This window comes from Cloacibacterium normanense (genome assembly GCF_002943105.1).
Taxonomy (GTDB): domain Bacteria; phylum Bacteroidota; class Bacteroidia; order Flavobacteriales; family Weeksellaceae; genus Cloacibacterium.
On record NZ_PTPZ01000011.1, the window covers coordinates 1 to 57,671 of the forward strand.

The 57,671-nt window shown below is 29.7% G+C and carries 54 protein-coding genes (1 of these 54 running past the window's edge); 44 read left to right on the plus strand and 10 right to left on the minus strand.

What is annotated here, in order from left to right:
* The first annotated feature begins 224 nt into the window (after positions 1–224).
* The 15 genes from C3729_RS12755 to C3729_RS12820 all read left to right on the plus strand — a co-directional run bounded on the left by C3729_RS12755 (position 225) and on the right by C3729_RS12820 (position 19,087).
* Positions 225–1,151, plus strand: a complete 927-nt coding sequence (locus C3729_RS12755; RefSeq protein ID WP_104794507.1) for a tyrosine-type recombinase/integrase — start codon at positions 225–227, stop codon at positions 1,149–1,151.
* Between the two features lie 231 nt (positions 1,152–1,382).
* Positions 1,383–1,772, plus strand: coding sequence for a Fic/DOC family N-terminal domain-containing protein (locus C3729_RS13430; RefSeq protein WP_260204527.1), 390 nt, complete (start codon positions 1,383–1,385; stop codon positions 1,770–1,772).
* Between the two features lie 3 nt (positions 1,773–1,775).
* Positions 1,776–2,498 carry a Fic family protein gene (locus C3729_RS13435; RefSeq protein WP_260204528.1) on the plus strand — a complete coding sequence of 241 codons (723 nt, stop codon included), beginning with the start codon at positions 1,776–1,778 and terminating at the stop codon, positions 2,496–2,498.
* A gap of 43 nt (positions 2,499–2,541) precedes the next feature.
* Positions 2,542–5,403, plus strand: a complete 2,862-nt coding sequence (locus C3729_RS12765) for a type I restriction endonuclease subunit R (protein ID WP_104794508.1) — start codon at positions 2,542–2,544, stop codon at positions 5,401–5,403.
* Positions 5,404–5,626: 223 nt separating this feature from the next.
* Entirely contained in the window at positions 5,627–5,959 is a 333-nt protein-coding gene (locus C3729_RS12770) for a DUF2752 domain-containing protein (protein WP_104794509.1), read from the plus strand.
* A complete protein-coding gene (locus C3729_RS12775; protein ID WP_104794510.1) occupies positions 5,956–6,204 on the plus strand; it encodes a hypothetical protein in 249 nt (82 codons plus the stop codon). The genes C3729_RS12770 and C3729_RS12775 overlap by 4 nt, the downstream gene beginning before the upstream one ends.
* A 498-nt stretch (positions 6,205–6,702) precedes the next feature.
* Complete coding sequence (locus C3729_RS12780; RefSeq protein WP_260204529.1) at positions 6,703–7,050, plus strand: DUF1016 N-terminal domain-containing protein; 348 nt, start codon at positions 6,703–6,705, stop codon at positions 7,048–7,050.
* Positions 7,051–7,092: 42 nt separating this feature from the next.
* Positions 7,093–8,973 (plus strand): P-loop NTPase fold protein, encoded by a 1,881-nt coding sequence (locus tag C3729_RS12785; RefSeq protein WP_104794511.1) that lies wholly within the window; start codon positions 7,093–7,095, stop codon positions 8,971–8,973.
* Positions 8,973–9,845 (plus strand): hypothetical protein, encoded by an 873-nt coding sequence (locus C3729_RS12790; protein ID WP_104794512.1) that lies wholly within the window; start codon positions 8,973–8,975, stop codon positions 9,843–9,845. Before C3729_RS12785 ends, C3729_RS12790 begins: the two co-directional genes overlap by 1 nt.
* Entirely contained in the window at positions 9,832–11,154 is a 1,323-nt protein-coding gene (gene qatC, locus C3729_RS12795; protein WP_104794513.1) for a Qat anti-phage system QueC-like protein QatC, read from the plus strand. Before C3729_RS12790 ends, qatC begins: the two co-directional genes overlap by 14 nt.
* Positions 11,155–11,883 carry a Qat anti-phage system TatD family nuclease QatD gene (gene qatD, locus C3729_RS12800; protein ID WP_104794514.1) on the plus strand — a complete coding sequence of 243 codons (729 nt, stop codon included), beginning with the start codon at positions 11,155–11,157 and terminating at the stop codon, positions 11,881–11,883. It begins immediately after the preceding gene.
* 597 nt (positions 11,884–12,480) lie between these two features.
* Entirely contained in the window at positions 12,481–13,395 is a 915-nt protein-coding gene (locus tag C3729_RS12805; protein WP_165785781.1) for a DUF1837 domain-containing protein, read from the plus strand.
* Entirely contained in the window at positions 13,395–15,914 is a 2,520-nt protein-coding gene (locus C3729_RS12810) for a DEAD/DEAH box helicase (RefSeq protein WP_104794516.1), read from the plus strand. Before C3729_RS12805 ends, C3729_RS12810 begins: the two co-directional genes overlap by 1 nt.
* A 13-nt stretch (positions 15,915–15,927) precedes the next feature.
* Positions 15,928–17,901 carry an ATP-binding protein gene (locus tag C3729_RS12815; protein ID WP_104794517.1) on the plus strand — a complete coding sequence of 658 codons (1,974 nt, stop codon included), beginning with the start codon at positions 15,928–15,930 and terminating at the stop codon, positions 17,899–17,901.
* A gap of 25 nt (positions 17,902–17,926) precedes the next feature.
* On the plus strand, positions 17,927–19,087 hold the full coding sequence (locus tag C3729_RS12820; RefSeq protein ID WP_133159988.1) for a hypothetical protein: 1,161 nt from the start codon (positions 17,927–17,929) through the stop codon (positions 19,085–19,087).
* Between the two features lie 521 nt (positions 19,088–19,608).
* On the opposite strand, the gene C3729_RS12825 is transcribed toward C3729_RS12820, so the two are convergent.
* Positions 19,609–19,851 carry a helix-turn-helix domain-containing protein gene (locus C3729_RS12825; protein ID WP_104794519.1) on the minus strand — a complete coding sequence of 81 codons (243 nt, stop codon included), beginning with the start codon at positions 19,849–19,851 and terminating at the stop codon, positions 19,609–19,611.
* Positions 19,852–20,533: 682 nt separating this feature from the next.
* Between C3729_RS12825 and C3729_RS12835 the strand changes: the two genes are divergently transcribed.
* From C3729_RS12835 to C3729_RS12845, 3 genes are read left to right on the plus strand one after another with little or no spacing between them, the layout of a single operon-like run.
* Positions 20,534–21,778 carry a TlpA family protein disulfide reductase gene (locus tag C3729_RS12835; protein ID WP_165785783.1) on the plus strand — a complete coding sequence of 415 codons (1,245 nt, stop codon included), beginning with the start codon at positions 20,534–20,536 and terminating at the stop codon, positions 21,776–21,778.
* 34 nt (positions 21,779–21,812) lie between these two features.
* Positions 21,813–25,022, plus strand: a complete 3,210-nt coding sequence (locus tag C3729_RS12840) for a SusC/RagA family TonB-linked outer membrane protein (protein WP_104794522.1) — start codon at positions 21,813–21,815, stop codon at positions 25,020–25,022.
* Positions 25,023–25,060: 38 nt separating this feature from the next.
* Positions 25,061–26,407, plus strand: a complete 1,347-nt coding sequence (locus C3729_RS12845; RefSeq protein WP_104794523.1) for a RagB/SusD family nutrient uptake outer membrane protein — start codon at positions 25,061–25,063, stop codon at positions 26,405–26,407.
* A 62-nt stretch (positions 26,408–26,469) separates the two neighbouring features.
* On the opposite strand, the gene C3729_RS12850 is transcribed toward C3729_RS12845, so the two are convergent.
* From C3729_RS12850 to C3729_RS12860, 4 genes are all read right to left on the minus strand, one after another.
* Entirely contained in the window at positions 26,470–26,793 is a 324-nt protein-coding gene (locus tag C3729_RS12850; RefSeq protein WP_133159990.1) for a hypothetical protein, read from the minus strand.
* Positions 26,794–26,979: 186 nt separating this feature from the next.
* The gene (locus C3729_RS12855; RefSeq protein WP_123057196.1) at positions 26,980–27,426 is read right to left on the minus strand and encodes a MauE/DoxX family redox-associated membrane protein; all 447 of its coding nucleotides are present in this window, start codon (positions 27,424–27,426) and stop codon (positions 26,980–26,982) included.
* Between the two features lie 7 nt (positions 27,427–27,433).
* Positions 27,434–27,598 (minus strand): hypothetical protein, encoded by a 165-nt coding sequence (locus C3729_RS13255; RefSeq protein WP_165785785.1) that lies wholly within the window; start codon positions 27,596–27,598, stop codon positions 27,434–27,436.
* A gap of 38 nt (positions 27,599–27,636) precedes the next feature.
* Positions 27,637–27,879 carry a hypothetical protein gene (locus C3729_RS12860; RefSeq protein ID WP_104794526.1) on the minus strand — a complete coding sequence of 81 codons (243 nt, stop codon included), beginning with the start codon at positions 27,877–27,879 and terminating at the stop codon, positions 27,637–27,639.
* Between the two features lie 262 nt (positions 27,880–28,141).
* Here C3729_RS12860 and C3729_RS12865 point away from each other — a divergent pair, with 262 nt between their 5' ends.
* The 9 genes from C3729_RS12865 (at position 28,142) to C3729_RS12905 (ending at position 35,730) form a co-directional block, all read left to right on the plus strand.
* Positions 28,142–29,875, plus strand: a complete 1,734-nt coding sequence (locus tag C3729_RS12865) for a helix-turn-helix domain-containing protein (RefSeq protein ID WP_104794527.1) — start codon at positions 28,142–28,144, stop codon at positions 29,873–29,875.
* Positions 29,876–29,932: 57 nt separating this feature from the next.
* Positions 29,933–30,778: an RteC domain-containing protein gene (locus C3729_RS12870; RefSeq protein ID WP_104794555.1), complete on the plus strand. Its 846-nt coding sequence runs from the start codon at positions 29,933–29,935 to the stop codon at positions 30,776–30,778.
* A 242-nt stretch (positions 30,779–31,020) separates the two neighbouring features.
* The gene (locus C3729_RS12875) at positions 31,021–31,284 is read left to right on the plus strand and encodes a helix-turn-helix domain-containing protein (protein WP_104794528.1); all 264 of its coding nucleotides are present in this window, start codon (positions 31,021–31,023) and stop codon (positions 31,282–31,284) included.
* A gap of 27 nt (positions 31,285–31,311) precedes the next feature.
* Positions 31,312–31,878: a hypothetical protein gene (locus C3729_RS12880; RefSeq protein WP_260204530.1), complete on the plus strand. Its 567-nt coding sequence runs from the start codon at positions 31,312–31,314 to the stop codon at positions 31,876–31,878.
* A gap of 21 nt (positions 31,879–31,899) precedes the next feature.
* Positions 31,900–32,151 (plus strand): DUF3853 family protein, encoded by a 252-nt coding sequence (locus tag C3729_RS12885; protein WP_104794530.1) that lies wholly within the window; start codon positions 31,900–31,902, stop codon positions 32,149–32,151.
* 1 nt (position 32,152) lies between these two features.
* On the plus strand, positions 32,153–32,941 hold the full coding sequence (locus tag C3729_RS12890) for a hypothetical protein (protein WP_104794531.1): 789 nt from the start codon (positions 32,153–32,155) through the stop codon (positions 32,939–32,941).
* A gap of 97 nt (positions 32,942–33,038) precedes the next feature.
* Entirely contained in the window at positions 33,039–33,245 is a 207-nt protein-coding gene (locus tag C3729_RS12895) for a hypothetical protein (RefSeq protein ID WP_104794532.1), read from the plus strand.
* Between the two features lie 62 nt (positions 33,246–33,307).
* A complete protein-coding gene (locus C3729_RS12900; protein WP_104794533.1) occupies positions 33,308–34,438 on the plus strand; it encodes a hypothetical protein in 1,131 nt (376 codons plus the stop codon).
* Between the two features lie 413 nt (positions 34,439–34,851).
* Entirely contained in the window at positions 34,852–35,730 is an 879-nt protein-coding gene (locus C3729_RS12905) for a toprim domain-containing protein (protein WP_104794556.1), read from the plus strand.
* On the opposite strand, the gene C3729_RS13475 is transcribed toward C3729_RS12905, so the two are convergent.
* Positions 35,695–35,994, minus strand: a complete 300-nt coding sequence (locus C3729_RS13475) for a DUF6922 domain-containing protein (RefSeq protein ID WP_104794534.1) — start codon at positions 35,992–35,994, stop codon at positions 35,695–35,697. The two genes, C3729_RS12905 and C3729_RS13475, sit on opposite strands and share 36 nt — an antisense overlap.
* A 577-nt stretch (positions 35,995–36,571) precedes the next feature.
* Here C3729_RS13475 and C3729_RS12915 point away from each other — a divergent pair.
* The 11 genes from C3729_RS12915 to C3729_RS12965 all read left to right on the plus strand — a co-directional run bounded on the left by C3729_RS12915 (position 36,572) and on the right by C3729_RS12965 (position 43,130).
* Positions 36,572–36,976: a single-stranded DNA-binding protein gene (locus C3729_RS12915; RefSeq protein WP_104794535.1), complete on the plus strand. Its 405-nt coding sequence runs from the start codon at positions 36,572–36,574 to the stop codon at positions 36,974–36,976.
* 14 nt (positions 36,977–36,990) lie between these two features.
* Complete coding sequence (locus C3729_RS12920) at positions 36,991–37,215, plus strand: hypothetical protein (RefSeq protein WP_104794536.1); 225 nt, start codon at positions 36,991–36,993, stop codon at positions 37,213–37,215.
* 5 nt (positions 37,216–37,220) lie between these two features.
* A complete protein-coding gene (locus tag C3729_RS12925) occupies positions 37,221–37,703 on the plus strand; it encodes a hypothetical protein (RefSeq protein WP_104794537.1) in 483 nt (160 codons plus the stop codon).
* Complete coding sequence (locus C3729_RS12930) at positions 37,690–37,893, plus strand: hypothetical protein (protein ID WP_104794538.1); 204 nt, start codon at positions 37,690–37,692, stop codon at positions 37,891–37,893. The genes C3729_RS12925 and C3729_RS12930 overlap by 14 nt, the downstream gene beginning before the upstream one ends.
* 4 nt (positions 37,894–37,897) lie before the next feature.
* Positions 37,898–38,425 (plus strand): prtrc system protein e, encoded by a 528-nt coding sequence (locus tag C3729_RS12935; protein ID WP_104794539.1) that lies wholly within the window; start codon positions 37,898–37,900, stop codon positions 38,423–38,425.
* Positions 38,426–38,469: 44 nt separating this feature from the next.
* Positions 38,470–38,688, plus strand: coding sequence for a PRTRC system protein C (locus tag C3729_RS12940; protein WP_104794540.1), 219 nt, complete (start codon positions 38,470–38,472; stop codon positions 38,686–38,688).
* Positions 38,689–38,771: 83 nt separating this feature from the next.
* Positions 38,772–39,953, plus strand: coding sequence for a hypothetical protein (locus tag C3729_RS12945; RefSeq protein ID WP_104794541.1), 1,182 nt, complete (start codon positions 38,772–38,774; stop codon positions 39,951–39,953).
* Between the two features lie 11 nt (positions 39,954–39,964).
* The gene (locus C3729_RS12950; protein ID WP_104794542.1) at positions 39,965–40,684 is read left to right on the plus strand and encodes a PRTRC system protein B; all 720 of its coding nucleotides are present in this window, start codon (positions 39,965–39,967) and stop codon (positions 40,682–40,684) included.
* On the plus strand, positions 40,684–41,511 hold the full coding sequence (locus C3729_RS12955) for a PRTRC system ThiF family protein (protein ID WP_104794543.1): 828 nt from the start codon (positions 40,684–40,686) through the stop codon (positions 41,509–41,511). The genes C3729_RS12950 and C3729_RS12955 overlap by 1 nt, the downstream gene beginning before the upstream one ends.
* Positions 41,512–41,730: 219 nt before the next feature.
* Entirely contained in the window at positions 41,731–42,405 is a 675-nt protein-coding gene (locus C3729_RS12960) for a DUF6904 family protein (protein WP_104794544.1), read from the plus strand.
* 26 nt (positions 42,406–42,431) lie between these two features.
* Complete coding sequence (locus C3729_RS12965; RefSeq protein WP_104794545.1) at positions 42,432–43,130, plus strand: hypothetical protein; 699 nt, start codon at positions 42,432–42,434, stop codon at positions 43,128–43,130.
* Positions 43,131–43,349: 219 nt separating this feature from the next.
* Here the strand turns inward: C3729_RS12965 and C3729_RS12970 are convergent, their stop codons facing one another.
* The 4 genes from C3729_RS12970 to C3729_RS12985 form a co-directional block, all read right to left on the minus strand.
* Positions 43,350–43,889 carry a transposase gene (locus tag C3729_RS12970; protein WP_104794546.1) on the minus strand — a complete coding sequence of 180 codons (540 nt, stop codon included), beginning with the start codon at positions 43,887–43,889 and terminating at the stop codon, positions 43,350–43,352.
* Between the two features lie 88 nt (positions 43,890–43,977).
* Positions 43,978–44,424, minus strand: a complete 447-nt coding sequence (locus tag C3729_RS12975) for a hypothetical protein (protein WP_104794547.1) — start codon at positions 44,422–44,424, stop codon at positions 43,978–43,980.
* A gap of 63 nt (positions 44,425–44,487) precedes the next feature.
* The gene (locus tag C3729_RS12980) at positions 44,488–46,080 is read right to left on the minus strand and encodes a metallophosphoesterase family protein (RefSeq protein WP_104794548.1); all 1,593 of its coding nucleotides are present in this window, start codon (positions 46,078–46,080) and stop codon (positions 44,488–44,490) included.
* On the minus strand, positions 46,064–48,532 hold the full coding sequence (locus tag C3729_RS12985) for a hypothetical protein (RefSeq protein ID WP_104794549.1): 2,469 nt from the start codon (positions 48,530–48,532) through the stop codon (positions 46,064–46,066). Before C3729_RS12985 ends, C3729_RS12980 begins: the two co-directional genes overlap by 17 nt.
* 162 nt (positions 48,533–48,694) lie before the next feature.
* Between C3729_RS12985 and C3729_RS12990 the strand changes: the two genes are divergently transcribed.
* The 6 genes from C3729_RS12990 to C3729_RS13015 form a co-directional block, all read left to right on the plus strand.
* Positions 48,695–50,950: a hypothetical protein gene (locus C3729_RS12990; protein ID WP_104794550.1), complete on the plus strand. Its 2,256-nt coding sequence runs from the start codon at positions 48,695–48,697 to the stop codon at positions 50,948–50,950.
* A 10-nt stretch (positions 50,951–50,960) separates the two neighbouring features.
* Positions 50,961–52,409, plus strand: coding sequence for a hypothetical protein (locus C3729_RS12995; RefSeq protein ID WP_104794551.1), 1,449 nt, complete (start codon positions 50,961–50,963; stop codon positions 52,407–52,409).
* A 126-nt stretch (positions 52,410–52,535) separates the two neighbouring features.
* On the plus strand, positions 52,536–54,668 hold the full coding sequence (locus C3729_RS13000) for a hypothetical protein (RefSeq protein WP_104794552.1): 2,133 nt from the start codon (positions 52,536–52,538) through the stop codon (positions 54,666–54,668).
* A 3-nt stretch (positions 54,669–54,671) separates the two neighbouring features.
* Positions 54,672–56,465: a hypothetical protein gene (locus C3729_RS13005; RefSeq protein WP_104794553.1), complete on the plus strand. Its 1,794-nt coding sequence runs from the start codon at positions 54,672–54,674 to the stop codon at positions 56,463–56,465.
* On the plus strand, positions 56,446–57,078 hold the full coding sequence (locus tag C3729_RS13010) for a hypothetical protein (protein ID WP_104794554.1): 633 nt from the start codon (positions 56,446–56,448) through the stop codon (positions 57,076–57,078). Before C3729_RS13005 ends, C3729_RS13010 begins: the two co-directional genes overlap by 20 nt.
* A gap of 94 nt (positions 57,079–57,172) precedes the next feature.
* Positions 57,173–57,671, plus strand: part of the annotated coding region (locus tag C3729_RS13015) for a hypothetical protein (protein ID WP_133159992.1) (this coding region is incomplete at its 3' end). 27 nt of the annotated region lie beyond the right edge of the window; 499 of its 526 annotated nt are in view.

Consider the following 57,671-nt stretch of genomic DNA (forward strand, 5'->3'; position numbering starts at 1 on the left):
CGGAAGCATTCATCCCATATTCAAATGAGTATGCGCAATTTCCTAAATTTGTAAACCTCCACTCACCTTCAAACCCTGGAAATCGTAAATTAGGAAATAAAATTGGTCTTTTCTGACTAAATAAGATTGATGAGAAAATTGTTCCTTAATCCTTTTTAGAGGAGATAATTTCTAATCATCACTAACTTTAAGGTTTTAAATAATTAATATTAAAATCAAAAATTATGACAAGAAAGAAAACATTAGCAGAAATCGCTGAATTATGGAAGAATGACAAAAAGCTGTACGTGAAAAAATCAACCTTTTCGGCTTATGTACTGTTGCTGGAAAATCATTTACTGCCTGTATTCAAAGATTATTACGAGATTGGAGATGGAGAGGTGCAGAAATTCGTGTTTCAAAAGTTAGATCAGGGGTTAAGTCAAAAAAGCATCAAAGATATTCTCATTGTTTTGAAAATGGTGTTGAAATTCGGAGCAAAAAACAAATGGATTGAGTTTATTAATTTTGATGTGCAATATCCAACGGTTAGGGAAACACATACGATTGAAGTGTTGAGCAGAACGCATCAGAAAAAAGTAATGGGTTACATTCAAGAGCATTTTACATTTAGAAATCTCGGAGTTTATATCTGTCTTTGTTCGGGAATGAGGATTGGTGAGATTTGTGCTTTGACTTGGGAAGATATTGATACGGATAATGGAATCATTAATATTCGAAAAACTATTCAGAGAATCTACGTGATTGAAGATGGAGAGCGTAAAACAGAACTCCTAATTGATACGCCAAAAACCAAAAATTCTATTCGAGAAATCCCAATCAGCAGAGACTTGTTGAGAATGCTGAAACCTTTTAAGAAAATCGTAAATCCTGATTTCTATGTTTTGACCAACGATTCTAAACCTACAGAACCTAGAACTTACCGAAGTTATTATAAAAATCTAATGCGCTATCTGGAAATTCCAGATATTAAATTTCATGGTTTGAGACACAGTTTTGCAACAAGATGTATAGAAAGTAATTGTGATTATAAGACGGTGAGTGTTTTGCTAGGACATTCTAATATAAGTACTACTCTTAATTTGTATGTACATCCTAATCTTGAGCAGAAGAAAAAAGCAATAGACCAGATGTTTAAAGCTTTAAAATAATACATGTCTTTTTTGTTCTATTTTAGAGAAGTTTTTGAAGACAAATCTTTTTGCTTTCATTTTTTGAAGACAAGAATATTTGTCTTCGATTTTGTTTGGTTTTTTGAATGCAAAGTCCTTTGTTTACTATTTTTGAAAACAAAGGACTTTGTGTTTATAAATTTAAATAATTTGATAATCAAATGTTTTAGTATTCGGAATTTTATATATTTGTGTAGATAAATTTAAATTATGGATTATAATTTAGATAATGCAGTTAGTTATCATTATGGTAAGTTTCCCCCAGAGCATATTAATTACGAAATATTTATAGAAGAATTAATCAAAGCGACCGAAACTTTAGCTCAATTTGATCAAATGATCAAAAATTTACATAATAGCGAGTTATTGCTTGCTCCATTAAGAAATCAAGAAGCGGTTCTTTCATCTAGGATAGAAGGAACAATAAGTACTATCGATGAAATTTTACAATATGAGGCTGATCATGATAGCGGTTTGTCTGAAAATGCTAGAGCAGATGTAATAGAAACTATTCTATATCAAAGAGCTTTAAAAAATGCACAAGAGGCTTTAGAAGATGGATATCAGTTTTCTCTTAATTTTATTAAACAAATGCATTAGCAGTTGTTATTTTTTGGTAGAGGAGCTTCAAAATCTTCAGGAGAATTTAAAAAAGAACAAAATTTTTTGGCAGATCGTGCAGCAAGAAAGATTCAATTTATTCCTATAAGTGCAGAAAAATTAAATGATGGTTTACATGAGTTAATTAATTACATAGAAAAAAGTGATTCTCCAGCATTAATAAAAGCTGGAGTTGTTCATATAGAATTTGAAGCACTACACCCTTTTCAGGATGGAAATGGTAGAATAGGAAGGATGCTCATCACTCTTTTATTATGGAAATCAGGGGTTTTGTCTCAACCCCATTTTTATATTAGTGGATATTTTGAGGAAAATAAAGAAGAGTATATAGATGCTATGCGAAATGTATCCAAAAACAATGATTGGGATGGGTGGATAAAATTTTTCTTGACAGCTGTTCATCAACAAGCGGTGAAAAATCTTATGATTGCCGAACAAATTAGAGATTTATATGAAGAAATGAAAATAGAGTTTACAGATTTGCTATCTTCAAAATGGAGTGTAGCAACCCTTGATTTTATTTTTACTAATCCTGTCTTTAGAAATAGTAAATTCATAAATGTTACACAAATTCCTGCTGCTACAGCAACGGGTGTGATAAAAAAATTGATAGAAAGAGGCTATTTGGTGCCAAAAGAAGCAGCTTCAGGAAGAAGACCAGCACTCTATTCTTTTGAACCTCTTATGCGACTTGTAAGAGTATAAATATACCTGATTAAAAATTTTAATTAAAAACAAATAAAACAAAATGACCAGTCAACCAGAATATATTTTAGAAGAAAAGTTAGTTGCACAACTTCAAGAATTAGGACACAAAAAAGTGATCATTAAAAATGAAGAGGATTTAATTAAAAATCTAAAAATTCAACTAGAAATTCATAACAAAAAAACATTTTCTGAAAAAGAATTTGAAAAAATATTAAATCATCTCGCAAAAGGAAATGTATTTGAAAAAGCTAAAATTCTTAGAGATAAGTTTCAATATTTAAAAGATGATGGTAACCCCGAATGGATTGAATTCATTAATCAAGATCATTGGTGTCAAAATCAGTTTCAGGTTACTCATCAAGTTACTCAAGAAGGTGATTATAAAAATAGATATGATGTTACTCTTCTAATTAATGGACTTCCGCTTGTTCAGATAGAGCTTAAAAGACGAGGCTTGGAAATGAAGGAAGCTTTTAATCAAGTTAATCGTTATCAAAAACACTCTTTTGGTTCTGGTAAAGGATTGTTCAATTATGTCCAATTGTTTATTATTAGTAATGGTGTTAATACTAAGTATTATTCTAATAATTCCCATCAAAGTTTTAAGCAGACATTTTTTTGGTCAGATGAGGAGAATAATAACATCAAACAATTAGATGATTTTACTCAAGCCTTTTTAGAGCCTTGTCAGGTAGCTAAAATGATAACAAAATATATAGTTCTTAACCAAACCTATAAAATATTGATGGTGCTCCGTCCATATCAATATTATGCGGTGGAACGTATTGTAGACAAAGTAAGAAATACCAATAATAATGGTTTTATTTGGCATACTACGGGATCTGGTAAAACTTTGACTTCTTTTAAAGCTTCTCAAATTATTAAGGAAATTCCTGAAGTTGAAAAGGTGGTATTTGTTGTTGATAGAAAAGACTTGGATTATCAAACTCAAAAAGAGTTTGATGCTTTTGAAAAAGGAAGTGTAGATGCTACTGAAAATACTAAGCATCTTGTAAAGCAGCTTTCTGATAATACTAAACTCATTGTTACTACTTTGCAGAAACTTAATACTGCAATTACTAAAGAAAAGCATGGTAATAAAATAAATCAACTAAGGAATATAAAAGTAGTTTTTATTTTTGATGAGTGCCATAGAAGTCAGTTTGGTGAAACTCATCAAAATATAAAGAAATATTTCCAAAAAGCTCAAATGATTGGTTTTACTGGAACGCCTATCTCTGAAGTGAATTCTATAGGTAGAGTGGAGGGACAACCAGCAACAACTAATAGACTATTCGGTGATTGTCTTCATAAATATGTAATTACTGATGCAATAAAAGATGAAAATGTATTGAGGTTTTCAGTTGAGTATGTGGGAAGATATAAAGAGAAGGAAGGAAGCAATACTCACATTGATATTGATGTGGAAGATATTGATACTAAAGAGTTGCTTGAAAGTGAATCTAGACTAAATAAGATAACGGACTATATTATTTCTGAATATAATCGTAAAACCCATGATAAAACATTTAATGCAATGTTTTGTGTTAGTGGAATAGAGGTGTTGCAAAAATATTATGATTTGTTTTATCAGAAAAAACAAGAAGGAAAACATCAATTAAGAGTCGCAACTATATATAGTTATGGTGTAAATGAAGATGATAGAAGTGCTAATGGGATTATTGAAGAAGAAATCCTATTTGGAATAGAGGATGAGGTAAAAAACATTTTAGGAAGCCGATATTTACATTCTAGAGATGCTTTAGAAAAATACATTGGTCATTACAATGATATGTTTGGTACTAATTTTACTACCAAAGATAGTCAGAGTTTTTACAACTATTATAATGATGTTGCCAAAAGGGTAAGAAGCAAAGAATTGGATTTAATTCTTGTTGTAAATATGTTTCTTACAGGATTCGATAGTCCACAACTTAATACTCTTTTTGTAGATAAAAATTTGAAATATCATGGCTTAATTCAGGCGTTTTCAAGAACTAATAGAATTTTAAATGAAAAAAAATCTCATGGTAATATAGTATGCTTCAGAAATCTAAAATCTGCAACTGATGACGCTGTTACATTATTCTCTAATAAAGAAGCTGTTCAAGAAATTATTATTCATCCCATAGAAAATTATATTGATAGCTTTAATGATGCTTTAAATAAGTTGAAATCTATAACTCCTACTTACCAAAGCGTTGATGATTTGATTAGTGAACAACAAGAATTTGAGTTCATTAAAGCATTTAGAGATCTTATGCGTATTCTTAACGTTTTAAAATCATTCTCAGATTTTAGTTTTGAAAAACTAGAACTTACTGAATGGGATTTTGATGGTTATAAAAGTAAATACTTGGATATTTGGCAAAAATATAAGCATCAGCCTAAAGAGAAAGTTAGTGTTTTAGATGACGTTGATTTTGAACTTGAACTTATCCATAAAGATGAAATTAATGTATCTTATATTCTAACACTATTAACTCAGCTTAAAGAGAAAAATCTTAAAGGTGATAAATTAACACAAAAACAAAAAGAAATTAGTGATCTTATCGCTGGAAATGTTCAGTTGAGAAGTAAAAAAGAATTAATAGAAAAATTTATTCTAGAGAATCTTCCTCACATATCTGACCCTGAATTAGTAAAAGAAAACTTTGATAACTTTTGGAATAATGAAAGAGAAAAAGCGTTCGAAATAATTGCAAAAGAAGAAAATCTGAATAAAGAACAATTTCAGAATACCATAAGTGAATATCTTTTCTCAGAAAAAACTCCTAAAATTTCAGAGGTCCTACAATTGTTAGAATTTAAGCCTAAACTTACTGATAGAGGTACAATTGCTAGAAGGATACTTGGGAAAATTCAAGATTTTGTTCAGACTTTTATGGATGGGATAGAATAGCTTATTTTTTATAAATCAATTAAAGTTAGAATTTTTTTAATTGATAATTTACCAGAAGATAATAATTTTAATAATTTTACTATTTTGAATTTATTTATTTTTATTATATTTGTTTTAAACTAATAGATTGAAACTCAATATCCGAAACAAACCACTACAATTAATATATTGTAATTATTCTAGTTTTGAATTTCATTTATTGTTATGTACAAACAGTTTAAAAATGATATTTAATTTCTTAAAAGATAATAAAGAGTTAAAGAAAGCATTAAAAATAATTTGGATTTTAACTGTGTCTTTGTCCTTTTTTATCATAATTATAAGCCTTTTTGCATCACCAAATTTTATAACTTCAAACATTCCAATTTGTGAAAGTAAAAAAGTCGGAAAAGAATGCTTTTTGTGTGGAAGTACAAGAGCATTTTTAACTATAGGAAAACTTGAATTTAAAAAAGCATATGAATTAAATAAATTAAGTGTTTTTTTATTTACTACTCTTCTAACAAATATTTTAATCTTTATAATATACTTAACAAAAAAATCAAATAAATTATGAAAACAGCAAGTTTAATTATGGGAATTTTATCTATTTTCGGAATGTTTTTAGGATTTATTCCGTGTCTTGGAGCGTTTAATTGGATTAATATTCCTTTTGCTATTTTAGGACTAATTATTAGTATTTTAGCATATACAAGAAATGACAATGAGCCCAAAGGGAATGCAAAAGCAGGAATTGCTCTATGTGCTATTGCTATGATTTTTGGTTTGGTGAGATTGATGTTAGGTGGTGGTGTTGTATAATTTCGCCTAATAATGACTTTGCAAACTATCATAAAATCAATTTTTTTAAAATAATTTTCATAAATAACCTCTTTAAAATTACTTTAAAGAGGTTATTATTTTATCCTACTATCTCCACTACGTTAAATACTCTCAAAGTTTATTTGCAAAGTCAATAATTATAGGCTTTTATTTTATAAATAAAAAAACACCAAGAGTAACTTAATTTGTCGAATTCAGGGTTTAGAGAAAAATTTTTATACCATTGATTTTCGGAGTCGAAGATTCTCCTTAAATTTTTTGCCTTTCCATAATCTTTATTATAATCCTTTTATTATATTTGTAATTAACTAATAGTCAAAAACTAATATGGAAATTTTCCCAGCTCTCTCATCTTAATTTTCTTGAATAGAGGCATAGATGTCTATGCTCAGCCCTTGGCTTCATTTCCTGTGCTAATTTCATGTAAACAGAAATTTCACACCGTATCCAAAACAAAACCCAAATCAAGAAAACCAAATGCAACTCAACCAATCCATAATATCAGACATAAAATCTATCATCGCTCAGTCAAAAGATAGGGCGATAAGAGCAGTTGACCATCAACGCACAATCATGTATTGGCATATTGGCAAACGGATCTTTGAAGAAGAGCAAGAAGGGAAAGACCGTGCTGATTACGGAAAATACTTAATAAAATATCTTTCAGAACAATTACAACCAGAATTCGGAAGTGGTTTTTCTGTAAGACAAATCAACTTATATCGTCAGTTTTATCGCACATTTGAAAATGTGCATACACTGTATGCACAATTAAGTTGGAGCCAATACAAATTATTACTAACTGTTGAAAATCAAGAAGAATGAGAAATTTGAAATATATAAATACAATTGTAAAAATGAATACATATGTGGGCAGATAATGAAACTTCTGATGACTTATTAGGTTTTAAAGTTCACGCTGACTTAATAGTTGATGTGATTAATGACGATGATGTACTACCTGTTACAATTGGCGTTTTTGGTGATTGGGGTAGTGGGAAATCTAGTATTCTAAAAATAGTTGAGAAGGAATTAATAGGTAATGCCAAAGATGGTTTCAAAGATGGCACTCTTGTTTTGTATTTTAATGGATGGGTGTTTGAAGGCTATGATGATGCGAAAGCTGCCTTATTAGAATCAATTATTGAAAAATTTGCAAAACATAAAACACTTGGTTCTAAAGTTAAGGATGAAACTGTAAAATTGTTTAAGTCTGTTAAATGGATGCGTTTGATGGGACTAGGTTTTAAAAAGATTGCAGTTCCAGCAGCAACAGCATATTTAACAGGTGGAGTTTCTTTAATTCCATATTTATTAAGTGAGTTTTCACAAATTGAGCCTGCAGAATTAGCAAATAAACTAAAGGGGGATGATGCAGGAAATTTTTTAAGTAGTATAATAAAGAAAAATGAAGAAGATGAAATTACAATGGTGCGTGAATTCAGAGATGAATTCAAAAAAATGCTTGACAAATCTGAGATAGAAAAACTTGTTGTAATTATCGATGATTTAGATCGTTGCACTCCTGATAGGCTAATTGAAAATTTGGAAGCCATAAAACTATTTTTAAATGTCGATAAGACTGCTTTTGTCATAGGGGCAGATCCAAGAATTGTAAGACACGCTATTGAGTTACGTTATAAGACAGATGGTATTGAAAACTCTTCAGATGTAGAAAGCCGAAACGAAAGGATTGTTAGTGATTATTTAGAAAAATTAATACAAGTTCCCTATTATCTACCTAAATTGACTGATAATGAAGTCGAAACTTATTTGTCATTATTGTTTTGTCAAAAAGAATTAGGTGCCAATTTTGAAAAAGTTTTGAAAGCTTTTTATTTAACAAGAGAAAATAATAGGTATGATGTATTCGGTTTAGGTGACATAGGCTCAATTCTTGAACCTGAGGAAAAAAGTAAGTTAACAAACAGTGTATCAATAATAGCTTCATTATCTCCAATTATTACTGAAGGTTTAAAAGGTAATCCAAGACAAATTAAAAGATTTTTAAATACCTATTCGCTGAGAGATAGATTGGTTAGAGTCGCTAAAATGTCAGATTTTAAAATGGATGTTTTAGCTAAGTTAATGGTGCTTGAATATTCATCTCAAAGTTTATTTAGACAAATTTATGATTGGCAATCAACCCAAAAAGGAGAGCCAAAAGAAATTAAAGAATTAGAATCACTTGCAAGTAAAAATAGTATTGATTTTATAAAAGAAAAATATTCTGCTGATTGGGGTACAGAAAAAATAGTCAAATGGTTAAATGCAGAACCAAAATTAACGGGTATAGATTTGCGAGACTATTATTGGATCACCCGTGATCAATTAACGTCATCAATAAGTGGTAGTTCTTTAATATCACCACACATACGATCATTGGTTAAAAAGTTAATAGAACCAGTTTCTGGTTCTGCTTTAACAAGAACTGTAACTAATGAAATTAAGGATAAATTGAATGAAGGAGATTATGAAACATTAATTTCTTTGCTTGAAAAGGAACTTATAAAAGCTCCTGAAAAGACAGAAATACACGAGGCTTTTATAGAGTTAATGAGTGAGAAATGTCCAAATGTTATAGAAGCTTATAAAAGAGCTATTAAGAATGTAGATAATAATCAAATTCCATTTAGTCTTGCTCAGAATTTTAAATTGATTGAATCAAAGAATATAGATGTGAAAAAACTATACAAGGTATTTGATAAAGATAGCCAAATTTATAACGCAATAAATAATGTTGATTAATGGGAACTACTCAAAGAATTAATCCAGGTGTTAAACATCAACCCAATTGGGGTGATTTATCCAATTCAATAACTCAAATTGCTAAAACTTTTGAACAAGAAAAAAAACTTGAAGACGAAGAAGCTAAAGAAAAGGAGAAAGAAACTAAAAAAGACGAAAAAAATGATGATAAAAGTCCTTTATTGAATGATAATTCTAAGCAATTTAAAAAAATATTAGATAGGAGAACAGAACATATAAACTCAGCATTTAAAAATCTTGTTAAAACTGGTGGTGGTCGAAAAGCCATTTCGTCAGGTAAATCATCTTCGTTAGGAAAAGCTGGACTAAAGTCTGCAGGAAAACTTGTAAGTTTTTTTTCTAGTGTAGCAGCCAATGGAATAGATAAAACTTTAACGGATATAGGTTTTGGGTCTCTCAAAGGAAAATCTTTTAAAGATGTCATTGATTATCTGCTTATATATTGTTCAGATTCTAATCAAGGAATGGATGAAACCGCTGCGAATAAGGCTTCTTGTGAAATTATGAAAGAAATTGCAGCGCAATCGGATAACGATGTAAATAAATATCAAGAATTAATCAAGGAATTAGTTGATGGTAAAGGTCTAGAAGATACTTTATGTCGTTTTTTGGGACTTTATATTTTCGAACACCTATCTCAACGTTTTGAAGAAAAAATACAGCAAGAAAAGAAGGAGGATATAAGTAAACAAACTTTTAAAACTATTAAAAACGACATATTAGGTCGCATAAAAGTCTTAAATCAAAAAAGAAAAGTTTCAAAAATTGATTGGAATAAAACTGAAGGAAAAGTAGAAATTGAAAAAATATTTAATTCTGTAATTAAAATCCTCTACAATGAAAAAAATTAAAGTTGAAATTCCTAAATACGATTTAAAAAATGGAATTCTAAATATAAAACTATCAGAGAACAACAAAATTCATTCTACTGTTAGTATTGACTATAAAACATTATTGCCATTCGCTATTAATGTAAATTCAGAAATCAGAGATTTCTTTTTTATAACATGTTCGGTTTATGGGATTGATCGATTTGTAAATCGCAAGCTACATTCAGTTGATGGATGGTCAAGAGAACTAAATATTTCATTTCCCGTTTCAGAAATTAAGGTTTGGAATAATGTCAAGAAAGATTTGGAAGAACTTTTTTCTTTTTTGACAGGTGATTATTGGAATATTGATTTTTATAAATCTGATTTTACAAATCCAGAATTTGAATTATCGATTGATTTTGAGGAAAAGTATAAGCAATTAAACCTTTTTTCTGGAGGTTTAGACTCTTTGATTGGTGCTATTGATTTTTTAAAAAAATATCCCAAGAATAAACTTTTACTAGCATCACATTATGATTCCCAGATGAAAGGTCCAAAAGGTGACCAAGAAGATTTATTGGAATTATTAAATAAAAAGTACAAAGGGCAATTTGATTTTGTACCTTCGGTTAAAGTAACATTATCTCAGACAACAACAATACGAGAAACAACATTTAGAAGTCGTTCAATTCTTTTTATTGGTATTGCACTCTTAATTTCTCAGGGTAAAGATATTAAAGATATTAATGTTCCTGAAAATGGATCAGTATCTTTAAATTATCCTTTGAGCCCATCAAGAAGAACTTCTTGCAGTACAAGAACAACACATTCATTTGTATTGGATAAGACTAATTTAATACTAAGTAAGTTAAAAATTAGTAGTAACATATCAAACCCTTATGAATTTAATACGAAAGGGGAAATGGTTGATGGTTGTGAAGATAAAGAATTTTTAAGACAGATAATTGGTTTTTCGAATTCCTGCGGAAAGAGAGGTCATCGAAAAACTTGGGCTAATCGTTCTGCAACTCACTGTGGTGTTTGTATGCCTTGTATTTATCGCCAAGCATCATTGCAAAATCAAAAAGACCCAACAATATATGGTAGTCATATAGATTCGCTAGTACCTTTTAAACTGAAAAAAACTCAAGATGTTGGTATCTGTTTGGATTTTCTTAAAAAAAAATTAACTAAAGAGGATATTAAAACAGAATTGATTGTTAATGGCGTAAAAAACATCGATAAACTCAATTACTATGTTGATGTAGTATGGAGAACAAGAATTGAATTATCTAAATGGGTTGAGAAAAATGGTAATACAGTTATAAAATCAAAAGCCGGTTTATAAATGATAGATACTCATTGTCATATTGATTTATATCAAAATCCTAAATCTATTTTAGAATTATGTGAGAGTAAAAGGATTAATGTTTTGTCGATGACAAATTTACCTAGTCATTTTAAAATGGGGTTACCATTTTTTCAAAATGCAAAATATTGTAGAATGGCGTTAGGTATGCATCCTTTATATGCAGAATTTCATGAAAAAGAATTTATAACATTTGAAAAATATTTAAATTTCACTTCATATATAGGAGAAGTTGGATTAGATTTTTCCAAAGAAGGTGTCTTTACAAAAGAAATTCAAATAGCTTCATTTAATCGTATTTTAATGTTAGTTTCTGATAAAAAGAAAATACTTAGTATACATTCGAGAAGGGCAGAAAAAGAAGTTTTTGAACTATTACAACATTATAAAATTCAAAATGCAATTTTTCATTGGTATTCAGGAGGACTTAACTTAATTAAAAACATCTCAGATGCAGGCTATTATTTCTCTGTAAATCCAGCGATGATAAAGTCTATCTCAGGTCAAAAAATAATATCTAAAATACCAAAGGGAAATATATTAACAGAAACTGATGGCCCTTTTATTTATAAGGATAACCTACCATTAATTCCAGGGGAAATTGAAGAGGTATTGGATTATTTTTCTAAAATTTGGAATATAAATGTTGATGAGGTTCAGAATATTATAAACGTTAATTTTAAAAGACTTGTAAATAATTTAAAATGATTTTTCTTTTAAGATTAGATACTTAAAAATTGAAATTTAATGTTAACGTTGAATTTTTTCTTAAAAATTAACAATATAAATTTGATACATTAGAATTTCAAATATACTATTTCATTTATTTTAATTAAATTTGATTAAACTTATGAACTGAAACTCAAAATTATATTCAATTAAAAATTTACAAATATTTACAGACTAATAATTTATTAGTAAGTATGATTTTATTTTTCTAGTACGTATATTTGAGAGTTGCCAGCAAGCGTAGTAGGATGATAAAATACTACAGACAAACACAAACGATAAAAAGTAACTCATATTGACAGGTGACCAAAGACATACAGATTATATTGTAAGCGAACAACTAGTAAATAGATACTCATTGTCGATTTTTTTGTATTTATTATTTCCCCCTCTATACATTTTTTTAATTCAATTTTATGGTGACTCGAAAATGACTCTTTGGATTTTGACTGAAGAGAATGCTTGTGTGATTGGGACAAAAGCCAAAGAGCTGTTTTTTGTCTATGCATTTTTGAGGATAAGACAAATAAAAATTTAACTAAACAGACTATAAAACTACTAAAAACAGAAATGCCATTGACTAAAGTAGAGATAGAAAAATTAATTAGTTGCACAAAGATGTTCATGAATCATGTTCATTTTGTGCAGCAATCCTTTAATCTGCTTCCTGACAATAAGCATTATGGTGCTTGCATAAACTATATTGACTTGCAAGAGTATCGCGATGAATTTTGTAATGAATTAGTAAACACAATATCAGAGTGGGTTTATAGCCAAAAAAAAGCAGCCGAAGTCATTGATAAAATGATAGGTGAAGGGAGAAGTTTTCAAAATGCACAAAACACCCTAACGACAGAAGCATTTAAGAAATTTAGAAACCATTCAGCCGACAAATTATTAATTCAAGGGCAGTTTGGCGAACTACTTTTATTCAATTTTCTGCAAAGTTTTTTCAAGAGTGTTCCTTTGCTTCGAAAGATGCCAATCACAACTTCTGTTGAGATGGAAAGATTTGGTGCAGATGCAATTCATTACAATTACGACGGGGGTAAAAATCTTTTCTATTTAGGCGAAGCGAAAACTTATAGTAGCAAATACAAATTTAATATAGCAATTGAAGATGCTATTGGAAGCATTTTAAAAACTTACAAAGAGCATCGTAAAGAACTTGGTAGATATGTTTACGACTCTTTCATTGATGATGCTTTGATTGAAGTTGCAAAAGATTATAAAAACGGAACTCTAAAGGATGTTGAACTTCATTTGGTTTCAGTTATAACTTATTGCGAAAACAAAAAGATTGAAAAGAAAAGCGAAAATCAAATCAAAGAGGATATTATTAAAATAATTGAAGAACGAGGAAAAGCCGTTGATAGAAAACTTTTTGATTCAATTGATAAAGGTTTGCATCCACGATTCAATTACATAATCCTACCGGTTTGGGAATTGGATTTGCTACTTGAACAATTTAAAAAACTAATTGGTAAATAATGGAAGCAAAAGAAATTCTCATAAAGTTGCTCCATTTAGAACTTGTTACAAATGCGAGCAGGTTAAAATTTATTGAAGGAGATTCAGGTGAACAAATTGAAGAGGAATTTTTAACCGAAGGAATTTCTGTTTTGAATGATTTGTCTGTAAAGACAGATGAAGTTTCAAAGAAGCAACTCATTGCAATTTGCGCCTTGCTTTGGACTTATAGAAAAAGGGAATGGGATGGGCTTAAAAATTATCTGATTTTGTTTCTTTCAAGAGCGGGTTTTGGCCCTTCATCAATCATGATTGATTCTGAATATTCTTTTCCCGACAAACAGTATTCGTTTAGCGAAAATCTACTGAATCAATTTGCAGTTACCATTGCACAAGTAAAAAACGAAATAAAAGTTGGAAACTCTATCTTTCTGTTGAGTGATTTTCAGATGGACATTTGGGAAGCAATTGAGAAAAATACTTTAACTGGAATTTCAGCTCCAACCTCTGCAGGAAAATCTTTTCTAATTCTGCTGAAAGCTATAGACCTCATTCAGAAGAAAGGCGGTATAGTTGTTTATGTAGTTCCTACTTTGAGCTTGGTTTCACAAGTTACCAGTGATTTTAGAAAACTACTTGACGATTTTCAACTTGCAGACTACACTCTTGAAACGACTTATAATAATACTTCAGCTACTCAGAACTCTATTTATATTTTGACACAAGAAAAAGCCATTGCTGCTTTTTCACAGTCTGAAAATCCATTTGAAAATATTTGCTTATTGGTGATTGATGAGATTCAAAATGTAGAGAAAGTTGCAGATTCTGACGACCAGCGTTCTAAAGTTTTATATGACTTGATGATTGAACTTAGAAATAGTTCACAGATAGGCCACATCATTATCTCGGGTCCAAGAATTATCAAAATAGACGAATTAGGTGAAAATGTATTCGGTATAAATTCAGAGAAGAAAGAAACAGATGCTTCACCAGTTCTGAATCTAACATACTCAATATCAAAGAAAAAGAATGATTACTACTTTAATGTATATTCGGATTTGTTAGAAAAAAGTCTGGGAATAAAAATAACAAACAAAGATTTTATTCAAGGTTATGGCAAGGTTCATTATAATGACAACTACCTTGACTATCTTACCAGCTTTCTCAATGGTTTTGGTAAGGATGAAAGCACTTTAATATTTTCGCCTACTTCTAATACTTGTAATAAAATGGCTTCTCACATTTCAAAAAACATGATAGAGAAGAATGATCAATTCTTAAATGAATTAGCCGAGTTTATATCTGCGACAGTGCACCCAATGTTTACAATGGTTGAAACAATTCAAAAGGGAGTTGCTTACCATCATGGAAAACTACCGTTTCATGTAAGAGTTTTGATTGAAGACGGGATAAGAAAGAAAAATATCAAAACAATTATTTGCACAACAACTCTTCTTCAGGGAGTAAATTTACCAGTTCAGAATATTATTATCAGAAACCCTAATTTGTTCATCGCAAAAAAGGAAACCAGTTCCAAACTTTCGAACTATGAAATTGCGAACTTACGTGGCAGAGCAGGAAGACTATTGAAAGATTTTATTGGCAGAACATACATACTTGATGAGTTAAGCTTCAAAGAAAGTGAAACTAATCAGTTGGAATTATTTAAAGATTCTTCCAAAGAACTACAAGTTGGTTACGGTAAGAAATATCAGACACATAAGGAGAAAATAAATAAAGACCTTGCAAATAATGTTGGAAGCACAATCGAAAACCGAGACTATTCTTTTCTTACCACATATTTGAGACAAACAGTTTTGCGTTACGGACTTTTTTCACAAATATATCTTGGCAGAGTTGGTATTATTCTGAGTGATGCCGAAATGAACAGCATTTTTGAATCTATGTCAAAATTGGAAATATCAAAATCTATTTGTGCAAAGAATAGATACTGGGATCCGATAGATTTAAATAACCTTTATCAAAAAAGAAATCTATTCCAACTTCCGACAAGTGCAAATGAATTGGGGCTATCATATAAAATCAAAACCCTACTTCAAGCTATAAAAGTAAACTTTCCAATATACTACTTCAAATATTTCGGAGTTGAAAATTCATTTAGAAAAGATGGAACGGAAATAGATAAACTGCTTCAATCTTGCATTCTATCTGAAAATTGGATGAAAGAAAAAACACTTTCTGAAATTTTCTCTGATAAATTTTATGACTCATCGGAAAAAATTGATGATGCAATAAGTTTTGTTCAAAATAAAATTTCTTACGGTTTACCATTGTTATTAAAACCTTTGTATGACATTAAAGAACCAGACAGCATGTTCACTCGATTTATTGAGTTGGGGGCATACAAATCAATCACAAGAAAACTAATTGAGCTAAGTATCCCAAGAGAAACCGCAATCTTTCTAAGCAATAACTTTGAATTTTCTAATATTGATAACAAACAGGAGCTTATAAATCAATTAAGAACAATAAGAAACAACTTGTCCTATTGGCATAAGGTTCAGTTAAGCACGATATAGGTAATATTACAATATGAGTTTTAAATTAATAGCCATTAGACCAGTACCAGGAATAGATGCAAAGTTTCTAAAGAACCTTGTAGCAGGTGAAGTATACAACTTGTGCAATGATTATATTCTTAACAATGAACAGGGCAAACCTGTTGGTTATGATGGCAATATTATTTCAGTTCAATATAAACAAACAGTTCCTGAAAATCTTTATTCAATCAAAAAAATTGATGGTGACATTATCAACATTAATGTTTCAGCAATTGTTGGGAAAAACGGAGCAGGGAAAAGTAGCCTCATTGACTTACTCTTACTATCAATATTTGTTGTTTCAAATAACTTAGAATTAGTTGACCCTGATAATTTCATTGAACATGATTCAAAAAATGAGGAAAAGTATGAGTTGAATAGATATAAAAAAGACATTGTAGAAATAGAGAATGGTTTAAAAGTTGAAATCTATTATCTTCTAAATGAAAAGTATTACAAATTAGTTATAAACAAAGGGAAACATTATTTAGAATCAGCGTCAAGCCAAGAAAGAAATGATGTTTTCAGGAAGGATAAACTTTCATTGAAGAAATATACTGAACTCAACAACTTTTTTTATTCAGTGATAGTTAATTACTCTTTTTACGCATTCAACTCTAATTATAGTGGTATATGGCTAAAATCATTTTTTCATAAGAATGACGGATACCAAATGCCTGTTGTAATAAATCCATTTCGGAATGAAGGAAAAATAGACGTAAATATTGAAACACTGCTGACCCGTTCAAGACTACTTTCAAATATCCTTAGCATTCCAAGCTACAAAAATATTAATTATAAATCAACCATTGAAGGAATTGAACTTTCATTTGACCAGAATAAGGAATACAAATTTCTATCAAATGGGGAATTGAGATTTACACCGACTTACATCGAAAAATTTCGAGGATTAATTTTAAAACCTCTATTTGAACTAATGTTTGGAAGTGCTTTTAAATATCCAGAAATTAATACACCCTTAAAAGAGTTAGCCGAAGTTTATTTGATAAATAAACTAATCACAATCCCATCACGATACATTGCTTTTGAAGATTTTGATAAAAAATTCGCCAAAGTTAAAGAACGACCAGATAATTATGAATTGATTCAAAGTAATGCTAAGTCTTATGTTAATGAGCTAAACGAAGACAGAAGCCACATAACTTTAAAAGTAAGACAAACTTTAAATTTTTTAAGAGAGGACATTTATAACCTACCTACAGGGAATAATTTACAAGGAAAATTTGAAATAAGTTCAGTAGTAAGAAAACTGAATGGTTTAAAGCGAAATGAATGGTTTACTGAACTGATTGATTATTTGCCTCCTCCATTCTTTGTAAGCAAAATCAAATTTACTGATGGTAGCTATTTTGATGATTTAAGTTCAGGAGAAAAACAAAAAATTTATTCACTGAATTCCGTAATTTATCATTTAAGGAATTTAGAGTCTATAAACAAAAACAGAAGGAGGAATATTGAAAAACACGTTTCTTCTTATCAATCAGTAAATCTCATATTTGATGAAGTAGAGCTTTATTATCATCCACAATATCAAAAAGAAACTGTTTCCAGTCTACTAAATCTAATTCGGATTTCAAATCTTAAATACATTAAGAACATTAATATTTTGTTTTTAACTCATTCGCCATTTATTTTATCTGACATACCAATTCAAAATACAACCTTATTAACGATAGATAAGAAAACAGGCAAGAGTAAGTTAGTCAAAAAAAAGAAACAATCTTTTGGTGCTAATATTCACGATTTACTTTCCGACAATTTTTTCTTGACAGGTACTTTAATTGGCAACTTGGCGGATAGACGAATAACGCAATTAATAGAAAAGATTAAAACAAGTAAAGTTTCTAAAGATGATAAGCTAATGTTGAAACTAATTGGTGATACTTTTTTAAAAACTAGTATAGAACAATTTAAGAAGATAAATGATAAAGATTCAAATAAATAATCTACAGCAAAAAAAACAGGAATACTTGAACGCAGTTCTTGAAAAAGTTGCATATAGACTTTCAATTTTACAAAAATCTCTTTTTCATTTAAACGGAGATGCTATTGATTATAGCAACGGTGATTTAGTTAGCTTTCGAGCAATAACAAGAGATATAATCTCTTTGGTTGGTGATGATATTAAAATACCTAATGGTCAAATCGGATACACAAACGCAATAACAAATTACCGTGCAAATGCAAATAATTTGGGCAACATTAATCTCCAAGGCCTTATTGCCTTTTGCCATGATATGCTTGCGAACAATAAAACACAACTCTCGGAATTATTGATTTGTGAAGCGAATGGATTAATGAATTTAAATCAAAATATTCTAAACACTTATGTTTTAAATACAAATTCCAATATCGGAATTATAAAACTAGCTTTTGATTACCAAAGATTCAGTGATGATATTTCATCATTTATAAGAGCATATTTTAGAGTAAATGAGTTTGTAAAAGTTTGTCCATACTGCAACAAGAAAGAAGCATTATACGAAACGAATGACTATAATGAGGCTGTTGAATCATACCATTTAGACCATTTTTATGACAAAGCCACATTTCCACTTTTATCTTATTGCTTATTCAATTTAGTACCTAGCGACAATACATGCAATGTAACAAACAAAGGCACTACAAAATTTACTGCAATACATCACTTAAACCCTCATGAACAAGGGTATGACGACAAAATAAAATTTACTCCAATAGGAATTACGCCTTCAAATGAAGTTTTGACCATTGAAGTTGAAATATTAGAACGGCAAGGAACCGCTTTATATACTAAAATTAATGGCAACAATCCTCCAAATTTAGAGCAAACCAATTTGGGTAATTTGAATGTTTTTAAAATACGTTCAAAATATAAAGCAGAAAAGATTAAAGCAGGTCAAATATTAGAGTTGGTAAAATCAAATGACAAAAATATACAGCACATTAAAAAGTTCTTACAAAGTCTAAAAGGGTTGAATAAAGAATTAACTTATATTGATTGGTATAAGAAAAAAATAAATAGCTCTTATTATCCTGAAACCTTCAATGAAAGTTCATATTCAAAATTTTGTCGCGACATACATGACTATTACTACTCAAAAAATGAAACAAGTTTTAATAGGTACATAGTTGAACTTATTAATCAGTGAAAATTAAATAAAAATAGTTTCATTCTATCGAATGAAATAGATTGCAAAAAACAGCTCATGTTTAAACACATTTGCAAACTGCAAAAGCCTAAGCTCAGGTCAAAACTTACAAAAAAGATTCCACATTTTCCGCGCAGACAAAATTGAATTAAAAAAAATCCCTCCCCTTCAGAAAATTATAAATACGCAGCCAAAGGGTCCAAAACGAAAACGAAAAAGGTAGTTAAACTCAATAACGATAATGGTTTAAAGGTACAGTGGATAAGAACGATAGCTAGAACAGACGTAATTGAAGTGCGGCTCCCAATTTTCAAAACAATATTCAAAAATCATATAAATAGAATCTCTATTAATCTCTTTAAGTGAGGTTTATTTTATTGTTAAGGCTATTTAGACGCTAAAAATCAAAATTCAAGATACAGATAGCGAAATGCTTATGTACACACATTATGACAGACCAGATTTAATATATTTTCTCCATTTTTGTTGCTATAGGGATTTTCTATCATAAGATTCTATTATTAAAGACCAGAATAATAATCTTCAAAAACAATATCAAACAATTCTTTTGGATGAACTCTTAAACCTTTTGCTAATTCTTGTATAGTTGAGATTCTTAAATCAACTTCTCCTTTCTCAATTTTGCTTATATTGCTATGGTCAACATCACACTTTTGGGCTAGTTCTCTATAACTTAGACCAAGTTTTTTTCTATATTTTTCAACATTCTTACCAAATGCTATTCGAAATTCAATTTTATCCATTAGAATTAACAATGAATAAGCAATTTGAGGAGTTTTTAATAAAAATTTGTAGTTGAATAAACCTACAAATAAATATTTTTTATTATATTTGTAAAAACATTACATCCAATGATGTAATTTTGCGATACTTCAACAAAATATTAGAAGCTATTGCTTAGAATCTCGATTCGAAAACTGGTAATTTTTAACATGCGAGAGGATAAGTAAAAAGCTCACGACCTAGGCGTGGGCTCTCTTATCTGCATGTAAGGTATACCAGTACCCCGAATCGGATAATGTAGAGTTCCATGCCGTTTTCTTTTTATGCCGTCCGCATCCTTTACACTAAGCAATTTTTCAAGATACAGTATCAGAGAGACGGATACAATGGCAGCGCACCATTGCGGCTTATTAGCTTTCACGGGACATTTCATCATTCATATTAAATTCAGACCACTTTGCAGAGGGAGGCTATCTTTTGGTATTCTTCCTCTCTTAGAGGTTAACTAAAAACCTAAAACCAAGAAACAGACAGTCCACAAAACCACAAACCATAGAAAAACTCAATTAAAAAAGCCCTTTCCGCAAAAGTTTGGCGACCACGCAGAAAGAGCATTTACAGTTCTTAAACTTAATTAAAAACCTATTCAAAAATATGAAAAATATTTTTTGCAGGGGATTCTTGTCCCTAGTATTTACTATAGTGGCCGCAACCACGAGTTTTGCCCAGACTAAATCCCTTAAAATAGGAGAGGCGCTCCCAGAAAGCATTTGGTCTACTCCCTTACAATTGGTCAACCATTCACAGAAAACAATGACTCTTAATCAGGATAAAGAAAAGCTCATCCTACTTGACTTTTGGGCTACTTGGTGCAGCAGTTGTTTGGTCAACTTTCCGAAAATGGAAGAACTCCAAAAACAATTTGGCGACAAAATAAAAATTATCCCAGTCAGCAACCAGGACCGTCCAACCCTAGAAAAATTCTTTGCCACTAAAAACGGTCAGCGCTATAAACAAGTGGTTTCCGTAGCAGGGGATAAAATCTTTCATCAGCTCTTCCCACACAAAGGCGTGCCCTATATCGTATGGATTAAAAACGGTAAACTACTCAATACCACAGATGCAGAACAGGTAACAGAAACCTCGATTTCAGAAATACTCGGAAACAAGAAATCCTCATTACAGACGGTGACTCAAATCGATAAAACCCGACCACTCATGCTTTCTGAAAACTACGATACCGAAATGGAAACCGAATTGCAATCCTTTGCTTTTCTTTCAAAAGGCAGAATCAGAGCGTTAGATTTCGGAACATGGTTTCATAGGGATAAAGGCAAGACCTACGGCAGGCAGTTCACGAATAAATCTCTTTTGGAAATATATAGAGCAATAGGTTATGAACTTTTTGAGCAAAGAGGGGATGTTTTAAGTGAAAAACGAATGTTAAATACCATTCAACAACCTGAAAATATAGATTTCAATACCAATATCACCAGTAAAGAAACCGACGCCAAATTATACAGCATAGATTTTATAGTTCCAAAAAGCCAAGCAGATTCCTTGTACAGCAAAATGCTCCGTTTTATCAATGAAAATACGCCTTACACAGTAAGTTTAGAGAAAATAGTAACACAATGCCTTGTACTGAAACGCACTTCTGGAAAAGATAAAATCGCCACAAAAGGAGGTGTTTTTGTAAATAAATTTCTAAAAACACCATCGGTGTTGCAAAACGCTACTTTGGATTATATGCTCTCAGCACTTAATGTTAACAAGAACATCACCGCTCTACCTGTCATTGATGAAACAGGATATAAAGGAAAAGTAGATTTGCGCTTTTCAAATGTAAATGACATTAAAACTCTTCAGAAAGAATTAGCCCAATATGACCTCGCATTGGAAGAGGAAGAACGAGCAATCTTGATGCTTGTGATTAAAGACAAATAATACCATCAACAACAAAAGAACAAATTAAAAAAACATGAAGAAAATTTTGATTTTACCTGTGCTCTGTTGCAGCATAGGAATAATGGCACAACAAAAGATTAGTGGAGTAGTGCTAGATGCTACAACAGAAAAACCCCTTGTCGGAATCCGTGTAGGAATTCCACAAACAAAAACCACCACTTTTACAGATGGGGAAGGACGTTTTGTACTTTCCATAAGTGGAAACAATTCAAAAGCTGTAACCCTACATCTATCTGGTGAAGAGTACAACAGCCGAGAACAAAGCCTACAACTTCCTGTGCAAAAACCACTTGTATTGTATTTATCATTGAATGTAAAAGAAATACAAGAAGTAGTACTCTCTAACGGATACCAAAAAATTCCTAAAGAAAGAGCAACGGGTTCTTTCTCATCAGCAGATGGAAAACTTTTGCAACAGCAGGTGAGTACCAATATCATGGACAGACTTACCTCCATTATGAGCGGATTAACCGAAAGTAAAGGATTGAGTGATAATGGACAACTGATGATAAGAGGACTGAGTACTTTAAAAGGTCCTAAAAGCCCTTTGATTATTCTGGATAATTTCCCTTATGAAGGAGATTTAAGCCGTATCAATCCCAATATGGTAGAAAATATTACCGTATTGAAAGATGCCGCCGCATCTAGCATTTGGGGAGCAAGAGCCGCCAATGGTGTCATTGTCATTACCACAAAAAACTCAAAATTCAATCAGCCATTCTCCTTAGAATTTTCCGCAAATACCACTGTAAGCTCAAGGCCAGATTTGGGATATAGTCGCCAAATGAGAAGCACAGATTTTATAGATGTAGAAATGGAGCTTTTTAAGAAAGGCTATTATGACAGTGATATCAACTCACCCAATCATCCTGTACTCACCCCAGTAGTAGATTTGTTGAATAAAGAAAGGCAAGGAATAATTACGCAAGATGAAGCTAGAAAACAGATTGACCGATTGCGAACAATAGATGTAAGAGACCAGTACAGAAAATATATGTATCTGCCGATGGAAAACAAGCAATATGCATTAAACATATCTGGAGGTACCCCTCAATTAGCGTGGACGTCATTCATAGGTTATGATGATAATATCGGAAACCTTGAAGAAAAATACCAAAGATTAAATACCAGATTTCAGACCACATGGCGCCCATTTGAAAAGGTAACCATAACTACGGGAGTTTATTTTACCAATACCAGTTCTAAAAGTGGAAGAAGTGCATATAATTCGGTGACGATAAAAGGGAATTGGAAAATTCCTTATCTGGAATTTGCAGATGAACAAGGTAATCCTCTAGTCGTCAACTCTATTTTTGACCAGAATTATAAAAATAGTTTACAAGGAAGCGGATTATTAGACTGGAATTACTATCCCCTTACCGATTGGCAGCATAATGTTTCAAAGAATAATACCTATGAAATCATCATCAATACTGGTATTAATTACAAATTGTTTAAAGGATTAGAAGCAGATGTGAAATATCAGTATCAGCGAGTGAATGGGCAAAGTTCAACCCTATATGATGAGCAAAGCTATAATGGAAGATATTTAATTAACAGTTTCGCCCAGAAAAATCAAGATGGAAGCATTAAGTTCATCATTCCTAAGGGAGGAATCCTAACTCAAGGAAATAGTCAAACTTCCATTAATAACTTTAGAGGACAACTCAATTACAATAAGATTTTTGGAAAACATAGTATCTCAGCATTAGCAGGAGGAGAAATAAGAGAAACAGTTACCAATTATGAGAATAATCGCTATTATGGTTACAACTCGTATGATAGGTCTGTAGGGGTTGTAGACTATACCCGTCCATATCCTCATTTTGTGACAGGAGATAATAATTTTATCGAAAAAAATATGTCATTGAGGGAAACCCATCTGAATTTTTTATCCTTTTTTGCCAATGCTGCCTATACCTTTGATAAGAAATATGTCGTGTCAGGAAGTATGAGAAGAGATGCCAGTAATCTTTTCGGACTTACCACAAATGACCAGTGGAATCCGTTTTGGTCAGCAGGTTTGGCATGGAATATATCCAATGAAGACTTTTATAAGGTAAAATGGCTTCCTAGTATCAAGTTAAGAGGCTCTTATGGTTTCAACGGAAATATAGACCCCGCAATGGTTGCGGTGACCACTGTTGCCTATGACCCTGATGTATCTGTTTATACAGGAGAACCGATGGCTAGAATAGACCAGTATTTTAATCCCCAATTGCGCTGGGAGATGATGAGAATGATTAATGTTGGAATTGATTTTGCTACAAAAAACAATCGTATAACGGGTTCGCTAGAATTTTACAACAAAAAAGGAAGCAACCTTTTTGGGCTAGCTCCTATCGATTATACGACTGGAGTCACTACCATGCTATGGAATGTGGCAGGAATGAAAGGCAACGGGATAGATGTGGTACTCAATACTAAGAATATTGATAAAGCATTCAAATGGAACAGTATCATCAATTTCAGCACCTATAAAGATGAAGTAACCGATTATTATCTTCCTACTACTTTTGCCAGTGATTTTGTTACCCAATCAGGCTCTACCGCTCCTATTTCAGGAGTTATTGGACTACCTGTTTATTCCGTTTTTGCCTACAAATGGGCTGGGCTTGACCCCGAAACAGGAGCTCCTAGAGGTTACCTAAACGGTGAAATCAGCAAAAATTATTCAGAAATCACTTCCTCTGACAGAGGAATTGAAGATTTACAATACTTTGGTTCTGCTATTCCTACCAGTTTTGGTTCTTTTATCAATTCATTGAGTTATATGCAGTTGAACTTGGATATAGGCATCACCTATAAATTCGGATATTGGTTCAGAAGAAGTTCTATTAATTATACTAACCTTATCAGCAGTAGGGATGGGCACAGCGATTATGAGAACAGATGGCAGAAACCTGGTGATGAACTCATGACTCATGTTCCCGCAAATCCATATACCTCTAATTCTGCAAGAGATGCTTTCTATAACGGTTCCTCGGTATTGGTGGAAAAAGGAGACCATATCCGTTTGCAATATATTAATGTTGGCTATCAATTCAAAAATGCCCAACTGAAAGGCATTGCGATGAAAAGTTTACACATATATTGTTCTGTTAGCAATTTAGGAATGCTATGGAAAGCCAATAAATCGGGAATAGACCCTGATTACAACTGGGGAACTTATTCCTTAAAACCAGTGACTACCTATTCGTTTGGGCTTCGTGCTCAATTTTAAATATAACTTGAATCATAAATCATTAAATAAGAAATAAGATGATGAATAATAAAATAATACTATTAGTAGGACTCGTGTTTTTATTTTTAAATACGGGGTGTTCAGATTTATTAGATGAAAAATCAGATACAAAGTTGGTGGTTCCAGAAACACTAAAAGATAATCAAGCTCTTTTAGACCGAATTGCCAATGTGTTGGCTAGCAATAGCATCAGTGGACAAATCTCATCGGATGAGATTTATATTACCGATAGTGATTACAATGGAGTTAGCTACGAAGCAGATAAGCGTCTTTATACTTGGCAACCTAATTTAGTAGCACGAGCCACAGGTAATGATTGGGGAAGTTGCTATTTTAGAATCAATATTTGCAATACCGTTCTCAACAATCTTGAGCAATATGAAATCAGCAATTCGGAGAATGTAAAAGGTCAGGCTTTAGCCATAAGAGCATCTATTTATTTGGAAGCAGCACAAATTTGGTGTGTAGCATTCAACAAAAATACCGCTAACACCGATTTGGGTTTACCGCTTCGTTTAAATCCTGATGTTAACCAGAAGTCTGTTAGAGCTACCTTACAAGAAACCTATCAACAGATATTGGAAGATTTGCATACCGCAGTTTACCTCTTACCTGAAAAACAAATCGCAGTAACCAGAGCATCAAAAGCTACAGCATTAGGACTTTTGGCAAGGACTTATTTGTATATGGGAGATTATTCCAATGCGTTGAAGTATGCGAATGAGGCATTAGCAATTAATGGACAATTGTTGGATTTTAATACACTGATTACCTCGAGTTCTTATCCGATAAAAGAGATGAATATTGAAGTGCTGCTGCCAACGACTATTGGTTATTCTCCTATTTTATCAAGTAATACCGCAAAAATTCCATTGTCTTTATATCAGTCTTATGATACTAATGACTTGAGGAAAACGGCATTTTTCAGAACAAACGCCAGTGGACAAATTTTGTTCAAAGGAAACTATACAGGCACCTCACAGCGTTCATCTGTATTGGCTAAAGACGAACTTTATTTGATAGCAGCAGAAAGTTATGCTCAACTAAATGAGGTGAGCAATGCAATGTCTAAATTAAATGAACTTTTAGTGAAGAGATGGAAGACAGGAACTTTTATTCCTTTTACAGCAAGTACGAAAGAAGATGCTTTACGAATCATCAAAGAAGAAAGAAAAAAGGAACTTTTGTTTAGAGGACTACGTTGGGCGGATATCAAACGCTATAATCGTGATGGAGATGCAATAACCCTCACCAGAACAATAAGTGGACAGACCTATACACTACCTCCCAATGACCCTCGTTATGCTATTGCCATTCCAGAGGATATTATCAAACAGACAGGGATGCCTCAGAATCCAAGATAAAAAATTAAAAAAATTAGGGTGGAAATATTTTTCCACCCTAACATTTTTAAAGAAATTGAAACCTAAGGTTCTAATTTTCTCTGAATAGAGATGTCTAATACCTGAGCATTGGTTTTAGAACCAAGAACAGTGCTAAGAGAACTTCCGTCTGGTACAATTACTTTACACGGTCTTTCTCCTGTAGTAACACATCCTGTGCTTCCTGTTAAAGCAGTTGTCCAATTGTTTACATCGTGAAAAGCTCCTTCGCTCATATCTTCACTAATGTAGTAGAAATTTTGGTCTGCTGTATTGTTTTCAGCTAATTTAAATGACATAATGCTTCCTGCAAATAAGAGTGCCATAATTGCCAAAGCATTGGTTTTTAAAAATGATTTAATGTTCATGATATTGGTCTTTTTATACATCAAAAAAGATTACCTTAAAAACTTTAGAAACCTGTTTGAGAATTAGTATTCTCAAACAAATGGTTGTTAATAAATACATTTAAATTCTCGGATGATTAAACCGCTTTCGACGGTCTAATTTTAAGGTTAAACAAAAAAACTAACGTTCAGTCGAGTCTTCCACAGTTAACTATGGTTTCTATCTTTATCTACAGGCCTATTGTATTTTTTATTGAGAACTAAAGCAAAGGCAATAAGAATGGTACATCCTATATTGAAATACAAATGCTGAGTCCAACTCATTTTTTCTAAAATTCCACCACAAGAACAAGGAAGATTTTCAGAGGTGACGAGCATTATGCCAATATATACTGTGAAAATGAGCATTAAGATAAAACTTCCTAAAAAACCTATATTTTGAGTTTTCTGATAACATAACAATCCTACCAAAAAAAGTTCAATTACAATAATAAAAAGTGGTAGGAATTCTGAAAATGGAGTTAATAATGGTGAATCTTTCATCTGAATCTGAAATTTTTCAAAATCCATTATTTTACTGATTGCTGCATAGCAGAACAACAATATAAAAAAATAGCTAATGAAGGCTTTGAAATTTGCTTTTATGTGATGCATCGCTTTATTATCCTTTTCTAATTAAAATCCATTTTACACTCTTTCCACAATATGCAGGCATAGTTTCTCCTTTTGAGATGTAAACAACTGTACTAATTGTGCCCTCAACTTCCCATTCTCCACTAACAGTACATTTCTTTCCAGTGACTAGAACTACTTTTTGCTTTTCCATTCCATTTGCTTTTAAAGTTTAAATAAGATTACTTTAAATTATAAGATGGTATCCTTTATAATTCTCCAATGCTGTTTGTCTCTTTTAGGTTCATCATCCTTAGTGTCTGTTTCGCTTGTTGCGGTAGCATTGGTCTCTTCAATTTTAACAGTTTTTTTATGGCTCAAAGTTTTCATGTTTTGATTCCTTTGTTGAGTAATTTTTACATCAGAATCGGATCTTTCACATGACTGCATAAGGAATGCAGATGCTATACTTAAAAGTGAGATATACTTTTTCATAATTTTTAATAAAGGTTTTAAAAAGTTATCCCGGCCGGTTTTTATTAGAATTCTTATGGCTAAATTATAGGGGTTTGAGGACTGAAAAAAACTTTACTGGGACTGATGTATCAATTCATTGGGAATAATTGATACATTAATCCTATTAAAAAAAACTATTACAGCATTGAAAATCAATTGGTAGTGTAAAGGATTGCATGTAAATGCTAAAAGAAATAATTTAATTGATGATTTTTATTAAATTTGAGCTTATTTTTAAATTATGTTCCGTAATAATAAATTATTATTGATTATTCTTAATTTGATTTTGTTGTCGGTACAAGGTCAGGAACGACAGGGGAAATATTACAAAGAATCTTACAAAAAAATTTATGGCTTATTTGAGTCTTATCCAGAAAATGATGATAGGGCAATGGTTTTTGTTAATAGGTATATTCATAAAGCAAAGAGTGAACAAAATTTAAAAAAAATGATTGAGGGGTATGAGGAAGCAATTTATTATACAAAAAATATTGACCGGAAATTATCTTTTGCAGACAGTTGTATTGTCACTGCTATAAAGTACAATGATAAAGACCAGATTTCCAGAGCTTATCTTGGAAAAGGAATTATTTACTATTATAACCGAAGGCAGTATAAACCAGCTTTGGTTCAATATCTCAAAGCATATAAATTTTCAGAAGATTCAAAAGATGAGTATCTGAAAAATAAAATAACTTATCATTTAGGGATGGTTAAAAGCTATTTGGGGTATTACGAGGAAGCATCCAAACATTTTGAAAATACTGCTCATTATTTTGAGAGCAAAATATCAGAAAATTCTCATCCGAATCTTAAACTCAATAATGAATCTGGATATTTCAATAGTATTTATCGCTTAAGTACCTGTTATAGAAATTTGCGTTTATTTCGTAAAGAAGACTCCCTGATTACTATCGGGCTGGAAAGACTAAAAGATACAAATGAGTTTTCCATAGAGTATGGTTATTTTCATAAAGGTAAAGGCATTCAACTCTTAAGAGAAGGAAGATCAGGAGAGGCATTAGAGCATTTTATACTTGCAAAGGATATTTTAAGTCATAATCAGGATGATGCATCATTGAATACGGTGTATTTCTATTTGGGGAAGTTGTACTGGCAGAGAGGAAGTAGAACAGAATCATTAAAGTATCTAAATAAAACAGATTCATTGGTTCGTAAATTTTGGTTTATTACTCCTGAGATAAGAGAAAGTTATGAATATCTAATTAAGGATGCAAAACAGAGCCAAAATAAAGAAAAACAACTCTACTATACCAATCAACTGTTAAAAGCAGATTCTATCATTAATGCTGATTTTGCTTTGCTATCGTCAAAAATTCACCGGGAATATGACACGAGTACATTACTGAAAGAGAAGAAGCAATTGGAAAGTCAACATAAGAACGGTCTTATGTTTTTATATTTTTCAATGGGCAGTGCCTTTTTATTACTAAGTTTTTCAATTTGGAAATTCAGGAATTCTAGAAAGAGAGAAAATGAAATTACTTCCAAGTATCGAGAATTACTCAAAAAATTGAATAGCCCTGAGAAAAATGATACTTTTAAAGATGCATCTATTGTTTCTTTAAAAGAGAAAAACTTATACAGTCAAGAAATTATTGATGATGTCAAGGCTAAGCTGGAACTTTTTGAAAAAGAAAAACTGTTTTTAAAGAAAAACCTAACGCTTTCAACCGTTGCTAAAATGATTGGAAGTAACCGGACTCATTTATCATATGTTCTCAATGAACATTATCAGATGACATTTACAATGTATTTAAAAATTTTACGCATTAAATACATTACCAACCTACTATTGGAAAACAACAAATACCTTAATTATTCCATTGATAGTCTGGCTGAAGAATGTGGAATGTCACACAGACAAATTTTTTCAAAACATTTTATGGAAATTACTGGTATGAGACCAGGTGATTTTATCAGAAAGAGAAAAGAGGAATTGAAAGAATTCTGAAATTTTACCAACAGCCCGGTTTTTACGTTAAAAATGATATTAACTAAAAATAGACGTATGAATCGAGAAAATTTCAGAAAAAAAGTAGATCAACTATGGAAGGAACTTACCTCATCGGTAGATCAAATCAACAGAAGTGATAATGATATTGTCATTCGCGCGGAAGAAATTCTAATGGAAACAGATCTTACTATTAGAAAGCTGAAGGACTTATTAAAACAATATAAGTTTCTGGATTGGAGTGATGAGATTTTTTTTTTCAAAAAAACAAAACCACAATTCGTGGCAATTTATATTTACTATTCTAAGGTTTTGGCAATTGAAGCTTCCAAGCCTTATGCTGATGCTCATGCATTAAAAGCATATTATGAAAACGAAAGAGGAAATCTTCTCTATTTTTATAACGAACAAAAAGAATTTATTAGCTACTATCGTAGGAAGTCAACCTACCTTGATAAAAAATATTTTATTCGTTTCAAATTTGATTTCAAACTGAAACTCAGCCCTGAACTGTATAGTTATGATGAAGGTTTTTCAACATCTCATGACCATATTGTTTCTCAAATTCTTGCAAATGACCTTTTAGACCAATACTTAACCGATAAAATTGATTCAAAAGAAGTTAGGAAAAACTCGATCACTCAAATGCAGAATATGGAATGGACAGCACCAAAAGTCGCCTTGATTGAATTATTATATTCGCTTCATCAGACGAAATGTTTTAACGCTGGTCATGCTGACCTTGCTGAAATCTTTCGTTGGGCTGAAAATTCTTTACATATCAGTTTAGGTAATTATCATAAGACTTTAAGTGAAATTCGACTTAGAAAAACTGACAGAACTAAGTTTTTGTCATTGCTCACCCAAAATATGGATCAATATCTGAGTGATTTGGATGAATAATAAATTTACCTAATCTTTAAGAGTGTAAAAACGAATTATTTTGCAACGCTGTAATCAAATTCATTACAGACTCTTCCAATTTAGTACTAAACTGTGACCTATTAGTTAAAATTTAATTATTGGGTTAATGATTAATTCCTTTTGATAGGATGTACAGTGAAATCTTTCGGTAGTAACGAAAAACTACCGAAGGATTTTTTTTTGGATTTTGAAACTTTGTCAAATAAAACAAATTTTCAATTATGTCAATATCAATTATTACAAAAGAGGATCTTCAGCAATTTAAAACTGAACTCCTAGAAGGAATTGAACAATTAATAAAACAAAAAACAACTGAGCAAAAGTTGTGGTTACGAACCTCAGAAGTCAAGTCACTTCTGAATATATCTTCTGGGACTTTGCAAAATTTAAGAGTTAATGGGACTTTATCTTGTAGCAAGATAGGAGGTACATTATATTACAATTATAATGACATACAAAAGCTATTAATGGAGCAAAAGCATTAATAATTAATTAGTAATTAGTAATTAGTAATGATGAAATATACAACAAATATAAATAGCTTTTTTGATAGTGTCATTCAGGATAATTGTTTGCTCCCCTCTCATATAAGCATGTATGTTTCTCTTATTCAATTATGGAGAATTAACGAATTTAGAACTCCTTTCCGTATTTGTCGAAAAGAGCTAATGAAATTAAGTAAAATCAAATCTTTTGCGACTTATCATAAATGTATTCGAGAATTGCATCACGCAGGTTATATCAATTACTGCCCGAATTATAATTCCTATAAAGGTAGCCTGATTGAAATTAGGGATTTGGGAAACAATAAAGTATTAGAAATACAATCAGTTCAAGAACAAAATTGCTTTTCAGAAATGAAAAATATCTTTTCTATTCCGAAATTTAACGAAGTTGAATTATACTTTAATGAAAAGGATTTGCCTTCTTTTGAGGCAAATGAGTTTTACTCTTTCTATGAATCTCGCCAATGGAAACGAAGTGATAAAAAATTGATGAAGAATTGGAGGGCTGCAGCAAGGAATTGGATTTATAAAACAGAAGGCTCGCTCTGTGGAATGAAAGCTAGCTCAATTTAATAAAGAGTAAAATAATATTAAATGAAAAAGATAGATCCCAAAACTCCCATTTGGAAGCTTACTGTTGAAGAGTTTTTAGCAATTTCTAAAAATTTGAGCACAGAAAGTAAATATGAATATGGCCTCAAAGGCTTGGCGAAAATTCTTGGATGTTCTGTTTCAAAAGCATCTGAAATAAAATCTACTGGAATATTGGATAAAGCCATTATTCAAAATGGGAATATCATTATTATAGATAAAGAAAAGGCATTACAACTTTTTGCCAAAAAATAAGATGTATTATCTAGAATTAATACAACGTTTTTGGGAGTTTAATAAAACAACTAAAGTTAGTCCTACAGAGATTTCTTTGTATTTCTATTTGCTGAAAATTGGATACGATAATGATCGTTATGATTTTAAAATTTCTGATGTTAAATTGGGAAAAGATTTAGGACTTACCCGAAAAACGATAAAATCAACAAAAGAGAAACTCAAACAATTAGGCTTAATCTTGTTTCAATGTAAAAATGGAGTTCCTTGTCATTACCGTTTGTTGCTAAATTATTCCTTTAAAATTGATGCTGAAAAGTCAATCAAAATAGAAGAAAGCACAAATGTTGAAAAACCTCGAAAATCAAAAACTTCAATAATTTCTCCTGAAATATTTCTTTCTACTCCAAATACACTTCAAGTATTACAAGAAATTGAAATTAATAACGATGGAAAGATTTCTCCAGAATTATCCCAAAAACAAAAATTTGAGCTGAAATATATACAAAAGTATGAACGGGAAGAAGAACAGGAGCAGGAACTACAAAACCTTAAAAATAGAAAAATTCCTTCTTTGGATGAATTTATGGAATATGCAAGATCATTGGAGTGCTACGAGCGCGAATTGGATTTAAGTATTAGTGAAAAATACGAAACTTGGAACAATAACGGTTGGAAAAACACCTCTAATCGTCCTATTAGTAATTGGAAATCTACATTAAAAAGTACTTTGCCTTATCTGAAAAATTCGAATGTAGAAAATACTTCTTTGTTGCAAAATATACCAAATATAAAACGTCCAGAATCTTAAAGAATTAATTGTTAAAACAAATTTCAAAAAAATATAAACTTCAAAATATAAGAGATAAACTTCAAAAAACTAATCTATAAACAATAAAAACAAAACAATGAAAATATCTGATTTAAAACCTGGGCAAAAAGTAAGCATCAATGGAATGTTGGCAGAATACAAAGGCATCCAAAAAGTAAGATTATCGAATTTCGGGAAAGTCGAAAAAAGGGTTTTTCAATGTGAAGGGATAAATATTTATAAATATTACAGTCTAAACGAAGGTTCTAAAACCCTGAAAAGTGAAAAAATAAGACTGTTATAAAAATCTGTCAAATCTGAATAATATTCTAATCAATTTAATTTCTCCAAAAGACTGAACGAATTATGGCGGTTTCGGAAAAAGATTTACGGCTTATCCGTAAAGTATTTGAAAATAAAAAAGAAGTGATTTCCGATAGGATAAGATTGGGAAACCAATTTGTAGATGATTTTATTTTTGATGATTCTGAAGCAGCGGATATTCCAATTAATGCACTTCGTGTTATATTTAACATTATTTCCATTATTAGTAACGAACAGTTCCGACCGCAAGACCGACCAAAACAACTTTCTCTTTTCGATGAAGAATTTGAAACAGAAAACAACATTTTTGCTTCTATAAAAATTAAAAATAGCAGGATTTCTCCAAGCGGATCGACAAAACAAGTTATACAGGCTTATGAGTTTCTTGCAAAATTCAAAATGGGTTGGTATAAATCTGTGAATTCTAAAGGAAAAGAAATTAAAACTTTCGGCGGATTGATTTCTACACCCAGTTACGATAAAAGAGGTTATACAACTTTTCTAGTCAGTAGTTATTGGTTAAAAAAACTAATGGTAATTCCTGAATATAACTATGTTTTGTATAATTTGGTTTACAATGTACGTAACAACAAACATATTATATTTGCCATTTGGCTTTCAAAATTGCCTAAAAATGGAACGGTTTTGAAACTTTCTACTCTCAACAAAAAGTTTGGATTGAACTATAAAACAACTAAGGATTTTTGTTTTAAATTTTTAAAACCCGTAAGGATTAGTTTAAATACATTCAATACACTTTCGTTCAATTATACTTACCAAAAAGATTCAATTTTTATTATTCCTTTTTTATCTAATTTGTCTTTGAATGACAATTTATCAATCAATATAAAAAATCCATTGGACTCAAGTGAAACAAATGCTGTCCCTGCTGAAAAAATTACCCGAAGATTAATCTATTTCAAGAAAAGATATGGTTTGGAAGAAAATCAAATCCTGCAGTTTTCTCATCAGTATAGAAACATTCCCCAAACCAGAGAATTAATAGAAAAAGCCTTCAGAGAGTTTATTAGAATTAACCGATTAAAAAGAATAAAATCAACAATATTTCAAGGAAAGAAATTTTTATATGAAATTCAAGAACTAATCATTCAAATCTATCAGTCTACAAAAATGGGAAAACTATTTCCGAATGGTTATCCAATAATTGTATGATTTCGGAATTGTACTCACCAATAATTCGGAATTGTACTCACTGATGTTAAAAATTATTAAAATATCAGATTTTTTAATCTAGAATTCGGAATGATACTCACTCAAACATTTAAAGCGTTTTAAAAATATCTAAAAACATCAAAAATCGCGAATAATTAAGAATATTAAAACAGAATTAAAAAATGAATTCGGAATCGCACTCACCATAATTAAGGAAGTTTTCGGAATGGTACTCACTCCTTTCTCTGAATTGCACTCACCAGAATTCGGAATTGCACTCACCAAAAAAAGAGCTCAAATCCCTTTCTAAAAGTCGATTCGGAGCTTCATTAAAAGTAATGTAAAATAATTAAAAAGTCTTTTTTTATTAAAAAGGAAAATGTGAATAAAAAATGTGCTCTAAAAAAGGAAAAATGAATTGTGAAGAAATAAAAGAAAAAATAAGTATAAGAATGGTTTTAGAATCGTTCAATTTATTTCCTGTAAAAGAAAACAGAAATACGGCGTTTTATTTTGCGCTCGACAGAGAAGAAAAAATTCCTAGTTTGTCGGTTGACTTTGCTAAAAATAAAGCGTTTGATTTTGGAACGGGAAAAAGTTATGATGTGATTTCAATTGTTCAACAAATGAATCTATGTTCAATTTCTGAAGCGCTGAGATATTTAGAAAAATTTGATTTTTCTAATTATAATAAACTTCAAAGTGAAGAAACATTACACGAAAAAAAATATAAAATTATCATGGTTCGTGAAATTCAACATCCTGCTTTAATTCAATATTTAAAATCTCGAAAAGTATATGAACAAAAAGATTTAGTGAAAGAAATTGAGTATGAATTGAATGGTAAAAAATATTTCGGAATTGGTTTTTTCAATAATTCAGGAGGAATTGAAATCCGAAATAAATATTCTAAAATATGTTTGGGTAAAAAGGATGTGACTTTAATAAAAAATGAGTTAAATATTTCTAATGAAATTCTGGTTTTTGAGGGTTTCTTCGATTATTTGACTTTTAGGAATTTAGAAAAAAAAGAAAATATTAATTCAGATTATCTTATTCTCAATTCTACAGCAATGCTTTTTAAAGCAAAGGATGAATTGAAAAAGTATGAGAAGATATCACTATTTCTTGATAATGATTCCAATGGAAAATCGTTTAAAGAAAAACTTCAAAATCAATACAAAAATGTAGAAGATTGTTCCTGGATTTATCACAATTTTAAAGACTTAAATGAATGGTATTGTGAAAAACAGAACTTACCGCATTCGTGCTTTGTTAAATCGCATAAATGAAGCTTTCTTATATCTTTTGGAAACCATTAAACATACTTGATTACTTACAAGTTCCTTGGTGTTTTTAAGATAAAACAGAATATCATCTTTAGAATAGAGCTTTTCCAATTTTTGGATGTCTTTTTCAAATGAATCAGCAGTTGTGGCATACATCGCTCTTGGGATTATAATATCTTTATCTTTATTAAGATTAAGTTTTGTATAATCCATGTCCCAAAAAAGATATTTTGGAAAAATAGTTGATATGTTAACACGCTGTTTCACAATACAAATATATGTATTTTTATAATATCAAACCATATACCACTTTTTTTAAACTTTATAGAAATATTTTTTCGATTGGATTAAAGTCAAACCTTTGAATATTCTTTTAATTTTTTCTAATCAAAAAACATCTGCCAAATCGCTTCCAACTACGGTTTGGCTTTTTACTATTGCAAATGTAGGACAGCATCATTCACTCAAAAAAATCTTTTTGGGTTTCTATAAAAATTCTTTCTACAAGTTTCAATAATTTTTCAGACACTCCTAAATCCTTCGGACAAAAAGATTTCTAGCCCGATTCAAAACTTGTAAGTAATTACAGGAATTGAATCGGGTTTTGTGTGCCTAATACTTTCCTATGATCAATCGGCAAAGAAAAAGCCAGAACCTCAGTTGTACGAATCAATTCAAAAGCAGTCGCTCTTTAAAATCATTAGAAAAATTAAAAAAACTATGAAGAATACTTTTTTCAAACTTTAGTAAAAAAAGAAAAACCGAGTGTCCTCGATACCTAATCAATTCACTCAAAAATGACAATCAATAACAGACAGAATTTAACAAATAAAATCAAAATATTATGAACACTATCGTAGGGAGAATTACCCAAAATGCAAAAATCAACACTTTGAAAAATGACAAAAAAGTCGTGAATTTCTCAATTGCTATTAATGATAGCTACAAAACCAAACAAGGTGAACGAAAAGAGCAAACTACTTATTACAACTGCTCTTATTGGATAAATACTAAAATAGCAGAATTTCTAACCAAAGGTACTTTGGTCGAATTATCAGGAAGAATAAGCAGTAGTGCATGGATAGGAAAAGACGGAGAAATAAAGTCTGGACTAAACTTCCATACTTCAAACATCAAATTGCATGGTGGAAAACAAAAATCTGAATTGAATAATGAACCGACAGCAAGTCCACAAAATAACAATAGCAATCCATTTTCAGATGAAACTGATGACGATTTACCATTTTAATTATTTTCAAAATTATGGAAACACAATTTAATTTTCAATTAAGACACCGAAATGAAAAGAGAGAATGGGAACATATAGATGTGTATTATAAAACCCATTGTGACAGAACGACTGCTATACGTTATGCGAGAATACTTTCTAAAATATTTCATTCTGAAGTCCGATTGACAGAGGGGAAAGAACCGCTAAAAACAAGTGGAACATATATTTATGAACAAACTGAACTTTTAAAAAATTAAAAATTATGGCAAATTGGTGTAGCAATTCGGTTGCTTTTGAGGGCAACGATACTGCTTTAGAACAAGTGAGATTAGAGTTTATAAAAATGCAACTCCGTGAAAATAAAGAAAGCGGTGGACAACTTCCCGAGTTTATTTCAGATAAAAATAAAGGATATTTTTTTGATGTCTCGTTGGAAAATGTCGGTTGCAACTTCAATTACCAAACAAGATGGTCACCCAATACAGAAATCCTATTACTCATTGCCGAATATTATAAAGTGGATTTCATCTACCATTATGAAGAAATAGGCAATCAAATCTATGGCGTTACAGTCTATTCCAACAACGAACTCAAGGAAATTTGTTTAGAAGAGGAAGACTTTGAACAATATGATTATCACGAAGAAACAGACACTTATTTTTTCGAGGAAGAAAAATATAAAAGTGATTACGAAATCTTAGAAATCTTACTGAAAAGGAAAATTGAAAATTATGAAAATCATTGATATTAATGGGTGTACTATTGAAATTGCCGACCTCAATAAAGCAATTCAAATAACCAAACGATACAAACAATATGAACACAAAAACAATGGTTTTTCAGAATTAGACAAAAAGCTCAATCTATACTGGACGGATATTTATGAAAAGCTACTTAAAATAAAATTTCAAAAAGAAAGAAAAACAAAAAAATAAAATTATGCAAACCAATTTTTTTAGACAACTCGCCAATATGAATCTTACAGGCGATTTACAAATAATACTTAGACCAACAAAAGAAAATCGTTTTGTCCTTTCCATAATGCTCAACAACGAGCAATGCGGAGACGAAGCGAGAAAAATCATTCCGCCACTTAATCTTCGAGGAACAGCGGAAGAATTAGATAACGGATTTTTTGAGAGTATTTCTACACCACTACAAACCGCATCGGGATTAATGGTGGATATGGAAAATTTCATGAAACAACTTGAAGAAGGCAAAAAGAAATCTGCTATGGAAAAAGAAAAATCCGACAGAGAGAAAAAGGAAAAAGAAGCAAAAGAGAAGAAATATAAAGAAGCATTCCAAAAAGCCGAAGAATTGGAGAAAGAGGGTAGATATAAAGAAGCGTGGTCGTCTTTACCAAAGGTTTCTGAATATCCCGAGTTTGCAGAAAATATCCGTAAAAAGCAAGACGAATATGAAAGACACTTCGCTCCAAGTCTTTTTAATGAAAATCAATCCTAAATCTAATCTCTAAAATCTTATTTCTAACCTCTAAATACTAAAATATGTTACTCGCAACTCAATTAGAAAGAGTTTTTATACTCAAAGAAAACGGACAGGAAATAAAATTACCAGACCCCGAACCAAAATGGAGTGTAGAAGCTGTAATGAATTTTTACGCCAATACTTATCCAATTCTAACCACCGCCAAAGTTTCTGCACCACAAATTAAAGACGATAAAGTTCAATATAATTTTGAAAGTGTAATGGGAACAAAGGGTTAAATTTTAGATGATGGTTTTGTGTTGACAGAATTTATAACTAAAAGCTGACAATCATCAACCGATAACTGACAACCTAAATAAAAATGAATGCAACGAAAAATTATATCGGGAAAAGTAAAACTTCTCGAAAGACAAAAGCAAAAACGGCTACACCGGCAATTAGGAGATTTTACAGAGTGGATGAAACAGAGCAAAAACGCTTCGGAAATTCGGAAAGACAAACGGAAATCAGTTCCCATAAATCAACTTCCAATGGTTTTCTAAAATGTACTTTTCTTCCAAAATTAATGGAAAATAAGGTTCATAAATTGGCGTCAGATAAGCAAAGTAGAACCCAAATTCAAAGAAAAAACACCAAAACGGAAAGAGATTTTTATCAATCTCTTTCCCAATTGGCTAAACATTATGGTTTGAGTCCAATGATAACAAAATATTTGGGCTATCCTTACAATATTACAATAGCTATAGATGATATTCAGAATCAACTGAAAAATAAAGTCAAAGATTGGGAAGAAATTAAATTGATTGAAGAAAAAGGAAAAACCATTTTTACAAGCGAGGAACGATTCAATACTGGAGCAATTTTATATTATATTCCTATAGTTCCGCTGTACCGACTATCTAAAAATTCAAAACGGAAACAGTCCGTACAACTTTTACAATCCGTTTGCTCTTATCTGTATCATTTGGCTAAAGTCCCTTATTATCGAAAACAGGATAGTTACTTATTTTGGATGTACGAAATGGTTGAAGAATGGCTCACTTCTGATGATGAAAACGAAGAAATCCTCACTTACTTGTCTGAATTTAAACAAGCGGAACAAATAGGAGATTTTATGGAGCAAAAGATATACAATCATCATAATTTAACTCGATTTAAAGACTATTTAAAAATCTTTGAATGCAAAGACAAATTTGATAATGATTGTTTCATGTTGGCAAGAAAAATATTTTTTCTTTATGAGCAATATCCAAATGCTTCTATTTATCAAAACTTGCAATCTCATACAGAAGAAATGGGTTATGAGAGTGATTCCATTGTATCAATGGACAAATACGTTTCTTTTTGTGCCGATGATAAAGGATTACTATTTCAAACGCTTTTTGAAACAGTAAACTCCGAGTTCCAGGAATGTACTATTATGGAAGAGCCTACACTCATTAAAAAATTTTATGGAAATATTATCACAAATAATAACCTCGATTTTGAAAATAGATTATTTCCCTTGATTGAAGAACTGATTTGCATTCTGAGCAACTTTTAAATAATTTGAAAATGAAAGATATTACCCAAGATTTTGGTACACTTTACCACCCTACATCCGCATTAGTTTTCTACCAAACCAATGAAAGAATTATAGAAACTTATGTAGAATATTTTGATATGGATGAAAACGGAATTCCTATCAACGCACACCCTTTGACAGAGAAAGAAGCAAAAACATTGGTAAAAGCACTTGACACAAAAACACTAAAAGAAAAAAGTAAAGATTTTCTAAAACCGAAAGGAATTTTACCCACAAATATTCTTCAAATCAATCCAAGTGAAAATGGTTCAGTTTTATGGTTTACGAAACCAAGGAAACAACATCTCTATTTTACAGAAAATTTAGAAATTTCAAACGGAAGGGCAGATGTACCTGCAATGTTATGGTTTGCTAATAAACGAAGTCTTAAGATTTTTGCACTTTCAAGTAATCAAAGACCAACAGAAAAAACACCGCTTTTTTATGCTCCGTTTTTCAATGTGTATGAAAATGGAAATGTTTGTATGGGAACGGTGGATGTTCATATTCAAAACTCTACTTCTTTAGAAGAATTTATAAAAAATTGGGAAGATTATTTTTTTAATTCTTATTTCAGCCATTTGATGAATGAACACAATCCAATAAAAGGGAATTGTGTAAACCTGTGGAAAAGCCTAATCAATGTTGATAAACCATTTCCAAAAGAAGCCTTAAAAAAAGCAAACATAACTTTAAAAAATTTACTATAATGAACTCAGGAAAAAATAAAAATAGAGAAATCAAAGCCAAAGTCCATTTTACAGACAATGCTTTAAACAATCCAACAAATCCTGTTACAGTTAATTTAATTGGAGCAGGAGGGACAGGTTCACAAGTTTTAACTGCATTGGCTAGAATGAACCATGCTTTAACGGAATTGAATCATGCCGGTTTATTCGTTAGATTATGGGATGACGATGTAATTACCGAAGCGAATTTAGGCAGACAATTATTCGCAGAAAGTGAGTTGGAATTATACAAGTCTGTTGCATTAATCAATCGTGTTAACCGATTTTTCGGAACGAATTGGAAAGCTGAAACTCAAAAATTTGAAAAAGATGGTTTAGGGAAGTTGAAAAGCAATATGAAATCAGAAATTTATATTTCTTGTGTGGATAGTGTAAAATCACGTTTTGACATAGCAGAAATTTTAAATGAATTGAAAATGGATAAAAGTCATTACAGAAATCAATGCAAATATTGGATAGATTTTGGTAACAGTCAATTTACTGGACAGGTTTTACTTTCTTCCATCGGAAATATCAAACAACCCAATTCTGAAAAATATGAAACGGTGGACAATTTGCCTTTTATTACTGATGAATTTGGAGAACTTTTAAAGATTTCGGAAGCGGAAGATGATACACCAAGTTGCAGTTTGGCTGAAGCATTAGAAAAACAAGATTTGTTCGTTAATTCTACTTTGGCGCAAATGGGAAGTTCTCTTTTATGGAATTTATTCCGCAACGGATTGACCGAAAATAGAGGGTTTTTTCTAAATCTTAAAAATTTTCAATCTCAACCTATAAAACTGTAAAAGTTATCCAATGAAAATTTGAGTGGCAAAAATGCAATTCCTCACTTTGGTCGGAAACGCATTTTTGCAGAAAACGGAGCAACCACATTTCTAAAACATTCCTTTCTCTAGCTTTTAGTGTTTTTGAAAAGAGGTTGCGAAGTTATAGATTAGCCTTTCTTACAAATTTTCTAATAAATTTTCTTTGTTTAATTTTGTTGAAAACTAAACCATTTAAATATGATTTATACAGTACCAACAAAAAAAGGATTAGGTGTTGAAATATGGGGAACTCGTGATGATCTGGAATATCTATATGAAGTTGTTTCAAAATTTTGGAATGATGAAAAATTCTTTAATGTCAAAGGTTATAAGGATAAAAATAATTTGATTAGCAGTTTTTCTTATGAAATAAGAAAAGCATCCTATGGAAGTAGGCTAACAAGAAATAGTAGTCATTATTCCTTTGAAGAAATTCCTTACTTAGGTTTTAAAATATCATGGGTACATATCTTATTCTCTATTGCTACATTAAAGTATAATATGAGAATGGTGGAGAGCGATAAAGGTGAAATAGCAATGTTTTTACACCTCGAATATTGGATTGAAAGAGCAATGGAAAGCTACGATCCAATAGGAGCTAAGAAGTTATTACCATATTTGGATAATGCTGTCTATGCAGGAAATGAATATTTGTATCTGTATATGAGAAAAATTAATGCTACTTTTTTTGAAATGAAAGGTGGTAAGAATTCTTTCAGAAAATTAGCTGAATTAATGAGAACTTCTATATATTCTACAGAGGATTACAAAAATTTACTTAATTTTTTTCAATCAGAAGCAAAAAAGCATAATTGTGGTATAGAAGATTTAGAGTTAAACGATGATGATAAGATTTATGAAATAGAATGGTAAAATTTTAATTTAATTAATTGATAAACATGACAAATAAATCTCTTCAATTGCTACTTGAAAAGTTAAATCATAATGATGAATCGTGTAGTCTTATTTATCGTAGACCATTAAGTTCAAATGTTGATTATGCCAAAATTTGGTTGGATAAACCAAAATTTACCGATAACGTAACTTCTTCTGATGGACCAGATGTTTTTTATCTGATAAAAAATAATGAAAATACATTTGTTGCCATTGTATTTGATATGATAAGAGATTTGCATTGGTTTGTAAATAATGATTTTAGAGGTAATGGGCATTTAACAAAGGCAATGGAACATACAATAATTCCTCATTTATTTTTAAGCAGGAATGAGCAAAGAATAACTATAAAGGAAATAGAAATTGGGAAAGATAATTTTAAAGCTTCCGAAAAAGTTGCACTCAATTTAGGTTTTGAAAAAATTGCTGATGGAGAATATTTAATGTTAAACCATATCCATTTTATTGAAAATTATAATTTTGGAAAAGATACCCCTCTTGATCCAAATAGAATTGATGAATTAAAAAAGCAAATTAATTTTTTAGGTCGATCTCTTTGGGCTATACAAACCGAATTAGAAATGAAATTTGATAAAACAGATTATTCAAAAGAATTAATGGATTTAGTAAACCAAATTAGGAGTCATACATGGAAATTGGATGATTTTTATTGGAGTATTGAAAATAAGAATAAATTCATTTAAGGCAATCAGAAATTAATTTACGATTTAATTCTGTTGAGAATTTATTGGATGTGTTTGCCTGTTGTAAAGTGCAAAAACACAATTCCTATATTCTGTTTAAAACGAATTTTTTGCAGCAAAAGAACCAATGACATTTTTAAAGAATTGGCAATTATTTGCTGCTTGATTTTTTTGAAAAATAGATTGAGGAGTTGTTTGTTGATAATTTTTAGAGAAAGATTAATTCCAAATTACTTTCAAATCTTTAAATTCTAGATTTGATTTTGTATTTTCAAATAAGTTTTTTTTAGGCTGAGAAGTTATTTTAAACCTAAACAATTTTATAAAAAGAGGTTCGTTCTCTATATTTTTAAAAGAAAAAGTTAACTTGACTGGTGTTTTTAAATCCAATTCAGGATATGGTCTACTCGATTTGTAAAAATCAATTTCATATTCTTTTCCTTCTATGTCAACAATGGAAATGTCCTCAATTGTCATTTTTTTGTTTTCATCCTTTGCTTCTACAAGAAAGGTAATGGAAATTGTTTTTTCGGCTTTGCTTCCAGTTACTTTTGTTATTTTAAATGAAGAGTTATCTTTCTCAGTATCTAAAATTGCTTTATTAATTTCAACTATTTTTTTTAGGTAGTCATTTTCCGAAGTCAAAACCTTATTCGTTAATTGAAGAGCTTCGTTTTCTTTTTTGAGAGCTTCACAATTGTTTTGGCTGAAGCCTAAAATTGTAATGAATATTGAAGATAAGTAAAGTATTCTATTCATTTTGTTTATTGTATAAGAATTGTAAATTTAAAAAAATAAATAAAGGCTATTCAATTGGATAGCCTTTATATTATATGAACTTTTAAAATTATTCGAAGAGTAGACCATAGTCTCGGCCTGTTGGTTTAATATCTAAATTATTATGACCAACACTTTTAAATGCTTCTAAAGGAGGAGAAACCCTTCTTCTAAGAATGTTTTGTTTGGAAAAATCTGTTTTTTTATTGTTAAGATAGGTTATAATCTCATTTTTAATTAGAGTAAGTAAACTTAAAATATCATAAGCATCTTCAGATTTTTTATATTTTACGTTACTTGGGTCAAAAAAAGAAAATCTATTCAATTTATTGATATAAGATTTTTTAGATGGTATAGAATTTAATTTTTTATCGTTTCTAATCTTTTCTCTAATTTCAGACACTGATGAATATTCATCTAAACCATTAGTTTTCGCAAACGTATAAATAAACTTAATGTCTTTATCAACAGAATCATTTAAGTCTACTAATTCTATAGCATTCGAAACATTAGCCATTTTTTGTATGTTAGTTAATAATTGTGGGTTTTAAAAGACAAATTTAATAAAAAAAATTAATAATCAAATAGTTATGTAAATATTATTTTTCCAATAAGGAATTATGTCACAAATGAATATTGTTGAAATGTATTTTTTAACCTCTTCTTGATTTAATTTTGAAAAAAAATTATATCTTAAATTATTGAAATCAAATTCTATTCCTTTTTTTATTTCATTTAGAACGATTAGTTTGTCTTTTGAATTTTGATATTTTTTTTCTTTATCAAATAAAATATCAAAACATACAAAACGAATCTTTTTATAATTGCCAATTTTCTGATTCAAAAATGATCTTAATTTTTCAATATTCCAGTCCTCCTCTCTTCTTATTATAATTTGAATTTCATCCTCCGTAAAATAGAATTCTTCACTCTTTTTTATTTCCTTATCATAAAGTTTCGTTAGAACTGAGGAGAAATCTAGAATTTTATTAATTTCTTTAATATAATTATCATAAATTTCTTTTTGTAGATTAGAATTATAGCTTTTATTTAGTTTGTATTCTTTATTATATTCTTTATTATTTATCCATGTTTTCTCATTTATGTCATAATGATATTTTTGCTGTAAAATATTTCTTTTGGTAGAGTTAATTGTTAATATATTAAAACTAGAATTATTAAAATCAGGATATGATAAATATTTTTTTCGCTTTTCATCCTCTTCTACCTCTTCATATTTTAGCTCAATAAAACATCCTGAAAAAATCATTAGACTTTTATTGTCATTATAATATTCTGCATAATAATCTTTAGGGACATGTTCATGTCCACATAATAAAATGTCAGTATTATTTTTTAAATAAAAAAAACCTTCATTGTCTCCTAAATAGTCGATCCTCTCTGACCAAGTTAACCAATTTATTGGATGATGAATTGCTGTTAATACTAAATGATCATTATAATTTGTGATATGTTTTTTTAATAAGTCAATTTCAGAAAATATATTAAGTCCTATTACTTGATTGCCATATTCATTTGCCCTATTTGAAATGTCTTTTACAATTTGTTGAGTGTCTTTTTCTTTGTGTTTATCATTTTCAAAATAATATTTTAGGCTTTCTTCTCCAAATGAAAGCCATGAGGAATTGAGAAGTGAAAATATTGTATTTTTCGAGCGACTATGATAGAATCCGTGATATAGTTTTTCTTTATATTGTTCTGAAGATCCTGTTGGGATATGTTTGTAGTCCTTAAAAGAATTACTGTAATTCTCGAAGACTTTTTCAATGTCTGGATTATTTTTTATAAAATCCAAATTGCTTTGTTTATGTTGATTCTCATTGAAGTATTTTTCAAAATATTTTATTTTGTCCCTAGATACATCATGATTGCCAGGTATGATTAGTAATTCAGCATTCTTGAAAATATTAAACAACGGATCAAGTAAATCAATTTTTAATTTATTATATTCTTTTAATGAACCTGATTGAGCCAGATCTCCAGTTATAATTACAAAGTCTATTTGTTGATCTTTTTTAATTATCTCGCACGTATCAAAAAAGCTTTGTAAAAATTTTTTGATTGATATTTCGTCATTGTCTTTATCATATATTGTGTAATGTATATCACTAAGCCATAAAATTTTATACTTAATGTCAATTGTATGCATCATCTTTAAGAAGAGTTTTTATAAATGGTTTTTTAGTTTTTGCTGAGAAGTCAATTATTAAATTTAAGTACTTACAGTTTAAAGAAAAATAATCATCTTTTTTGTTCGTGTTTTGAAAGTATAAACCTCCAATTTGATCTATAGCAAAAAAGACATCATCATATTGTGAATTATAGTTTTTTAAAATTTCTCCTGTTTTCCAATCTCTTTTTAAAAGCATAATTTTTCCACTTTCGGTTTTTTTCTTTAATTCCTGTAAGTATGAAATAAGGGATTTTTCTATGTTGTCAATAGGTAAATTTTTATTTTCTAGTGCATTATTTTTTAATTGCTCAATAAAGTCAATAATGGAAAAATTATTATTTTCTGTAAAAAAAATGTGAATTCTTTCAACGATAGATTTTATTTTTTCAAAATGTTTTTCCCAGTAAGTAAATATTTCTGGACTAGGGCATTCAACTTCAATTTCAGGTATGTTAAGGAAAAATTTCTTTATTAAAAGTAATCTGAAAATTTCTTGTTTTAATTGTTGTTCATTAAACAATCCATTAGTATCATATAAAGAAGTATTTTGGAAGTTATAAGTCCAAAACCAATATTCAAAAAGTTTAAAGTTTGATTTAAATGTTATATGGAATCGAATGGCATCTATTATAAAATAATTTATGTTAATCATTCCTGATTGATACATGTCATCAAAGTAGCTTTCATTAATGTATTTTTTGAAATTAAAAAGTTCTTTATTGTAATGATTAAGCTTTATTTCTAATTCCTTAGAGTCTAGTGGTATATGGTTAAGAATTTCTTTGATAATGGTAGAAACAACAAATTCTGGAGAGGTTAGATGTGGAACAGCATAATTGATTGATAAATAATCAGAAACAGTATCTATATTGTTTAATCTAATAAGTGGATAGTATAAATCACCACTATAAAACTTTTTGCCATATTCATATACTAATGAGCCATAGCTTGTAAGTAGTTGTTGAATAGAACTGTTAAAATCTAAATCAAAGTCTGATATGTTTTCAAATAAATACCCATTTAAGAAACGAACATTATAACTTTCCTGAAAAACTTCTATATAGTAATTTAGTTTTTTTTCTATCTCTTTTACTTCAGTAATATGTTTTTTTTGACGAGAATGCTCCTCCATTATAAAACCTCTTAATAGTTTGATAAAAATACTGAAATCTAAGAAATACGTAAATAGTATTGGGTCTAAAATTCCATTGTTGTAGTTGGAAATAATTTTTAATATTTTTACTCTAATTTGTCTTGATACTTTTAAACCTTTAAGTGCTTGTTCAATTTTTTTAAAATCTTTTATGCTGACACATAGTTTTTCTAAAACTATGTTCCAGTCAAGAATGTTGCTTTTGTTTCTTATTTCTATATCTAAATCTGGTTCTAGAAAAGAATATGTTCTAACTTTTCTAATATGTTTGTACAATTGACAGTTGTCACTTCTATACAAATCTCTAAGGAGATGAAAGTTTGCCAAAATTGAATTTTCACTTTTTAAATGAATTACATAGTCACACTTTCCTAGAACTAATTCTCTTTTTAGAATGTTAAAATAATCTTTGAGAAAATTATGATTGTTTAGTTCTTCTACTACTTGATTTATATGTCCGGGTTTAACCTGCCATTCAATTTCAGTTTTTAAGGTACATTTATAATTTTCTATATAATCAATAAAGTCTTTATATATTTTACTATCACTAGAACACTTAATTACATCCTCTTTAAAACCTATTGTTGAATTTGTATCGGCAAACAAGCTTGCCTTGTATATATCATTTTCTTCAAAATCAAAATCCTTGTAAAGACAATTTTCGTAAATATCTTTATGATTAATTAAATCCCCTAAACAGAGAGATCTTAACTTAGCAATGATATTTGCTAATTCTTTTGGAGATTTTATAAATACAGTTAATGACAATTCAAACCAAGAGAATGATTGGGATATAAGATATTTTGTATCTTTTAAGATTGATGACAATATTTGATGAATTTCATCAATAAAATCAGAACCAGTGCCAATATAAATCCCGTTATTAAGTTTTAAATGAATAATTCCTACAAAATACTCATCAATTGGCTCGGAAAATATTTTTTCCGAATAAACTTTATCATGAAGACAAAAGCCAGTATAGCTTTGAAGTGTATGAGAGCCGTAGTTTCTAATGTTTTCACTACTTTCACAGATTTCAAATAATCGATGTGTAAATTTAAAATTATTAATTAAAGAAATTTGACAATAGTCAAAATCCCCTAACATAAAATATTTCAAAGGTGAATACAATGCCTTTCCTTTATAGCCAATGTTTTCTTTGTAATCCGAATAAAACTCTTTTTCTAAACTTGCAACAAATGATTTTGCATTTTTTTCTGGAATAGTTGAATAGATAACATGTATCCCTCTTGTAATTTCTTTTCTAGAACCGTCCATAATTCAAATTTATAAATTTCTAGATAATTTTTATCAATTATAGCATAATAAAAATCATAAATACAATACAAAAGTATAATATAACCAATTGTAAAAAATAGATTAATTTAGTATTTAAATTAATAACCATTAAAAACTAATAAAATAAATCCTTAAAATTTTATGGAAAACCAATATCCGAAATTAAATTTAGGAATATGCATGGCTGGTGCCGTTTCAGCGGGAGCTTATACGGCTGGAGCAATGGATTACATTATAGAAACCTTGGAAAGGTGGGAAAGAGAAAAAATAAAAATAAGAGAAAAGCTCACTAATGATAAGGGATTATCGGATAGAGAAAAGGCAATTCCTTTACATGATGTAGAAATAAAGCTTCTAAGCGGAGCTTCTGCTGGAGGAATGACAGCAGCTATATTGTCTTATTCTTTTATTGATGGAACTTTTTTGAATAAAAATAAAGATTCTAATGATATAATCTCTAGAAATTATAATTTGCCAAATGAAAACCATGTAAAAAGCAAATTATATACTTCTTGGGTAGAGATGGCGGATGAAAAAAACTTTTCAACATTAGATAAGTTATTAGATGTTTCAGATGTCAAATCTATAATGCAAATGAATGCTTTATTAAATAATAATCCAATTGATGAAATAGCTGAAAAAGCATTGCCTAAGAATATCCCTGAAATAATTAATGTTAATTTTCCCAAATATGTTAGTAAAGATTTAAATGTCTTTCTTACTGTTACAAACTTAGACGGTTTACCTGTTGAAATAAATTTTGGAAATACAAGTAGCACAAAGAATAGTTTTAGAATGCATAGTGGGATGTTTTCATATAGTTTCTCCGATAAAGTTTGTAAGCATTTTGATTATCCCACGGAATTAGTTTCTCAACAAAATTTTAGAAATTTAATTATTGCTGCTAAATCAACAGGAGCATTCCCAGTTGGGTTAGCAAATCAAAAGGTACGAATACAAAATAAGTATATGTATCAGTATAAAAATAATCTATCAAGTAAATATAAAATAGAGATTAATGATATTGGTTTTAAAGGTACTGATTATGAATTTATTGCTGTTGATGGTGGTTTAATCAACAATGAGCCATTAGGAATCACAGCGAAATACTTAAATTGTATAAATAAAAATGAATTAACAAATTATTTAATTCTAATTGATCCATTTCCATCTATTTTTATTGGAGGTGATAATGAAAAATACGTGGAGCCTAAGAAAGGGAATGTATTTCAAGTAATTTTTGGACTTTTCAAAGCTGTAAGAAACCACTCGATGTTTAAGCAGGAAGATTTATTAGAGGGACTAAATATGCAAAAAAACAAATACTTAATTTATCCAAGTAAGAGAGGAAAGCATTTTCTTGCTTGTGGATTTTTAGGGGGGTTTTCAGGTTTCTTCAAAAAAGAATTTAGAGAGCATGATTATCAATTGGGAAGAAAAAATACTCAAACCTTTCTAAGATATTATTTTGGGGAAAATATTGCAGATTTTTCTAAAATAGGAATTGAATTTAATGAGTTTCAAAAAAATGTTTTTGGATATTATCCAGATAGAGATAATTCTAAATCTATTAAACTGCCTCTAATTCCCGACATGTTATTGCTTGAAGAACTTTCTCCTAATGAAAACCAAACTTTCAATAAAAAAGGAAGAAACGAAATTTCTAGTCCTGACTTTTTAGGATTGACATCTTTAGAGTTAAATAATATTGTAAAAAAAATAGATTTTAGAATTCAAAAAATTATAGAAATGTCCTATCCTGATTTAATTTCAAGAAATTCTAATAAGTGGATAAAATGGGGACTGTATATCTTAGGATGGAAAATAAAAAAAATTGTTGGTTCAAAAATTACTGATAAAGTAAATAGAATACTTTTAGAAACATTTAAACCTCACGTAATTACCCAACAAGAATTGTTAGAAAAATATGCTCAAAACATTAAAATGAATGGCTATTTATATGAAAGTAAATTAGGGATTTTAGTTAAAATAGCAAACGGAGGAGAAAGATTAATTACCATCACTTCTGAAGGAAGAGAAACTGAAAGTATAGCCTCTAAAGGTGATTACATTATTACGAATAAAAAAGAGCAATATATAATCAAAAAAGAAAAATTTGATAGTTTATATGAACTAAAAGATGAATCAAAAGGACTGTGTGTCAAAAAAAGAAAGGTTTATGCATTAGAATTTAATAAAGAAACTCTTCCTATATTATATGAACAATACAAAGAAAATCTTTCTAAAAATATAGTCACATTCATTGATGCTCCATGGAATGAAAATCAAAAATTAGAAAAACTAAATTACTTTGTATTTGATGAAGAAGGGAACGAGATATATATTGTTGCGCACCAAGAATTTCTAATGACTTATCACAAAATATTTAACATTTAATCAAAACAAAATGAAAAATTTACATTCAATTTTCGCATTTTTATTATTGCCAATTTTTCTTTTTTCTCAAAAAATTGACATCAAAAAGGAAAAAATTCAATACAATGAAAAAGAAGTAGCAGTTGTAAAATCACCATATTTAGATCACTATGAATACTATACAATTACGGGTGAAAAGGTTTTTGAACTTGATTTGAAAGGAGTAGGTCTTACTGCAGATGAAATGTTGTTTTATATGACAATTACAGATGGTAAAAAAACAACGCAGATTCCATATGAAGTAACAATCAATTCTTTTAAAGTTTCTAGAATTATTACACATCAGTTAGCTGTCAAACATCATTTAATTGATGAAAAAGGAATCAACAAAGAAGAGTTAGATAAATTTTTATCAGTAGAAAGAGAAAATCTAGGAGAAAAGTATCTTGCAATGAAAATGAAAGCCAAAGAAGAACAGAATACTAAAAATGCTAAGATAAGCAGTGTAATATCTATATATAACCCTAGAATGGGCAAAAGTGGAGAAGTTTTATATGGTAATGCTTATAATGCTAGAATAGCTGGGTATGTGAAATTATATACTTGTGATGCTTTTACAAGCAATCCTTGTATGGAAGTTTGGGATTTAGATGGTATTAAGGTAGCGCAAATGTATCCCGCAAAAGGAATGAAAAACTATTTGGTCTCTACTTATGATGGTAGAGAATTTACTTTTGAAGCATCTAGACCTTATGCTCCATCAGATTACGTATTTGTAACAGATTTAGTGGTAAATTTAATTCTTAATGATTATAAGCTAGAACATTACGAAAATTACAAAAGAGCAGAATTACAAAATGCCAAAATAAAAGATGCTGTTGCCAGAAGTATTAATTTATATGATGTTCCAGGATATGCAGTTGATAAAAAAGGCAAAAAATATGAAGGGAATCTTACCATTTGGTTTGAAAAATTAGATGTAGAAAGAACAGGTGAGAAATTACCAGAAATTGGAGCCGACATGTATGGACAACAAGTAACCGTGAAAACTGTAAATAATCTAGGAAGTTTTACAAGGACCTTTAATGCAGATTCTGGAGCCTATTTTTGCGCACAATTTAATGATGGAGAAGACTGTTATTATGGGCTTTCAGTAAAAGGAGAATTGATGAAAAAGTTACAAAATTTTGGAGATTTACATGGCAATAACTCTTATTTTTATAAACTTATTGAAAAGAAAAATAATATAATGCTGTTACAAGATCCCGTAGAGTTACAGAAATATGTGGTAAAAGTAAATAATCAAAGTATGGGACAGATGATAGATAATCGTTCTAATGATAAACTTTCCGAAAAACTTGCAGAATATCTTAAAGACTGCAAAAAAATATCAGATGAGATAAATGATAAAACTCTAGACGTGAAAAGTGAAGATAATCTTAAGTATATCATAGATGAATATTCTAAATGTCAAAAATAATAATGTTCTACTGTGGTGTGAAATAACAATTTGCAAACCAGACAATTAAATCTTTTTAATAAAAATTTAACAAAGAGACAATTTAAAGACTGAAATATATCATTAGTTTTATATAAAATTATAACCATGCCAGAAACAATTTCCCAAAGCTCAAGTTCTGAACTTTTTTCTATTAAAGAAGGTAGAAATATAAGAGCAAAGCTATATGCAGAATCTGCTTTTTATTTAGATGCTTCTTTAGAATTTACTCAAAATGTAAACCAAAAATATGGTAAAGTAGAAACTGCTATTGCTCAATATAGAACAACATCAGTTGTTAATTACACAGGAAAAGTATTTGCTATTTGTACAGGACAGGTTTTCTTACAACCTATGCAAGATGATGCCACAAAAGTTAACCTAATTTTGCGTCCTTTTAAGCAACCTATTAATGGCTTACCAATCAAATATTTTATCTACAGAGGTTTGAAAAAATCAGATTTTTTTGCTAATGGAAAATTACTTTCAAAATCTGAAGTTACTAGTGAGTTCATCAATAATGTGAGAGACGAATATGATAAATTTTATAATCAAAATAATAATTTAACAAAACCAGACTTTTTAGCAAGTTTTTTGGGCTATAGAGAAATAGATGATGCTTTACAGGATGAAAACGAATTAATAGACGAATATTTTTTTAAAACATCTGAGATAGAAGAAGATAAAGTAGCTTTTGAACTTCCTATGATACAGAAGGGAACTTATCTAGGAAATGCAGAAGGAACGATAGGTGTTGATATAGTTTTAAACAAAGGAGATTACTACATACAAAATGATGCTAATCCTTTTCAGTTAAATCTAAAGTTTGCGAGAGAAAAAGAGCACAAACTTACGTATGCCAATTATAGCGATTTCCGTAAAAAATTAATTAGAGAAAACGCTATTGTTTTTATGGATATAGCGTCGTTTTATGGGTTACATTCAGAAAACGGGAAAATACATCTTAATAATTCTTCTGATGTTGCAAAATCTCCTGAATCTATTTTTAATTTGATTAAAAATTATCAAACCGCTGCAACTACTTATTTATATATACAAAGTAATAGACAACGATCTTATAACTTCTATGGAAACTATAAAATTTCTGCTAATGATAACCATAATCTAAAAATAGGAACTGATGTTAATAATTTATCCGCAATGATATTTGGTGGTGAAGATTGGCCTGTTTTATCTTTTAAAAATGAGCAAAACTCTGAAAAATTATTTGTTTCACTTATAAATGATAAAAATTACTTTGATAAGGTTTTCTATATAGACATTGCAAATCCTAAAGGAGAAAATGAAAATAATCTTTTCATTAAAGATTTAAAAAATGCTACAGAAACTAAAGATGTAGATTTTATTACACCTATTGAATTTAAAATTAGCAAATCAGCGGGGATTATAAAATTAGTATATGTTGGTAAGGATTTAGACGAAACTTATATAAATAATGAAAGTTTGTATTTACTAAATAAACATCATAATGTAGTAAGAGATGTGTTCCCTGTAATTAATGCAAAAACACATCTTAAAGGAAATGGCAATTTTTATAAAATAAGTTTCAATGAAAAATATTTTGTGAATTTTAAATTGTTTTCCAATCTGCAATCTGTTTCTACAATTAACAATAGTGTGGTTTTTTATCAGGGGAAAAAGAAAATAGGACAAGACATTTTAGTAAAAGAAAAAGTTTTATTTGTTGCAAAAAAAGAAGACACTATAGATAGCAATGAAATTAATAATGTTAATCTTATTTTTGGAACAAGTAGTTCTATGTTTACATCTTTACCAAAAGATGTTGAAACAAAGATTTTGATGCAGAATCTCTATGGAGATACAAATTATAATTTCTATTATAATGAAATTAATAATAGTGGAAATATTGTAAAACTTATAAAGTTAAAGTATAATGAACAATATGATACCACATACTTTTCTATTGGTATTACTAAAGAAGAGTTAGATAGATTACTTACAATAGTGCCAGAAAATGCTACTAATGTAAAATTGTATTTAGAGGAAGAAGATATTAATCCTTTATTAGATATAGAGGCTAAAAAATCTTACTTTAAATACTCTTTAGGAATAAATTTTGAAAACAGCAATGGAGGTTTGGCTGTTTTATCTCCTACACAGAAAGTATATGTTTATGGAGAAAGCATACATTTTCTTGCTTCTAGTGATTTTGTTAATTTTGAGACAAGTCTTATTTATGAACCTTTAATTATAGAGTAAAATATGAATACAATACAAATATTAGAATTTTTAAAATACTTTAGTCTTAAAGGACAATTGATTGGTTTTGATAATAGTGGAGGAGATTTTTTAGACTATGTTACAAAGGAGACAGAATTCATTACTACTCCAGAAAATTTAAAATTTAAAATACGACAGTTTAGGATAAATTGGGGAGAAGTAAAAAGTAATCAAAAATCAGTTAATTTTTGTGAAAGGAATTTTTGTTTTGATTTGAGAAATAATTCTGACATTTTGGGTACGGAAAATAATCCTGAAAATTTAATCAGACCAATCAACGCAAAGCCATTTTCTTCTGGAGGAAAACAGTATATAAGGTATCTCTTCTATTCAAATCATTATTATAATGAAATGAAAAGAGACCCAAATTGGCATATGCAAACTGTAAATCAGTATGACAATGTTTTATGGCTAAATGAAATGGGAGAATCTTATTATCCTTTTTCTATGATTATTTCAATCCCAAATGAAAGTAAAGTTGATTTTGAAAAGTTTTTAAATTTAAAAATGGGAGAAATTCAGTATCACAATGGAGTAAGAGAAGTTGAGAACAACACTTGGAGAAAATATTTTTATACAGCATTAGATAAGGCAATAAGAAATAATGCTGAAGATTTACAAGAGATATTAAAATATCCATCAGAAGTAATTATAGATGAACTATGTTTAAATAGTAATAATGAAACATATTCATTAAATGATTTAAAATTGCTGATTAAAAAAATTGCTGATTATTGGAATGGTATTTTTAGCTCAATAAGTGATGATGATAAAAAGAATTTGATATTTGGGATTTTAGAAAAAATTCAAAAAAAAGATGCTGGAGAAATTTATGATTTATTTTTTCAATCAGATACTCTATATTTTAAAAAATATAAAGATTTATTGGGGGATGATGAAGCAATAAAATTTGTTTATCTTTTGATGAGGCTTTTTTACATGAAAATAGATTTTAATGAATATAAAACGCAAATTAGTAATTTACCTTCTGATCATATAATTCCTATCATAAAAGAAGATTTTCTTCCTCATAATACTGGCGCAAGTAATGTGTTACTAACAAAAGGACCTGAGCCAAGTTACGAAATGACAGATTATGGATTAAAAATAGAAAAAATAGATTTTTATACTTTTAAATTTGGTGATTCTTATTCAAAGATTGTTACAGGTGAAAAAGATCCTTGTAGACTAATAAAAAATAAGTTTTATAATTATAATGAAATTATTGGTCTTTTTTGTTGTTTTAGCAGAAAGGAAGTGGGTTTGATGCAAGGTATGATTTATCCTGTTCCTGCATTTGCTTATGAAGCTTTTCATAAAGGTCTTTCTAAAGATTATACCATACTGACTTTTATAAATGATTTATCTAATGCGGCAGGTGTTCTATTTCCTTTTTTTAATATTTTAATTGGTGAGGAAGTTGTTATTAATTTAATCCTACTCATAATAGGAGAAACTGGGCTTTTATTAGATAGTGATATAATGAAAGGTACTGTAGATGATTTAAAGAAAACACCAAAAGGAAAAGTATTCCTATATACGTATTATTTTATTTCTGGATTTTGGGGGAATTGTGAGCAAATCAATGTTGTATCTAAAGCTATCAATACAAATAAATATAAAGCTATTTTTGATTTTGAAAATTTACTTTCAGCTTGGGGAGCATTTTATGCAGATCCTAATGATTTTATGAGCGTTGCCGACAACCCTAATAGAGAGGAATTAATAAAACTTATGAATAGGATTCAAAAAGATTATGAAAGATATAAAAAGTAAAATGAAAAATACATTATTTAAAACCTGTTCTTTAATAATAATTTTAACTTATTTCGGAGGGTGTACCAATCATAAAAAATTGGATAAAGAAGAGCTGGAAATTGTTGCCAAATTGATAAACAAAAAATTATTTGAGAATCAAACTTCTTCAATAATTACAGATGAAATACTTGCGAAATATGAAAAAGATACCATAACAAATCCACTTGTAATAGATTCGTTAGTTAGAACAGACGTTACAAATAGAAAGTATTATATTACAATATCCAATACACTTTTTCCAATAGATAGAAAAGGAGATTTGTTTAAAGAAACCATGAGTTTTCTTGTCTATTTTCCTTTGGATAGAGAGGATACTGTTGCTAGAAAAATCAATATAAAAGAATTAAATATTAGAAAAAATTTAATTCTTGTGCCAAATGAGCCTCCCAATAATGGTCATATGTATTTAGGGAGTTTTGAAATTTCGAGAGTGGTATTTAATAGAAATTTAAAGCGTGCTCTAGTATATTATAAAGTAGATAAAGATGGTCATCATTTTGAGTCCTCAATGAAAGAATTTATTAAAGAAAATGATGTTTGGGAAGTTAAAGAAAATAAATTTCCGAAATAAGTAAGCAAAACTGATGATTTTAAAGAATTAAAAAAAATTGATGAAGGACAATATAAGAGAATTGAAAATGAGCTAAATAAAATATCAGAATATTATGACGAAATTATTAAATAAAATAGTAAAGCTGATATTTTTAGTATCAGTCTTATTAATAAGTTGCCAATCAGATGAAAATCAAGATGAAAATGAAATTATAAATTTAATACAAAGCACCTTAATAAAGCCAATACTCTATCCTAATTTTATTAAAAAAAATAAAATTTATTTATCTCAAAAAGATTATGATAAAGCCAATGTAATTCTTTTAATTGAACCAAAACCTTTAGATTCGGTTTGGTATTCAAAAGTTCTGGCTAATAATAAGTTTACATATCTACTCTCTGATACTATGTTAGAGCCAAAATTAAAAAATGATAATTTCGTGAAAATGATGACAATGATGAATGGCATAGATTTAAACAAACCATCGCATAAATTGAGAAAAATTAATTTTAAAGATATTAAAACTAGAAATAATATTATTAGAATAGATAATAAAAATAAAAATCCAAAAGGTTTCATTTATATTGGGAAATTTAATATTTCTCAAATCT

What these genes read in the sequence shown, in the direction of transcription:
- C3729_RS12755 (WP_104794507.1), top strand. Translation starts at nt 225, where the DNA reads ATGACAAGAAAGAAAACATTAGCAGAAATCGCTGAATTATGGAAGAAT.
- C3729_RS13430 (WP_260204527.1), top strand. Translation starts at nt 1,383, where the DNA reads ATGGATTATAATTTAGATAATGCAGTTAGTTATCATTATGGTAAGTTT.
- C3729_RS12765 (WP_104794508.1), top strand. Translation starts at nt 2,542, where the DNA reads ATGACCAGTCAACCAGAATATATTTTAGAAGAAAAGTTAGTTGCACAA.
- C3729_RS12770 (WP_104794509.1), top strand. Translation starts at nt 5,627, where the DNA reads ATGATATTTAATTTCTTAAAAGATAATAAAGAGTTAAAGAAAGCATTA.
- C3729_RS12775 (WP_104794510.1), top strand. Translation starts at nt 5,956, where the DNA reads ATGAAAACAGCAAGTTTAATTATGGGAATTTTATCTATTTTCGGAATG.
- C3729_RS12780 (WP_260204529.1), top strand. Translation starts at nt 6,703, where the DNA reads ATGCAACTCAACCAATCCATAATATCAGACATAAAATCTATCATCGCT.
- C3729_RS12785 (WP_104794511.1), top strand. Translation starts at nt 7,093, where the DNA reads ATGTGGGCAGATAATGAAACTTCTGATGACTTATTAGGTTTTAAAGTT.
- C3729_RS12790 (WP_104794512.1), top strand. Translation starts at nt 8,973, where the DNA reads ATGGGAACTACTCAAAGAATTAATCCAGGTGTTAAACATCAACCCAAT.
- qatC (WP_104794513.1), top strand. Translation starts at nt 9,832, where the DNA reads ATGAAAAAAATTAAAGTTGAAATTCCTAAATACGATTTAAAAAATGGA.
- qatD (WP_104794514.1), top strand. Translation starts at nt 11,155, where the DNA reads ATGATAGATACTCATTGTCATATTGATTTATATCAAAATCCTAAATCT.
- C3729_RS12810 (WP_104794516.1), top strand. Translation starts at nt 13,395, where the DNA reads ATGGAAGCAAAAGAAATTCTCATAAAGTTGCTCCATTTAGAACTTGTT.
- C3729_RS12815 (WP_104794517.1), top strand. Translation starts at nt 15,928, where the DNA reads ATGAGTTTTAAATTAATAGCCATTAGACCAGTACCAGGAATAGATGCA.
- C3729_RS12825 (WP_104794519.1), bottom strand. Translation starts at nt 19,851, where the DNA reads ATGGATAAAATTGAATTTCGAATAGCATTTGGTAAGAATGTTGAAAAA.
- C3729_RS12840 (WP_104794522.1), top strand. Translation starts at nt 21,813, where the DNA reads ATGAAGAAAATTTTGATTTTACCTGTGCTCTGTTGCAGCATAGGAATA.
- C3729_RS12845 (WP_104794523.1), top strand. Translation starts at nt 25,061, where the DNA reads ATGATGAATAATAAAATAATACTATTAGTAGGACTCGTGTTTTTATTT.
- C3729_RS12850 (WP_133159990.1), bottom strand. Translation starts at nt 26,793, where the DNA reads ATGAACATTAAATCATTTTTAAAAACCAATGCTTTGGCAATTATGGCA.
- C3729_RS12855 (WP_123057196.1), bottom strand. Translation starts at nt 27,426, where the DNA reads ATGCATCACATAAAAGCAAATTTCAAAGCCTTCATTAGCTATTTTTTT.
- C3729_RS13255 (WP_165785785.1), bottom strand. Translation starts at nt 27,598, where the DNA reads ATGGAAAAGCAAAAAGTAGTTCTAGTCACTGGAAAGAAATGTACTGTT.
- C3729_RS12860 (WP_104794526.1), bottom strand. Translation starts at nt 27,879, where the DNA reads ATGAAAAAGTATATCTCACTTTTAAGTATAGCATCTGCATTCCTTATG.
- C3729_RS12865 (WP_104794527.1), top strand. Translation starts at nt 28,142, where the DNA reads ATGTTCCGTAATAATAAATTATTATTGATTATTCTTAATTTGATTTTG.
- C3729_RS12870 (WP_104794555.1), top strand. Translation starts at nt 29,933, where the DNA reads ATGAATCGAGAAAATTTCAGAAAAAAAGTAGATCAACTATGGAAGGAA.
- C3729_RS12875 (WP_104794528.1), top strand. Translation starts at nt 31,021, where the DNA reads ATGTCAATATCAATTATTACAAAAGAGGATCTTCAGCAATTTAAAACT.
- C3729_RS12880 (WP_260204530.1), top strand. Translation starts at nt 31,312, where the DNA reads ATGATGAAATATACAACAAATATAAATAGCTTTTTTGATAGTGTCATT.
- C3729_RS12885 (WP_104794530.1), top strand. Translation starts at nt 31,900, where the DNA reads ATGAAAAAGATAGATCCCAAAACTCCCATTTGGAAGCTTACTGTTGAA.
- C3729_RS12890 (WP_104794531.1), top strand. Translation starts at nt 32,153, where the DNA reads ATGTATTATCTAGAATTAATACAACGTTTTTGGGAGTTTAATAAAACA.
- C3729_RS12895 (WP_104794532.1), top strand. Translation starts at nt 33,039, where the DNA reads ATGAAAATATCTGATTTAAAACCTGGGCAAAAAGTAAGCATCAATGGA.
- C3729_RS12900 (WP_104794533.1), top strand. Translation starts at nt 33,308, where the DNA reads ATGGCGGTTTCGGAAAAAGATTTACGGCTTATCCGTAAAGTATTTGAA.
- C3729_RS12905 (WP_104794556.1), top strand. Translation starts at nt 34,852, where the DNA reads ATGAATTGTGAAGAAATAAAAGAAAAAATAAGTATAAGAATGGTTTTA.
- C3729_RS12915 (WP_104794535.1), top strand. Translation starts at nt 36,572, where the DNA reads ATGAACACTATCGTAGGGAGAATTACCCAAAATGCAAAAATCAACACT.
- C3729_RS12920 (WP_104794536.1), top strand. Translation starts at nt 36,991, where the DNA reads ATGGAAACACAATTTAATTTTCAATTAAGACACCGAAATGAAAAGAGA.
- C3729_RS12925 (WP_104794537.1), top strand. Translation starts at nt 37,221, where the DNA reads ATGGCAAATTGGTGTAGCAATTCGGTTGCTTTTGAGGGCAACGATACT.
- C3729_RS12930 (WP_104794538.1), top strand. Translation starts at nt 37,690, where the DNA reads ATGAAAATCATTGATATTAATGGGTGTACTATTGAAATTGCCGACCTC.
- C3729_RS12935 (WP_104794539.1), top strand. Translation starts at nt 37,898, where the DNA reads ATGCAAACCAATTTTTTTAGACAACTCGCCAATATGAATCTTACAGGC.
- C3729_RS12940 (WP_104794540.1), top strand. Translation starts at nt 38,470, where the DNA reads ATGTTACTCGCAACTCAATTAGAAAGAGTTTTTATACTCAAAGAAAAC.
- C3729_RS12945 (WP_104794541.1), top strand. Translation starts at nt 38,772, where the DNA reads ATGAATGCAACGAAAAATTATATCGGGAAAAGTAAAACTTCTCGAAAG.
- C3729_RS12950 (WP_104794542.1), top strand. Translation starts at nt 39,965, where the DNA reads ATGAAAGATATTACCCAAGATTTTGGTACACTTTACCACCCTACATCC.
- C3729_RS12955 (WP_104794543.1), top strand. Translation starts at nt 40,684, where the DNA reads ATGAACTCAGGAAAAAATAAAAATAGAGAAATCAAAGCCAAAGTCCAT.
- C3729_RS12960 (WP_104794544.1), top strand. Translation starts at nt 41,731, where the DNA reads ATGATTTATACAGTACCAACAAAAAAAGGATTAGGTGTTGAAATATGG.
- C3729_RS12965 (WP_104794545.1), top strand. Translation starts at nt 42,432, where the DNA reads ATGACAAATAAATCTCTTCAATTGCTACTTGAAAAGTTAAATCATAAT.
- C3729_RS12970 (WP_104794546.1), bottom strand. Translation starts at nt 43,889, where the DNA reads ATGAATAGAATACTTTACTTATCTTCAATATTCATTACAATTTTAGGC.
- C3729_RS12975 (WP_104794547.1), bottom strand. Translation starts at nt 44,424, where the DNA reads ATGGCTAATGTTTCGAATGCTATAGAATTAGTAGACTTAAATGATTCT.
- C3729_RS12980 (WP_104794548.1), bottom strand. Translation starts at nt 46,080, where the DNA reads ATGATGCATACAATTGACATTAAGTATAAAATTTTATGGCTTAGTGAT.
- C3729_RS12985 (WP_104794549.1), bottom strand. Translation starts at nt 48,532, where the DNA reads ATGGACGGTTCTAGAAAAGAAATTACAAGAGGGATACATGTTATCTAT.
- C3729_RS12990 (WP_104794550.1), top strand. Translation starts at nt 48,695, where the DNA reads ATGGAAAACCAATATCCGAAATTAAATTTAGGAATATGCATGGCTGGT.
- C3729_RS12995 (WP_104794551.1), top strand. Translation starts at nt 50,961, where the DNA reads ATGAAAAATTTACATTCAATTTTCGCATTTTTATTATTGCCAATTTTT.
- C3729_RS13000 (WP_104794552.1), top strand. Translation starts at nt 52,536, where the DNA reads ATGCCAGAAACAATTTCCCAAAGCTCAAGTTCTGAACTTTTTTCTATT.
- C3729_RS13005 (WP_104794553.1), top strand. Translation starts at nt 54,672, where the DNA reads ATGAATACAATACAAATATTAGAATTTTTAAAATACTTTAGTCTTAAA.
- C3729_RS13010 (WP_104794554.1), top strand. Translation starts at nt 56,446, where the DNA reads ATGAAAGATATAAAAAGTAAAATGAAAAATACATTATTTAAAACCTGT.